Annotated in this window: 50 protein-coding genes; 35 read left to right on the plus strand and 15 right to left on the minus strand. The window is 38.7% G+C overall.

Annotated elements, in window-relative coordinates; translation table 11 throughout:
- The 9 genes from KIM67_RS17185 to KIM67_RS17225 all read left to right on the plus strand — a co-directional run.
- A partial coding sequence (locus tag KIM67_RS17185; RefSeq protein WP_213832793.1) for an RHS repeat domain-containing protein occupies window positions 1–1,368 on the plus strand: 1,368 nt, incomplete at its 5' end.
- A 12-nt stretch (window positions 1,369–1,380) separates the two neighbouring features.
- Entirely contained in the window at window positions 1,381–1,833 is a 453-nt protein-coding gene (locus KIM67_RS17190) for a hypothetical protein (protein WP_213832794.1), read from the plus strand.
- Between the two features lie 401 nt (window positions 1,834–2,234).
- Window positions 2,235–2,963, plus strand: a complete 729-nt coding sequence (locus KIM67_RS17195; protein ID WP_213832795.1) for a hypothetical protein — start codon at window positions 2,235–2,237, stop codon at window positions 2,961–2,963.
- Window positions 2,964–2,966: 3 nt separating this feature from the next.
- Window positions 2,967–3,662 carry a hypothetical protein gene (locus tag KIM67_RS17200; protein WP_213832796.1) on the plus strand — a complete coding sequence of 232 codons (696 nt, stop codon included), beginning with the start codon at window positions 2,967–2,969 and terminating at the stop codon, window positions 3,660–3,662.
- On the plus strand, window positions 3,659–4,132 hold the full coding sequence (locus tag KIM67_RS17205) for a hypothetical protein (protein WP_213832797.1): 474 nt from the start codon (window positions 3,659–3,661) through the stop codon (window positions 4,130–4,132). Before KIM67_RS17200 ends, KIM67_RS17205 begins: the two co-directional genes overlap by 4 nt.
- The gene (locus KIM67_RS17210; RefSeq protein WP_213832798.1) at window positions 4,116–5,378 is read left to right on the plus strand and encodes a hypothetical protein; all 1,263 of its coding nucleotides are present in this window, start codon (window positions 4,116–4,118) and stop codon (window positions 5,376–5,378) included. The genes KIM67_RS17205 and KIM67_RS17210 overlap by 17 nt, the downstream gene beginning before the upstream one ends.
- The gene (locus KIM67_RS17215; RefSeq protein WP_213832799.1) at window positions 5,366–5,707 is read left to right on the plus strand and encodes a hypothetical protein; all 342 of its coding nucleotides are present in this window, start codon (window positions 5,366–5,368) and stop codon (window positions 5,705–5,707) included. The genes KIM67_RS17210 and KIM67_RS17215 overlap by 13 nt, the downstream gene beginning before the upstream one ends.
- A complete protein-coding gene (locus tag KIM67_RS17220) occupies window positions 5,691–6,155 on the plus strand; it encodes a prepilin-type N-terminal cleavage/methylation domain-containing protein (RefSeq protein ID WP_213832800.1) in 465 nt (154 codons plus the stop codon). The genes KIM67_RS17215 and KIM67_RS17220 overlap by 17 nt, the downstream gene beginning before the upstream one ends.
- Before the next feature lies 1 nt (window position 6,156).
- Window positions 6,157–7,299, plus strand: coding sequence for a type II secretion system F family protein (locus KIM67_RS17225; RefSeq protein WP_213832801.1), 1,143 nt, complete (start codon window positions 6,157–6,159; stop codon window positions 7,297–7,299).
- A 345-nt stretch (window positions 7,300–7,644) separates the two neighbouring features.
- Here KIM67_RS17225 and KIM67_RS17230 read toward each other — a convergent pair whose 3' ends face one another.
- A complete protein-coding gene (locus KIM67_RS17230; RefSeq protein WP_213832802.1) occupies window positions 7,645–7,833 on the minus strand; it encodes a hypothetical protein in 189 nt (62 codons plus the stop codon).
- A gap of 248 nt (window positions 7,834–8,081) precedes the next feature.
- Between KIM67_RS17230 and KIM67_RS17235 the strand changes: the two genes are divergently transcribed.
- The 13 genes from KIM67_RS17235 to KIM67_RS17295 all read left to right on the plus strand — a co-directional run bounded on the left by KIM67_RS17235 (window position 8,082) and on the right by KIM67_RS17295 (window position 29,204).
- The gene (locus KIM67_RS17235) at window positions 8,082–8,330 is read left to right on the plus strand and encodes a hypothetical protein (RefSeq protein ID WP_213832803.1); all 249 of its coding nucleotides are present in this window, start codon (window positions 8,082–8,084) and stop codon (window positions 8,328–8,330) included.
- Between the two features lie 418 nt (window positions 8,331–8,748).
- Complete coding sequence (locus KIM67_RS17240) at window positions 8,749–11,112, plus strand: TonB-dependent receptor (protein WP_213832804.1); 2,364 nt, start codon at window positions 8,749–8,751, stop codon at window positions 11,110–11,112.
- Between the two features lie 166 nt (window positions 11,113–11,278).
- Window positions 11,279–11,710, plus strand: coding sequence for a thioredoxin fold domain-containing protein (locus KIM67_RS17245; protein ID WP_250149306.1), 432 nt, complete (start codon window positions 11,279–11,281; stop codon window positions 11,708–11,710).
- Window positions 11,711–11,835: 125 nt separating this feature from the next.
- Window positions 11,836–12,843 carry a LacI family DNA-binding transcriptional regulator gene (locus KIM67_RS17250; protein ID WP_213832806.1) on the plus strand — a complete coding sequence of 336 codons (1,008 nt, stop codon included), beginning with the start codon at window positions 11,836–11,838 and terminating at the stop codon, window positions 12,841–12,843.
- 218 nt (window positions 12,844–13,061) lie between these two features.
- The gene (locus KIM67_RS17255; RefSeq protein WP_213832807.1) at window positions 13,062–14,285 is read left to right on the plus strand and encodes a DUF6786 family protein; all 1,224 of its coding nucleotides are present in this window, start codon (window positions 13,062–13,064) and stop codon (window positions 14,283–14,285) included.
- 10 nt (window positions 14,286–14,295) lie between these two features.
- The gene (locus KIM67_RS17260) at window positions 14,296–16,068 is read left to right on the plus strand and encodes an L-fucose isomerase (protein ID WP_213832808.1); all 1,773 of its coding nucleotides are present in this window, start codon (window positions 14,296–14,298) and stop codon (window positions 16,066–16,068) included.
- A 76-nt stretch (window positions 16,069–16,144) separates the two neighbouring features.
- A complete protein-coding gene (gene fucP, locus KIM67_RS17265; protein WP_213832809.1) occupies window positions 16,145–17,443 on the plus strand; it encodes an L-fucose:H+ symporter permease in 1,299 nt (432 codons plus the stop codon).
- Window positions 17,444–17,463: 20 nt separating this feature from the next.
- Window positions 17,464–19,137 (plus strand): ribulokinase, encoded by a 1,674-nt coding sequence (locus tag KIM67_RS17270; protein WP_213832810.1) that lies wholly within the window; start codon window positions 17,464–17,466, stop codon window positions 19,135–19,137.
- 140 nt (window positions 19,138–19,277) lie between these two features.
- A complete protein-coding gene (locus tag KIM67_RS17275) occupies window positions 19,278–20,711 on the plus strand; it encodes a sulfatase (protein ID WP_250149307.1) in 1,434 nt (477 codons plus the stop codon).
- A 211-nt stretch (window positions 20,712–20,922) separates the two neighbouring features.
- Window positions 20,923–24,000: a TonB-dependent receptor gene (locus KIM67_RS17280; protein WP_213832811.1), complete on the plus strand. Its 3,078-nt coding sequence runs from the start codon at window positions 20,923–20,925 to the stop codon at window positions 23,998–24,000.
- A 17-nt stretch (window positions 24,001–24,017) separates the two neighbouring features.
- On the plus strand, window positions 24,018–25,463 hold the full coding sequence (locus KIM67_RS17285) for a RagB/SusD family nutrient uptake outer membrane protein (RefSeq protein ID WP_213832812.1): 1,446 nt from the start codon (window positions 24,018–24,020) through the stop codon (window positions 25,461–25,463).
- Between the two features lie 164 nt (window positions 25,464–25,627).
- Complete coding sequence (locus KIM67_RS17290; protein WP_213832813.1) at window positions 25,628–27,091, plus strand: arylsulfatase; 1,464 nt, start codon at window positions 25,628–25,630, stop codon at window positions 27,089–27,091.
- A gap of 7 nt (window positions 27,092–27,098) precedes the next feature.
- Window positions 27,099–29,204: a glycoside hydrolase family 172 protein gene (locus tag KIM67_RS17295; protein WP_213832814.1), complete on the plus strand. Its 2,106-nt coding sequence runs from the start codon at window positions 27,099–27,101 to the stop codon at window positions 29,202–29,204.
- Between the two features lie 324 nt (window positions 29,205–29,528).
- Here the strand turns inward: KIM67_RS17295 and KIM67_RS18715 are convergent, their stop codons facing one another.
- Entirely contained in the window at window positions 29,529–29,657 is a 129-nt protein-coding gene (locus KIM67_RS18715; protein ID WP_255674264.1) for a hypothetical protein, read from the minus strand.
- Window positions 29,658–29,854: 197 nt separating this feature from the next.
- Between KIM67_RS18715 and KIM67_RS17300 the strand changes: the two genes are divergently transcribed.
- The 3 genes from KIM67_RS17300 (at window position 29,855) to trxB (ending at window position 33,289) form a co-directional block, all read left to right on the plus strand.
- Window positions 29,855–30,766, plus strand: a complete 912-nt coding sequence (locus tag KIM67_RS17300) for a hypothetical protein (RefSeq protein WP_213832815.1) — start codon at window positions 29,855–29,857, stop codon at window positions 30,764–30,766.
- Window positions 30,767–30,975: 209 nt separating this feature from the next.
- Complete coding sequence (locus KIM67_RS17305) at window positions 30,976–31,725, plus strand: carbonic anhydrase family protein (protein WP_213832816.1); 750 nt, start codon at window positions 30,976–30,978, stop codon at window positions 31,723–31,725.
- A 589-nt stretch (window positions 31,726–32,314) separates the two neighbouring features.
- The gene (gene trxB, locus KIM67_RS17310; RefSeq protein ID WP_213832817.1) at window positions 32,315–33,289 is read left to right on the plus strand and encodes a thioredoxin-disulfide reductase; all 975 of its coding nucleotides are present in this window, start codon (window positions 32,315–32,317) and stop codon (window positions 33,287–33,289) included.
- A gap of 118 nt (window positions 33,290–33,407) precedes the next feature.
- Here trxB and KIM67_RS17315 read toward each other — a convergent pair whose 3' ends face one another.
- Window positions 33,408–33,854: a hypothetical protein gene (locus KIM67_RS17315; protein ID WP_163418454.1), complete on the minus strand. Its 447-nt coding sequence runs from the start codon at window positions 33,852–33,854 to the stop codon at window positions 33,408–33,410.
- A 397-nt stretch (window positions 33,855–34,251) separates the two neighbouring features.
- Here KIM67_RS17315 and KIM67_RS17320 point away from each other — a divergent pair, with 397 nt between their 5' ends.
- Together KIM67_RS17320 and KIM67_RS17325 are read left to right on the plus strand one after the other, a co-directional pair.
- A complete protein-coding gene (locus tag KIM67_RS17320; protein ID WP_213832818.1) occupies window positions 34,252–37,338 on the plus strand; it encodes a SusC/RagA family TonB-linked outer membrane protein in 3,087 nt (1,028 codons plus the stop codon).
- 57 nt (window positions 37,339–37,395) lie between these two features.
- The gene (locus KIM67_RS17325) at window positions 37,396–38,811 is read left to right on the plus strand and encodes a SusD/RagB family nutrient-binding outer membrane lipoprotein (RefSeq protein ID WP_213832819.1); all 1,416 of its coding nucleotides are present in this window, start codon (window positions 37,396–37,398) and stop codon (window positions 38,809–38,811) included.
- A gap of 35 nt (window positions 38,812–38,846) precedes the next feature.
- On the opposite strand, the gene KIM67_RS17330 is transcribed toward KIM67_RS17325, so the two are convergent.
- The 7 genes from KIM67_RS17330 to KIM67_RS17360 all read right to left on the minus strand — a co-directional run bounded on the left by KIM67_RS17330 (window position 38,847) and on the right by KIM67_RS17360 (window position 45,219).
- Entirely contained in the window at window positions 38,847–39,899 is a 1,053-nt protein-coding gene (locus tag KIM67_RS17330) for an aminotransferase class I/II-fold pyridoxal phosphate-dependent enzyme (protein ID WP_213832820.1), read from the minus strand.
- Window positions 39,896–40,909 (minus strand): dipeptide epimerase, encoded by a 1,014-nt coding sequence (locus KIM67_RS17335; RefSeq protein ID WP_213832821.1) that lies wholly within the window; start codon window positions 40,907–40,909, stop codon window positions 39,896–39,898. The genes KIM67_RS17330 and KIM67_RS17335 overlap by 4 nt, the downstream gene beginning before the upstream one ends.
- 133 nt (window positions 40,910–41,042) lie before the next feature.
- The gene (locus KIM67_RS17340; RefSeq protein WP_213832822.1) at window positions 41,043–41,765 is read right to left on the minus strand and encodes a head GIN domain-containing protein; all 723 of its coding nucleotides are present in this window, start codon (window positions 41,763–41,765) and stop codon (window positions 41,043–41,045) included.
- Window positions 41,766–41,929: 164 nt separating this feature from the next.
- Window positions 41,930–43,660 (minus strand): PspC domain-containing protein, encoded by a 1,731-nt coding sequence (locus KIM67_RS17345; RefSeq protein WP_213832823.1) that lies wholly within the window; start codon window positions 43,658–43,660, stop codon window positions 41,930–41,932.
- Between the two features lie 8 nt (window positions 43,661–43,668).
- Window positions 43,669–44,001, minus strand: coding sequence for a PadR family transcriptional regulator (locus KIM67_RS17350; protein ID WP_163418461.1), 333 nt, complete (start codon window positions 43,999–44,001; stop codon window positions 43,669–43,671).
- A 226-nt stretch (window positions 44,002–44,227) separates the two neighbouring features.
- On the minus strand, window positions 44,228–44,737 hold the full coding sequence (locus KIM67_RS17355) for a nuclear transport factor 2 family protein (protein WP_213832824.1): 510 nt from the start codon (window positions 44,735–44,737) through the stop codon (window positions 44,228–44,230).
- Entirely contained in the window at window positions 44,737–45,219 is a 483-nt protein-coding gene (locus KIM67_RS17360) for a DUF4870 domain-containing protein (protein ID WP_213832825.1), read from the minus strand. Before KIM67_RS17360 ends, KIM67_RS17355 begins: the two co-directional genes overlap by 1 nt.
- A gap of 168 nt (window positions 45,220–45,387) precedes the next feature.
- Between KIM67_RS17360 and KIM67_RS17365 the strand changes: the two genes are divergently transcribed.
- The 4 genes from KIM67_RS17365 to nudK all read left to right on the plus strand — a co-directional run bounded on the left by KIM67_RS17365 (window position 45,388) and on the right by nudK (window position 48,221).
- Window positions 45,388–45,843: a DUF4442 domain-containing protein gene (locus KIM67_RS17365; RefSeq protein ID WP_213832826.1), complete on the plus strand. Its 456-nt coding sequence runs from the start codon at window positions 45,388–45,390 to the stop codon at window positions 45,841–45,843.
- A gap of 83 nt (window positions 45,844–45,926) precedes the next feature.
- Window positions 45,927–46,724: a TIGR00266 family protein gene (locus KIM67_RS17370; RefSeq protein WP_213832827.1), complete on the plus strand. Its 798-nt coding sequence runs from the start codon at window positions 45,927–45,929 to the stop codon at window positions 46,722–46,724.
- A 247-nt stretch (window positions 46,725–46,971) separates the two neighbouring features.
- Window positions 46,972–47,625 (plus strand): DUF2461 domain-containing protein, encoded by a 654-nt coding sequence (locus KIM67_RS17375; protein WP_213832828.1) that lies wholly within the window; start codon window positions 46,972–46,974, stop codon window positions 47,623–47,625.
- Window positions 47,626–47,633: 8 nt separating this feature from the next.
- On the plus strand, window positions 47,634–48,221 hold the full coding sequence (nudK, locus tag KIM67_RS17380) for a GDP-mannose pyrophosphatase NudK (RefSeq protein ID WP_213832829.1): 588 nt from the start codon (window positions 47,634–47,636) through the stop codon (window positions 48,219–48,221).
- 15 nt (window positions 48,222–48,236) lie between these two features.
- Here nudK and KIM67_RS17385 read toward each other — a convergent pair whose 3' ends face one another.
- Entirely contained in the window at window positions 48,237–49,505 is a 1,269-nt protein-coding gene (locus tag KIM67_RS17385) for a D-alanyl-D-alanine carboxypeptidase/D-alanyl-D-alanine-endopeptidase (protein WP_213832830.1), read from the minus strand.
- 141 nt (window positions 49,506–49,646) lie between these two features.
- Here KIM67_RS17385 and KIM67_RS17390 point away from each other — a divergent pair, with 141 nt between their 5' ends.
- Complete coding sequence (locus KIM67_RS17390; protein ID WP_163418469.1) at window positions 49,647–49,844, plus strand: hypothetical protein; 198 nt, start codon at window positions 49,647–49,649, stop codon at window positions 49,842–49,844.
- A 53-nt stretch (window positions 49,845–49,897) separates the two neighbouring features.
- Here the strand turns inward: KIM67_RS17390 and KIM67_RS17395 are convergent, their stop codons facing one another.
- Complete coding sequence (locus KIM67_RS17395; RefSeq protein ID WP_213832831.1) at window positions 49,898–50,845, minus strand: LysR substrate-binding domain-containing protein; 948 nt, start codon at window positions 50,843–50,845, stop codon at window positions 49,898–49,900.
- 109 nt (window positions 50,846–50,954) lie between these two features.
- Here KIM67_RS17395 and KIM67_RS17400 point away from each other — a divergent pair, with 109 nt between their 5' ends.
- The gene (locus KIM67_RS17400; protein WP_213832832.1) at window positions 50,955–51,434 is read left to right on the plus strand and encodes a Dps family protein; all 480 of its coding nucleotides are present in this window, start codon (window positions 50,955–50,957) and stop codon (window positions 51,432–51,434) included.
- Window positions 51,435–51,502: 68 nt separating this feature from the next.
- Here KIM67_RS17400 and KIM67_RS17405 read toward each other — a convergent pair whose 3' ends face one another.
- Complete coding sequence (locus KIM67_RS17405; RefSeq protein ID WP_213832833.1) at window positions 51,503–51,922, minus strand: DUF2141 domain-containing protein; 420 nt, start codon at window positions 51,920–51,922, stop codon at window positions 51,503–51,505.
- A 210-nt stretch (window positions 51,923–52,132) separates the two neighbouring features.
- Between KIM67_RS17405 and KIM67_RS17410 the strand changes: the two genes are divergently transcribed.
- Window positions 52,133–54,295: a carboxypeptidase-like regulatory domain-containing protein gene (locus KIM67_RS17410; protein WP_213832834.1), complete on the plus strand. Its 2,163-nt coding sequence runs from the start codon at window positions 52,133–52,135 to the stop codon at window positions 54,293–54,295.
- A gap of 5 nt (window positions 54,296–54,300) precedes the next feature.
- Here the strand turns inward: KIM67_RS17410 and KIM67_RS17415 are convergent, their stop codons facing one another.
- Window positions 54,301–54,771, minus strand: coding sequence for a GNAT family N-acetyltransferase (locus KIM67_RS17415; protein WP_213832835.1), 471 nt, complete (start codon window positions 54,769–54,771; stop codon window positions 54,301–54,303).
- Window positions 54,772–55,085: 314 nt separating this feature from the next.
- On the opposite strand from KIM67_RS17415, the gene KIM67_RS17420 reads away from it, so the two are divergent.
- Window positions 55,086–56,849 (plus strand): PorP/SprF family type IX secretion system membrane protein, encoded by a 1,764-nt coding sequence (locus KIM67_RS17420; RefSeq protein ID WP_213832836.1) that lies wholly within the window; start codon window positions 55,086–55,088, stop codon window positions 56,847–56,849.
- Window positions 56,850–56,856: 7 nt separating this feature from the next.
- Here the strand turns inward: KIM67_RS17420 and KIM67_RS17425 are convergent, their stop codons facing one another.
- The gene (locus KIM67_RS17425; RefSeq protein ID WP_213832837.1) at window positions 56,857–57,468 is read right to left on the minus strand and encodes an FMN-binding negative transcriptional regulator; all 612 of its coding nucleotides are present in this window, start codon (window positions 57,466–57,468) and stop codon (window positions 56,857–56,859) included.
- Window positions 57,469–57,671: the final 203 nt, after the last annotated feature.

The raw sequence follows: 57,671 nt of genomic DNA on the forward strand, positions 1-57,671 counted from the left end.
TCTTTTACATTTTTACCGCTCCGATGTACCAAAAAAAGTGGCCGAAACCCGCTTTTTTACGTAGAGTATGACCAAAACGGAAACATGACAGCCGATGCCAATAAGGGCATAACCAGCATTAGCTATAACCACCTTAATCTGCCCACGAAAGTAACCATCGACAATGGTAGCGATAACGGTACGATAGACTATGTGTACGATGCCATAGGTATTAAATTGCGAAAAGAGATTTCAGGGAGCAGTACAGGCACTACGGAATACGCTGGCAATTATATCTATAAAAATGGACAGTTGCAGTTCTTCGATCATCCAGAGGGCTATGTTGAGCCTGACGGTTCAGGGGGTTATGATTACATTTATAATTATATTGACAACGTAGGCAACATAAGGCTTAGCTATACCGATGCCGATAACAACGGGAGTATAGACCCTGCCAACGAGATAATCGAGGAGAACAATTATTATCCTTTTGGGCTTGAACATAAAGGGTACAATAATGTTGTCAATGGTACGGAAAATAACTATCAGACCTTTATGGGAAAAGAGCATCAACAAGAGTTAGGTCTGGAAACCTACGACTTCGGGGCAAGGAACTATGACCCAGCCCTAGGAAGATGGATGAACCTTGACCCGTTGGCGGAACAAATGAGGAGGCATAGCCCATATAACTTTGCATTTAACAACCCATTACGTTTCATAGATCCTGACGGGATGGCTCCAAATGATGTTGTTATTACTGGCGGTGAAAGTCAGGCAGCTTTTGATGATTTGCAAGCCTCAGTACAAACTGAATTGACCCTTGCAAAAGATGCTAATGGTAATGTAACTTATACACAAGTCGGTACGGGAACATTATCTAGTGATGCTCAACAATTAGTAGATGCGATTGATGACCATAGCATTGAAGTCAATCTAGTGGCTGAGGATACTGAATTTACTGCATCGGGAAGTTTTTATGTTGGAGGAGCTTTTTCAGGGAATACAGTTACTAATAGTCCAAGTGGAAATACTGTTGACGCTACTCAAGAAGTTAATCCAGAGGTCCTATCAAAGTTTGGAGATGCTAACAGTAAACCCGGAGCAGGAACATTGCATGAAGTTACTGAAGCCTATCAAGGGGCATTGGTATCTCAAGCGTCGGGAGTATCTTCTCCGGCAGCAAATCAACCAAGAACAGTTTACGCTACGGCTCACGCAAACGCTACTGCTCAACCTGGGACTATTACAGTCCGTTATCTTGGGGCAGACCAAAATAGAGGACGAGGAGTTGTGCTTGGTGGTTATACACTAGGTAATGCACCGCCTTCAGGTACTCAGAGAGCACAGTATATATCGAATGGGGTTGTTATACAGGAATTTCCAAAATGACATAAGATGATTATGAAAAAAATTTATATAGGACTATTAATTTTAGGTATGGCTTCTTGCAAAAGTGTCAAGACGCAAGAAAATATTCCTTCAACTGAAATTGACCTTTCGACAGCAATGAGAGGTAAGGTTTATAAAATCGACTCGTTAAACAATTACTATTTGATATATGTATCTGATGAGAAGTTATCCTATAAAATTGTTTCAGAAAAAGTAAATAAATCTACTTGCAATGAAATCATGATAGATTCCACCTACAATTTTAAAATCAATCAATTGACGAGCGATACTCCACCGCCAGAAGGTAATTCAAATATACCTACACCGATAAATCATTTAGATATTGCAAGATGTGTTAAGTTTAGCGGCAATACTGAAATATGTACTGAACCCGGAATAAACAATCTATATTCATCATCCAATTTGACAGGATTATGTATTGTGAAAAAGAAAGAATCTAAGTGAATCGGAGATGACAGAAACATAAACCGCCCACCGAGGCGGTTTTTTATTGCGCCAGTTTTTGGGTAAGGTCTGCCTTTAGCACGAAAGCGGAAAGAAAATCCTTAACGGTCTCCTTTTGTTTGCTCGAAAGTTTTTGCCCCGCTCCCGCCAGTTTGCAACTGGTGGCGTACCGAGTAAGAAAACAATAGACTGTTTAACCATTTAAAACAGGTATCCATAAATTTCGTTGCGATACATATGTTTTATAGTTTCCTATTGCAGTAGGAAAGGAAACTTTAGTAATGATATTTTTAGATAAATAAGGCTGTTTTCAAAGCTTTGTATATCCAAATTAAATAAAGAATTTACTTTCAATAGCATCTATATTTTCTGTACCTTCATGCTACCAATGAAACCATAACATGAAATATTTTAAAGCCTACTGGACAATTGCACTAGGAGTACTTTTTTTATTGGGGTGTAACGCATACAAAGCCCAAAAACAAGAAGCCCAATTAAACTTTCCAGCGTTGGGGACCCTAATAAAAACAAAGGGAGATTTATGGTACAATGCGGTGGAACAAGTAGGTGTTCCAGATTGGTCCGCCCTTAAAGTCGATGTACAACAACTCCCGTTCAATAGGACCAGTTATGGCTCCTATGCCAGGTATATGGAGCAAGCGGGCAAGATCAACAGCATTGCCTATGTAGATTCGTTGCCCTACAAACCAAAGTACCTACGGTTACAGCTTTTGGACAAATTGGGGATGACCCAATTGCTCAATACGGATACGCACAGAGCACTCCGCTCCTATATTGCCCAAGATGAGGGTTATAAATTGGTAACGGGATTGGACATTACGGTTTCGGAAACGGAAATGCCAAGTTTCTTGCAAGCCGAGGCCGTTCAGCTTCAAAAAGATGTTTACGGGAACATACAGCTTGCAACCATAAACGGAACAACGGAAAACAGGTATTTTTTCTCGGAGCTTCAAATATTTGGTTATCAGTATGCCAACTTTTGCTGGGGAGAGGACAGGTATCACAATCTGATCATCGAAAACCTGTTGTCCGAAAAAGAAAAATGTCCAAAAGGAACATATTTGAAGTCCATCAAAGTGAACAGCGATAGATCATATCTAAAATTTTAGCGAATGGGAAAAAAGAACATGTATATTCTGGTCGTGGTTTTATTGGCGTTTTTGGGCTGTGAGGATATTCTGGAAGTTCCGGATATTTCTGACCAAACCGTTCCTGTCCTAGCTCCTTTGGAGGGAAGTATTTTGACGTCTAACGAAGTGGGGTTCAATTGGCAACGCATTGATGATGCCACTCGGTTCAACATTCAAATTGCAACGCCCAATTTTGAGAATGCCACCCAAATCGTATTGGACAGTATTATTGTGGAAGATACCTTGGGAAATATTGAGACTAGAATCGTGCAGGATCTTTTTAACGGAACGTACACATGGCGCATAAAAGCATTGAACAGCGATTACGAAACTGCCTATACCTTGAACAGTTTTCAGGTAAACGGTGATGAGGACCTCGATATAATTCCACCCAATACCCCACAACTGGCAACGCCTGCCAATGGAGCATCGCAGAGTGACGCCACAGTAAATTTTTCTTGGACAAGGGAAGATGTTCCCGGAACCGCGGAACGGGACAGTATTTTTATTTTCTCGGATGAAAGCCTACAAAACTTGGTTACAAAAGCTTTGGGCGCCAACAAGACATTCTCAACAAACGTAGCTACGGGTACTTTTTATTGGCGCGTGCGGGCCTATGATGCCGCTGGTAATGAAAGTGATAACAGCACTACATTTAATTTTACAGTTGAGGAGTGAGCAAAAATGTAAAGACATATCTATTGTTGGGTCTGGTTCTGGCCATATGGGGCATCATTGGGTTTAGGATACTCGGTGTTTTTTCTCCAGAGCGAGAAGCGGTAGTCGCTGTTGAAAAGCTAAATTTTAAACCCAAGGAGATCGTAGAAAGGGATACGTTCAGCATTCTAGCGGATTATCGAGATCCTTTTCTGGGAACGCTGAGTGCCACTAAAAAAAAGACCGGCACCTCTTCTAGACCCAAGCCACCTGTGGTAGCGTTTCCGAATATCATGTATACGGGCCTGATTACGGACCAGCAAACAAAAGCCAATATTTTTTTTGTGACCATAGCGGGCAAGCAATTCCTTATGCAAAAAAGGGGGATGGAAAATGAAGTCACTTTGATAAGCGGAAACGGGAAACATATCAAAGTACGGTACAAGGGAAAACTAAAAACGATACCATTACAAGGTGCAAATCAATACTAAAATAAAGGCTGGTGCACTGCAATTTGTGCTTCTTGTCGGTGCCGTGATAGCAGTGCTTCTATTAACCTTTGCCTTATTGCACCAATCCCACGTACTTTTTGGTAAAAAAACATCCAAGACCATTGAGGTAATCAAAAAAGCCGATTTGGCCCTTAACTACGCCATGCAGCAGAACATTGCGATCAATGATTCGGTAACATTAAAAATGCCGTCGGCTGATGGTGTCGAGGTGTCGGTCCTAAAATCATTTTGGGGTGTCTTTGAGAAATATGTTGTCACGTCCAAGTTTAAAAAAACTATGTTCGTAAAAACAGCGTTGGTCGGTGGAGCTGTGGATGAACAGTTCCCTGCATTATACCTTAAGGACAATGACCGTCCCATGATCATAGCGGGAAGCGCCAAAATAACCGGAGATGCCTATTTACCGGAACAGGGTATACGACCAGGAACCATAGGGGGACAGTTTTACCGATTCAATTTACCCATTTATGGTACTGTAAAAAAGAGTTCCAAGACGTTCCCCACTATCGAGACTTCCCTAAAAAATCATTTAAAACAACTTTCGAGCCGTGGGAACGGTGGTTTTAGGAATGACAACATACGTTTTTCCGAAGGGTTGAAACTTGTAAATTCTTTTGAATCGTCAACGCAATATATCTATGGCGATATGATGAGATTGTCCAATGTGGACTTGCGTGGCAATATTATGATTTGGGCAACCCAGCAAATAAATGTGGGCCGGAATTCGCAGCTAAAAGATGTGGTGCTCGTAGCACCCAAAATCGTTATAGAAAATGGTTTTAGCGGTGTATTGCAGTGCATAGCCACAAAAAGTATTGAGGTTGAAAGCAAAGTAGCTTTGGATTATCCCTCGGCCTTGGTAGTAAATAAGGGCAATAGACCCAACCCTAAAGACCAGTCAGAACCAAACATTCAGATAGGGGAACATGTCTCGATAAAGGGTATTGTTGCCTATTTGGAAGAAGCTGATGAAGGAAATTTTTCCCCACAGATAACGATAGCAGAAAACACGACAGTTTTTGGTGAGATTTATTGTGAAAAGAACTTGGAACTCAAAGGAGCGGTTATGGGTAATGTCATAACGGATGCCTTTATTGCCCTAGAAAATGGAAGTGTTTATCAGAATCATCTGTTCAATGGCACAATAGACGTAACGTTGTTGCCTATGGCATATTCAGGCGTATTGTTCACTAAAGAAAAAGCGCTGGCCAAATGGCTGTACTGAGGAAGATCAAAGCATCCACCCTAATGGAAACGATGGTAGGTACGGTGCTTATCGTGGTCATTTTCATGCTGTCCAGTTTAGTGATGAACTCGCTGTTTTCCTCTCAGGTAAAAGGAAATCTTCAGCCTATACATACATATTTAGACCAATTGGAATACCAACTTATCAATGGAAAAGTAACCCTACCATTTTTTGAAGAATGGGAAACATGGAATATTGCTATTGGAGAGGTTCAGGAAGATGGAACGATCAGTATTGAAGTGACCGAAAAAGAAGCTATTGGATCAAGGACGATAAAAAGAAAAATCCATTATGTCGAAAACCTGTAAAAAAATAAAGGCCTTCACATTGAGTGAAATGTTGGTCGTGTTGTTATTGACCCTAATTGTGGTGGGACTGGCGTTTTCTGTTTTAGGTTTGGTACAAGGGCAGATGAACGATATACAAATAAGTTATGAAGAGCGAGCACAGGACAATCTTTTGCAACAAGCGTTATGGATCGATTTTAATTCCTATTCCAATATTTATTTTTCATCACAAGAGGGAGCACTAGTATTGGCCAACGAGATTGAAAAGAAAGAATATCGTTTCCGAAAAGAATATGTGGTAAATGAAAACGATACGATTTTCACCGATTTCAAAATAAACAAGGCTTTTTTTTGGGGCAAAGAAGTGAACAGTGGTAAGGTAGATGCTCTAGAATTTATAAATGAAGGCGAGCAGATCAAGACACTCTTCGTTTACAAAAGAAATGCAGCTACAGATTTTATGAATTGATATGGGATTTAAACTGGAAAATACAAATAGTGGCACCGTAACGAGTCTCAATGAAACAAAGAGCGCGGAAAAAACGTCTATTTTAGAACGTGAGTTGACTTTTTTTGGAAAATCGTTCTCCAATAAAAAAAAGGAAGATTTCTACACAGAGCTAAGTGTGCTCCTAAAGGCTGGGATTACCCTTAAAGAAGCCCTGAAACTCATTGAGGAAGGGCAGAAAAAAGAACAGCAAAAAGTTTTGTTCAAAGATTTGGGAGAGCGTTTGCTCGCTGGAAACAGTTTTTCCGAAGCCATAAAGGACAGAAAAGAATTCTCGGAATATGAGTATTATTCGATTAAGATCGGCGAGGAGTCTGGAACCCTTACCACCATTACAAACGAATTGGGGTCGTTTTTTGCCAAGAAGAACGAACAACAACGAAGTTTGGTCAACGCACTTACCTATCCCATAATAATTTTGATTACTGCGGTCTTAGTAGTGATTTTTATGCTACGAATGGTCGTACCCATGTTTCAGGATATTTTTAAACAGAACAATGTCGATCTTCCATGGATTACCGAATTTATTGTTGCGGTTTCGGATTTTATCAAAGATTATGGATGGTGGCTTGTATTCATCATCATTGGAGTGTTGCTGCTGCGAAAAGTTCTTTTTGGCAATGATTGGTTTAAAAGAAAACTGGATTATTTGTTGATAAAGGTCCCATATTTGGGAAGCTTTCTTAAAGCAGTATACTTGGCCCAATTTACAAGGGCTATCAGCCTCTTGACAGCTTCTAAAGTTCCCGTTCTCAACAGTATCGAACTTGCTGGGAAAATGATAAGTTTTTATCCCTTGCAGGATGCTCTGGAGATTGTGAGCACCAAAATCCTACAAGGGGAAAGTTTGAGCAATAGTCTTAAAGGCAATAAGGTGTTTAGCAATAAGATGATATCAATGGTCAAAGTTGCGGAAGAGACCAATCAAACCGAGTTTATGTTCGAACGATTGAACCAGCAGTACAGTGTTGAGGTACAACAAAAATCAAAACTATTGAGTACGTTATTGGAACCCATGATCATTTTGATCGTTGGTGTTTGTGTGGGAGTGATACTGGTTGCGATGTACTTGCCAATGTTTAAACTGGGCAGTGTGCTTGGATAGTTTTTATGGAGTTGATTTTATTTTTGTAAAAAAAGCATTTAAATATCAAAGTGAAAATCGTATTTTTAGTATTGCAAGACAACATTTTATTTACATCGATTTGTACAATTTTGAACCGAGTTTAGTTTTCGGTTAATCATTCAAAAAATAATATGTAAAAATCTGATAGTTAGTATATTGTGATGATAGAATTAGTTCTGTCATCCTGACGAACCACTTTTCAAGTGGCACCAAAACACTGTTAATCGTATGAATTTCAGTGTTTTTTCGTTTTTCTAATATCAAATGATATCAAACAAAACCAAACTAAAAGTTACCTAAGAAATTGAACCAGTAAATCAATTACTACTGGTAATAACCAACCAAAAGACGAATAAGAACCTTAAGGAAATGACCAAAGCCCCAAACTAAACCAACTTTCCAAACTTTTTGTCTAATCTCAATAGACAATGGTGTAATGGCCGCTAAACGATCTGGTCCAGAAACTACATGTAATAACAATGCGACTAAACCTGCAAGTATAGGAAAGCCCATTAGTTAGTTTAGAAACAACAATTTAGGGATTTCTATTTTAGAATGATATCAACAAACCTAAAATATTATGGGATATTTTCTATGGTAACTATCTTACATAAGCAATTGTATCTTTTTGATATGAAATAGAAAAATATCTATTGACTATTTTAAAATAATCTAAATTTATATTGCTGAAAATCAGTTATTTAAATTGTTTCTAACAATGCCCAATCTTAATTTTATAATAAATTTAAAAACGAATTGTTATGGCAATAAGATTAGGAAATAGTTGTATTAATTGTGAAAACTTGGTTGAAGGCAATACCTGTAAAGTACATGGTGTTAAAGTAGGCAATAGTTATACTTGTGATAGTTTCGAAATGAAGCAGGCACTTAAGAACGATACCAATTGTGTATCATGTATACGATTTGAGGCGAGTGATTGTGCGAATCCGCAAAAAGCTGCTCCCGGAATGTCCTGTAACCACTGGGCACCACAGCAAGCTTCAGCTTAAATTAGAACTAAAAAATACATATAAAAAAGGTCAGCTTAAATAGTTGGCCTTTTTTTATTGATCCGATTATAACAATTTTACAATTGCACAAAATTGTATAGAGTAGGTGTAACTTTGCTGTGTAACTATTTTACTACTCTTCCCTTTATCCTTTTAGAACCAATTCGGGTTCAATTTTCAATATCCATTCAATTATTGTTTCTTATATCAAGAACTAACTCATATTAAACTTTCATATATCTGTAAACCGAATCTGAGAAAGCTGACCTAGTTTTGACCATCAAGAAACAAAGGTTGATGCTATGGATTTTCTTCATCATACTTATTTAAACAGATTAAATATAAATTAATTTCCCGTGTAAAAATATTTTATTAGTTTTGTCTAAAAATAATTTATGATTAGGTTAAAATTAAATAGATGCGCCTAAAAAAATACTTTTTGTTGAGCTTGATTATTTCAAGTTTAAGTATTTCTGCCCAAACCGATCAAGCTACAATTACAGGTAAGGTTACTTCTGGTGATGAAGCTATACCTTTTGCAACTGTTTTTGTGAAAAATGGAACGGAAGGAACTACCACAGATATGAAAGGCTATTACGAATTGAATGTAAATCCAGGTGAACTTACGTTGCAAATCAGCTCTCAGGGATATAGAAAAACAACAAAAATAATTACGGTAGAAGCAAATGAAGCCGTTACATTAAATTTTGAAGTTATTGAGGATGCCTTGGGATTGGATGAAATTGTTATTAGCGCCACAAGAAACCGTGTTGAGCGTCGAAGTGCACCTGTGGTGGTTTCTACTTTAAGATCCAAATTACTGACTGCAACCCAGTCTATCACACTGGCAGATGGCCTTAATTATGCTCCTGGTGTACGGGTAGAGACAAACTGCCAAAATTGTGGATTCACCCAAGTGCGCTTAAATGGGTTAGATGGTGGCTATACCCAGATTTTATTAAATAGTAGGCCTGTGTTTAGTTCGTTGATAGGTGTTTATGGGCTGGAGCAAATACCTACCAATATCATTGAACGGGTTGAGGTCGTTCGTAGTGGCGGTTCGGCACTCTATGGCTCAAATGCAATTGCCGGGACCGTTAATGTGATTACAAAAGACCCTGTTTTTAATACTTGGGAAATCGGTACAAACCTAGCCTTGGTGGATGGTGAAGCGGCAGACCGTATTCTTACTTTCAATACCTCGGTTGTAGCCGATGATTTGAATAGTGGCTTTACCCTTTTTGGAACATACCGTAACCGAGAAAGCTACGATGCGAACGATGATGGATTTTCGGAACTTGTAGAAATACGAAACAATACAGTCGGCACTAAGGCTTTTTTAAGACCTACGGACCGTAGTAGAATTTCGGTGAATTTAAATGCTATTCGGGAATATCGTAGGGGAGGGGACCGTTTGGATTTGGCACCCCAGTTTACGGATATCACAGAAGAGTTGGACCACGATACGTTTATTGGAGGAGCAGATTATGAACTGTCAAGCAAAGACAATACCGATAAATTTCAAGCTTACACTTCAGCATCTTATACAAACCGAGATAGTTATTACGGTGGTCTTGGAGGAGAAAGAACACGTCAAGACAGTATTTTGGCCAATAATGCCTTTGGGACTACAAAAGATTTGGCATGGGTGAATGGGCTACAATACACAAAAGCCTTTAAAAATAATGATGTGTTAACTGTAGGAACCGAATTTAACCATACAGAAACCGAGGATATTATTGATGGCTACGATAGGTTGATTGACCAAAACGTTAACGCAATAGGAGGATACGCGCAGTATGAATGGAAGCCCACAGAAAAATTCAGCGCATTGATTGGTGCCCGTTTGGATAATGTAACCGTAGATGGGAATTACTCCATTGGAGGCATAGATAGAGGTGTTGATATTGGCCAAACAGCAATTTCTCCAAGGTTTACCCTATCTTATCAGTTCACCGAAGAGTTAAAGTTTAGGGGAGGGTATGCTAGAGGGTTTCGAGCACCACAAGCGTTCAATGAAGATTTGCATATATCAAGTGTAGGCGGTGAACCCCAATTTGTAATTCTTACAGATGACCTGAATACGGAATATTCCAATGCATTTACAGGTTCTTTCAACTATTCTAAATCAATAGGACTATTACAAATGGATTTTTTGGTCGAAGGATTTTACACCACCTTAGAAGATCCGTTCACTTTAGTAAGCACCGGCGCAGTTTTGGATAATGGTTCTATCTTAGAAGAAGTTCGTAATGGTTCGGGTGCCACAGTATATGGTTCCAATTTTGAATTTGGAATTTCTCCCGACCCCAAATGGCAATTTCAGTTAGGTGGCACGCTCCAAAAAGCGGAATTTGATGAACCCCAAATATTGTTTGAGACCGATGGCACTCCGGGAGAGTCGGATATCATTGTAGACGAGTTTGTAAGAAACCCCAATTTTTACGGATACTTGAATACTGCTTGGGTACCGAGTAAAGCCTTTAACGTAGATGTCACAGGAACCTATACCGGTGGAATGACGGTACCCTTGGTTATAAGTGACACAGGGTTTTTACAATTGAACGAGGTAGATGCGTTTTTTGACTTGAACATTAAATTGGAATCACATGTTGATTTTAACGATAACTTCATGGTTACTTTTTCAGGTGGGGTAAAGAACATATTCAACAGTTTTCAAGATGACTTTGATACAGGGCCCAATAGAGATTCCGACTATATTTATGGACCTAACGCTCCAAGAACCTTTTTTATAGGTGTCAAGTTTGGAAAATTACATTAGCAAACATTTAATTTTATATGAATTGCGTTTAATAAAAAAGGGTCGCTTATTTGTATCTTTAAAAGAATTGGTAATTCAAAAGCAATGATAGGTGATGACCCTTTTTTCGATAATAACTACTATGTATTTTAAGAGGCTTTTATTTTTTGGTTTTTGTATACTCTCAATGTATACAGGACTTTCGCAACAGGATACAATCAAATGGTTAAGTTTTGAACAATTGGAGTCTGCTCTGGCCGAAAAACCTAAAAAAGTCTTCATCGATTTTTATGCCGATTGGTGTGCCTACTGTAAAAAAATGGATAAAGTTGCATTTAAGAACCCAGAGGTCATTACAAGATTGAATACAGCATATTATGCTGTCAAAATGAATGCGGAATATAAAGATAGCATACAATTTGGGGGAGCTATATTCTTTAATAAAGAGTTGGGCAAGAAGCGAAATCCTACCCATGAAATCCCATTAATGCTAGCATCCAGAGAAGGAATGCCATTTTCATTACCTGCGGTGATTCTTTTAGATGAGCATTTTAAGGTCAAGGCACGATATTTTGAGTATCTATCACCAAAAAAAATGATAGAAGTTTTATCGGACTAATTCGTTTTCAAAGCCTTTCTTAATTCGTTTTTCTCTTTATTGATTATCAATTATAATAACTATTGCATCTAAATTTCAACAATATCCGTTTAAAATTTAAACGTTTAAATCTATATATTTGAAGCATGCAAAAAAGGGTTTCCTTAAAAGACATCGCAAAGAAAGCTGGAGTTTCCATTGCCACGGTTTCCTATGTGCTCTCCAAACAAAAAAATAGTGGCGTTAGCGAAGAGGTTTCGGATAAAATCAGGAAAATAGCCAAGGAACTTAACTATAGACCCAACCAGATTGCCAAAAGCCTTCAGAGCGGTAAAAGCCATACTATTGGATTGATCGTGGCAGACATATCCAATCCTTTTTTTGCCCAAATTGCAAGAATTGTAGAGGACGAAGCAAAAAAAAACGGATACACCGTAATCTTCGGAAGCTCGGATGAAAAAGCTTCAAAATCGGGAGATTTGATTAAATTTTTATTGAACCGACAAGTGGACGGTTTTATCATTGCACCCTCTGAAGCTTCGGAAAATCAACTACAACAACTAAAGGAACAAAAAGTACCTTTTGTTTTGATTGACCGCTATTTCCCAGAAATAGAAACCAATTTTGTTGCAATAGATAATCAGAAAGCAGCTTTTGAAGCCGTTAGTAGATTAAAAGCCAATGGGAAAGAAAGAATAGGGATGATTGCCTATGATACGAAATTGCACCATATGAAAGAGCGGGTAAAGGGGTATCGAGATGCTCTTACTAGTGAAAAATATCAAGACCAATTGCTTCAGGAAGTTGAGTTTTCAAAGATTAAGGAAGACGTACCAAAAGCTATTGACAAACTATTGAGTGGAGAATATCCTGTTGATGCCATTTTTTTTGCAACTAATACGCTGGGGGTAACAGGCCTAAAATATTTTAACGAGCAGAATATTAATGTTCCCGACGATATTGCAGTAATAGTTTTTGATGAAAGTGAAGCTTTCGACTTTTTTTATTGCCCGCTAACCTTTGTACAACAACCATTATCAGACTTGGCAAAAAAAGCAGTAAATGTATTAGCGGAGCAGATAAATAAACCTACTGATAAAGTATCCAAGATATACTTGAACACCAAGCTTGTCATAAAAAAATCCTGTAGTTAGTCATGCTAATTTCCCTTTAAAATTATATTACCTGATATATTTTATTTGTCACTTAAACGTTTAAGTAATATATTTGATGGCAATGTTGACAGTTTTAAACACAAAAAGCTTCAAATAGTATTCAGAATTCCTGTTGGTTTTTTTCTTGGAGATAGTTATCAACTCAAATTATATGGCGTTCCAAAGAATAACTTTGAAGTAAGTAAGATATGATACCTATGAGAAAAACGCTTACCATTCTTGTACTCTTCTCCATTACAGTCGCTTTTTCCTGCAAGGATAATAATGAAAATAAAAAACAACAAATGTCAAATACCACTGACCAAAAAGGGAATTTTGCTTATGACGAAGCTTTTTTGAAAACATGGGACAAGAACCTCGTCATATTGGAATCAGGGAGTTGTAAAATTGCAGTTTCGGGCAAATATCAAGCAAAGGTTTTTACGTCTACTGCCACAGGACAAGAAGGGAGAAGTCTTGGTTGGATCAACTACGAAGCTTTTGGAAAAACAAATGCACATATGAATGCCTACGGAGGCGAGAACCGATTTTGGTTAGGCCCTGAAGGCAATGTATTTTCCCTCTTTTTTAAACCCGGGGACGAAATGGATTTTAACAACTGGAAGACACCAGCTCCAATAGATAGCGAACCTTGGAGAATTGTTGAAAAGTCGGATACCTTCGTTGCCATGGAATCCAACATGGAACTTAAGAACTACTCGGACCATGACTTTACCATCAAAGCAGAACGAAAAGTTACCTTACTTTCTAACGATCAAATCAAAGAGTTGCTCCAAATTCAAGCTTTGGAATTAAAGATGGTGGGCTACCGTACCGAAAACGTGATTATCAATAGTGGTAGTGAAGCATGGACAAAAAGGACTGGAGCCCCTTGCATTTGGATTTTGGATATGTTTCCACCATCAGACAAGACCAACATAGTTATACCTTACAGAACTGATGCTACAGGTGAAGTGGCGACTACGGATTACTTTGGTGAAATCCCTGATGATCGAATCACCTACGATAATGGGATGTTATTCTTCAAAGCGGATGGAAAGTCACGGGGTAAACTAGGGATTCCACCACAGAGAGCTACTAATTTGGCGGGTAGTTATGATGCTATTAATAAAGTATTGACTATTACACTTTTCGATGTTGATGCCGGTGCAACATACCTTAACCAAGAATGGAAACTTGATGGAGACCCGTTTAAAGGCGATGTCGTAAATGCATACAACGACGGGCCTTTGGAAGACGGTTCCCAAATGGGGCCCTTCTATGAAATCGAGAGTGTTTCCCCTGCTGCTTTTTTACAACCGCAGGAATCCTTAGAGCACAATCATACTGTTTTCCATTTTATTGGTGAGACCGAACAATTAAATCAAGTGTCCAAAGCAGTATTTGGTATCACATTGAAAGAAATTACGAACGCATTATAAACCTAAAAAAATGTCTAAAAATAACTACCCCAAAATAGGTATTCGTCCCATTATTGATGGAAGATTAGGTGGAGTACGGGAATCGTTGGAAGCCACTACCATGAACTTGGCAAAAAGTGTAGCTAAATTATTTAGTGAAACACTTAAATATCCTGATGGGAGTCCTGTGGAATGTGTGTTGCCAAACTTTTGTATTGGCGGCGTTAAAGAAGCAGTTGAATGCGGCGAACTTTTCAAATTACAAAATGTTGGGGTATCACTTTCGGTTACACCCTGTTGGTGTTATGGCACCGAAACCATGGATATGAATCCCTTGGTACCCAAGGCTATTTGGGGATTCAACGGTACCGAGCGCCCTGGAGCTGTATATTTGGCGGCTACTCTGGCTGCCCATAACCAAAAGGGATTGCCCGCTTTTGGAATTTATGGTGAAGATGTTCAAGACTTGGATGATACTACAATAACACCAGATGTAAAAGCGAAATTACTGCAATTTGCCAAAGCAGGTCTAGCCGTAGCAATAATGAGAAATAGGAGCTACTTGGCCATAGGAAGTGTATCCATGGGCATTGCAGGATCAATGATAGACCCTGATTTTTTTCAGGATTTCTTGGGAATGCGGAATGAATATGTGGACTCCACCGAAGTGCTCAGACGTATTCAAAATGAAATCTACGATAAGGAGGAGTACCAAAAAGCATTGGAATGGACAAAAGCAAATTGTAAGGAAGGTGCCGATTTCAACGAAGATGAAAAGCAACGTAATGCTGAGCAGAAAAAACAAGATTGGGAGTTTGTAGTAAAAATGACCCTGATTATACGTGATTTAATGGTAGGTAATCCCAAACTAGAAGCAACGGGTCATGGTGAAGAAGCTTTAGGGCATGATGCATTGGTCTCTGGCTTTCAAGGACAACGACAGTGGACGGATTTTCTCCCAAATGGTGACTTTTCAGAGGCGATTCTAAATTCATCCTTTGATTGGAACGGTCTTCGCGCACCTTACATGGTTGCAACAGAGAACGATGCACTCAACGGGGTTTCGATGCTGTTCAATTATCTGTTGACGAATACCGCACAAATTTTTGCTGATGTACGCACATATTGGAGCCCTGACGCGGTGGAGCGTGTTACAGGTTGGAAACCTGAGGGTATTGCTTCCAATGGTTTTATCCATTTGATAAATTCAGGTTCTGCTGCTTTGGACGGTACTGGTCAGCAATCAAATGAAGGAAAACCTGTGATGAAGCCTTTTTGGGAAATCGACCAGAACGAAGTGGATGCCTGTTTGGAGGCAACCACATGGTATCCTGCCAACTTAGGCTATTTTAAGGGTGGCGGATTCTCCTCAAACTTCCTTACCAAAGGAGGAATGCCCGTAACCATGTGCCGACTTAATTTGATTAAGGGGTTGGGACCGACTCTCCAAATTGCAGAAGGATATACCATTGATTTACCTAAAAAAGTACACGATACCTTGGATAAACGAACCGACCTTACCTGGCCGACAACTTGGTTCGTTCCAAAAACAACGGGTAGTGGATCATTTGTGGATGTCTATTCCGTAATGAACAACTGGGGATCTAATCATGGGGCTATCAGCTATGGTCATATTGGTCACGAATTGATTACCCTATCGTCTATGCTAAGAATTCCAGTATGTATGCACAATGTTGAAGATGAACGTATTTTTAGACCTTCAGCATGGGGTGCGCATGGAATGGACAAAGAAGCTGGTGATTATAGGGCTTGTGAAAATTATGGCCCATTGTACGGGAAATGATATTTGAACAATGAACAATGAACAATGAACAATGCTCTTGCTGAGCGCAGTCGAAGCAAACAACCAACAACGAACAATGACCAATAAACAAGAAAATACTTCCAAGGGCATTCCAGTTATTATGAAAGATAACAAGTGGCCTTTCATTCTTATTACCAGTTTATTCTTTCTGTGGGGGTTGGCCAATAACATGACAGATACCCTTCTGGCGGCCTTTAAGAGAATCATGAGTATGACCGATTTTCAGACCTCATGGATACAAATGGCATTTTATGGTTCCTACTTTTTATTGGCATTACCAGCTGCAATCCTGATAAAAAAGTATACGTATAAAATAGGTGTGCTGGTCGGATTGGGACTTTTTATAGCGGGTGCGCTGCTTTTTTACCCAGCAAGTATAACCATGGTATACGGACATTTCTTGGCGGCACTTTTTATTTTGGCGGGAGGTCTATCCATTTTGGAAACCGCGGCCAACCCATACATCATTTCTATGGGACCTGAAGAAACGGCAACCCGTAGGTTGAATCTTGCCCAATCATTTAATCCAATCGGATCGATAACAGGAATTTTGTTGAGCAAATTCTTTATCCTTTCAAACCTCAATCTTTTAGATGCTAACGAAAGATCTATTATGGGAGCTAACGAGCTTAAGACTATACAATCCGAGGAACTTGGGTCGGTGATGGGCACTTATGTGGGGGTGGCCTTTTTTTTATTGTTGGTCTGGATGATGGTTCGATTTACCAAAATGCCGACCGTAAAGGAAAAAACGAAGAACCTCGATATTGGAGGCTCAATAAAGCGCTTATTGGGCAACCGCAATTATTGTTGGGCGGTCATAGCTCAGTTTTTCTACATGGGAGCGCAAATAGGGTTGTGGTCCTACACCATAAGATATGTCATGCAAGAGTTGCAAAAAAACGAAGATAATGCCTCTGTCTATTATTTGGCATCTATTGTCTTGTTTTCTTGCTCCAGATTCGTATTCACTGCTTTGATGAAGTTTATAGAACCAAGACGATTGTTATCCTTTGCTGCAATTTTAGGTGCAGTATGTACCCTTGTGGTAATCTATGGCAACGGTTTGATAGGAGTGATTTCGTTGGTACTGGCTTCAGCTTGTATGTCACTCATGTTCCCTACAATCTATGGTCTCGGTATGCAAAAATTGGGTGACGATGCCAAAATCGGTGGTTCGGGCTTAATTATGGCGATTCTAGGTGGAGCGGTACTTACAGGTATTCAAGGTGTTGTGTCTGATAAAACAGGGAGCATCCATCTTTCATTTTACGTACCGCTGCTATGTTTTTTGGTCGTGGCCCTGTATGCGTGGGTTCAAAAAAGCCTACAGCAAAAGATAGTATCACCGTAAGAAATAGATGAAGCAATAAAATGGGAAAAGAACATTACGTTATAGGAATTGATTACGGTACGGCTTCGGTACGTGCCTTATTGGTAAATGCGCTTACGGGTGAAGAAATTGCAGTTTCGGAATTTGAATACCCGAGATGGAAAAAAGGAATGTATTGCGACCCTTCCAAAAATCAGTTTAGACAGCATCCTTTGGATCATCTGGAAGGATTGGAACATACCGTGAAAGACGTTGTACAAAAAGGGGGGAAGGACACAGGAAAAAATGTTAGGGCCATTTCGGTGGATACCACGGGTTCCACTCCTGTCGCCGTTGATGAAACAGGAATGCCCCTGGCACTAAAGAAAGAATTTGCCGAAAATCCAAATGCCATGTTCTTCTTGTGGAAAGATCATACCGCAATACAAGAAGCAGAGGAAATTAATCAAAATGCCAAAAAATTTAAACAGGATTATCTAAAATATTCAGGAGGTATCTATTCTTCCGAATGGTTTTGGGCAAAACTTTTGCATGCACTTCGGAATGACAATGCCGTTGCCAAAGCATGCCATTCCTGGGTAGAACATTGTGATTGGATACCATTTCTGTTGACAGGGGGGAATGACGCAAAACAAATAAAAAGGGGTATATGTGCCGCGGGACACAAAGCGTTATGGGCAGAAGAACACGGCGGACTTCCCAAAGAAGCATTTTTTTTAACGTTGGACCCGATACTGGGAAAACTCGACCACCCACTTTTCACAAAGACCTTCGACGCGGACGCCAAAGCTGGAAATCTATGTGAAAAATGGGCGGAAAGACTAGACCTCTCTACCAATGTGCTTATTGGAATTGGGGCATTGGATGCTCACATGGGTTCGGTTGGTGGACAGATAGCACCGTATTATTTGAGTAAGGTTATCGGTACCTCAACGTGTGATATGTTGGTAGCTCCGCTATCGGATAAGCTCAAGATGATACAGGGAATCTCCGGACAGGTAACAGGTTCCATAATCCCAGGGATGACTGGCCTTGAAGCTGGGCAGTCCGCTTTTGGCGATGCATATGCTTGGTTCGAAAAGCTGCTTACGGAAACCGCACATACAGCTATAGATGATTGCACTGTCGACCAAAATATAAAAGTTACGTTGTTAAAGGAAATAAGTTCAAACCTATTGAATCGACTGGGTTTGGAAGCGTCTAAATTACCTGTTGATGAACACGCTGAACTTGCTATAGATTGGTTTAATGGGAGACGGACTCCAGATGCTAATCCACACGTTAAAGGTGCTTTTATCAATCTTGATTTGGCAAGCAATGCCGCAAGTATGTATAAAGCATTGGTGGAGGCCACGTGTTTTGGGTCAAAACGTATTGTAGATCATTTTATAGCCAATGGTGTTCCGTTAAAAGGAATCATCGCCTTGGGCGGTATCGCCAGAAAATCGGATTTTGTAATGCAGACCATGGCAGATGTATTGGGCTTGACCATAAAAGTGCACAGATCGGAACAAACTTGTGCTATAGGTGCTGCCATGTTCGCTTCAGTTGTTGCAGGTATCCATCCCAATGTTGAAAAAGCCATGAAGGTTATGGGGCAAGGATTTGATAGGAGATATCAACCAAATAAAAAAAATACCAAAATACTTGAAAAACGTTATGAAATGTACCTGACAACAGGTGCATTTTTGGAGGTGGGAATCAAAAAAGAATGAGTGTTTAAAGAAGAACGACCAAAGCACAATGTTAAAATAAGCGCATATGGAACCTGTATTTGAACGAAGTATTTATTTAAGTAAATTAGTGGGTGCTACTAATATGAATTAAATGAGTTAAATAATTAATTTTTTTCAAAATGATAAACAGAAGGGTATACAAACTCGTTTTTGTTGTATTGGTAGCGGCATTATGCAACTTGTCCTGTAAAATCCAGGAAGAAAGAAAAGTGGACGAAGAAGCTGGCCCCATGAACTTTATAGTCATTTTTGCCGATGACTTGGGATATGGGGATTTGGGCTGTTATGGAAACCCATCCATCAAAACCCCAAACTTAGACAGATTGGCTCAAGAAGGTCAAAAATGGACAAATTTCTATGTAGCGGCAAATGTTTGTTCACCTTCAAGGGCTTCTTTATTGACGGGCAGATTACCCATTAGAAACGGAGTATATTCTAATATAAGAAGAGTATTTTTTCCCGACTCCGAAACAGGGCTTCCCCAAAAGGAAATTACGATTGCAGAATTGTTAAAGACAAAGCAGTACAACACAGCGTGTATTGGAAAATGGCATTTAGGACATAATGACGGGTACTTACCCACCGATCAGGGGTTCGATTATTTTTACGGACTGCCCTACAGTAATGATATGGATCGTGTTGCAGGTATAGGTCATGGAAATGCATCTTTGAATCCGAAAGTGGAATATTTCAATGTTCCGTTGATGAAAAACAAGGAAATCATAGAGCGGCCTGCGGATCAGTATACCATAACCAAACGATATACAGAAGAGTCCGTAAAATTTATCAAGGAAAATACCGATAAACCGTTCTTCCTATACTTGGCCCATTCCATGCCACATGTTCCCCTTTTTGCGTCCCAAGATTTTCAAGACAAAAGTAAAAGAGGATTATATGGCGATGTAGTTGAAGAAATCGATTGGAGTGTTGGAAGGATAATCAAGACGTTGAAGGAAACCGGGTTGGATGAAAATACTTTGGTAATCTTTACTTCGGATAATGGTCCTTGGGCCATCATGAACGATCATGGTGGTAGCGCAGGAATGCTATATGGGGCAAAAGGGACCAGTTATGAAGGCGGGGTAAGGGAACCCGCAATTTTCTGGAGTCCAAAGTTGGTCAAACCAGAAGTGGTCTCCAAAATGGGAAGTACCATGGATTTAATGCCGACATTCATGCATTTGGCAGATATCGAATTACCTAAGGATAGGGAATACGATGGATTCAACATCACACCAGTTTTGAAGGGCGAAGATGAAAATCCAAGAAATGAACATTTCTACTATCACGGCACTATTCTATTTGCTGCAAGAAAAGGCGATTACAAAAAGTATTATTATAAAAACAATCCAATGGGTTATCCCGAGCGAATGGAAAAATTGGATACGCCTGAATTGTACAATGTGCAGTTGGACCCTTCCGAACGCTTTGACATTGCGAAAGAATTTCCAGAAATAATGGTTGTTATTGATGAAATGGTGAATACCCACAGAGCAACTATAGTTAAACCCGAAAGTGAATTGGATAAATTTCCTAAGAAGATTCAAAACTGAAAGAATAATCTTTCATGTACCACTTCTGAAAATAACAAATCTTCATTTTTTAGCCGCAAAAATGTTAAAACAACATATTTAAACGTTTAAGTATTGTTTAAATAGTATTTTTATGTTAGGTTTGTGTTAAGAGTTTTAAAATTTTAAAATATTACTTAAACGTTTAAGTAAAATACTACAAGCACTACTGTTTTAACTAAACCAAAACAAAATGAAGCATACTTACGAAAAGATAAGTGCCAATTCACGCTGGCTACCTTATCCTAAAAATCACTTCGCTTTTTGGGCTGTTTTCTTTCTCATTGCAGGAACAATTTATGCATCGCCCATTGCGTCTTCACCCCGAATCCCAAAAATGGGGCTACAACAAACAGTAACTGGAACCGTAACGGACCAGAACAATGTTCCATTGCCGGGTGTTACAATATTGGTTAAGGGAACTACATCTGGAACTGTATCTGATATTGATGGAAAATATACAATAGATACAGCTTCTGATGATGTTCTTGCTTTTTCATACATAGGGTTTCGCAGTATTGAAGTGCCTGTTAGGGGGCAGTCGGTTATCGATGTAACCTTAGAAGAAGATCTTGAAAATTTGGATGAGGTCGTTATAATCGGATATGGTTCGGTCAAGAAGAGTGACTTGACAGGTTCCGTGTCTTCCTTAAGTGATGAAAGCTTCAATAAGGGGGCACAGGTGTCAGTGGAGCAATTGATACAGGGGAGGGCTGCAGGTGTTCAGATAACTCAGGCAAATGCGCAGCCAGGAGGAGCATTTTCCATCCGGATTAGGGGTGCAACTTCTATTACGGCAGGAAACGAGCCCTTGTTTGTAATTGATGGGTTGCCAAGTCAGCCGCAAAATGCCATCAACCCAGGAGATATCGAATCCATAGAAATCCTAAAGGATGCTTCGGCCACGGCAATTTATGGTTCGCGGGGAGCAAATGGAGTGGTATTGATTACTACAAAACAAGGTAAAGCGGGAAAAATAAGAGTTGATTATGAAACCTATGCAGGATTTCAAGAAGTTGAAAATCGATTAGATCTTTTAAATACCCAAGAATACATTTCTTTCATTAACGGTATTCGGGCAGATCAAGGAGAAGATCCTCAATTCTCACCGGAAGATATCGCTGCTATTGGTGCTGGCACAGACTGGCAAGATGCCATTTTTAGATCTGCTTTCGTACAAAACCATCAATTTTCGGTATCGGGAGGGTCGGAAAAGACCAAGTTTTATACCTCTCTAAACTATTTCGACCAAGAAGGTGTGGTGCTCAGTTCGGGTATTCAGCGCTACACGGGAAGAGTGAACATTAGTCATACTGGGGATAAATTCAATTTTGGTGTCAATTTGAACACTTCCGTAGTGGTTAGTGACAATGTACCTTTGGGCAATGGTATAAATATTGGTGCAGGAACAATCGGTACGGCGCTTCAATTTGATCCTACTTTGGCCATTTTTGACGAAAACGGGGACTATGTACAATCACCAAACCTTGATTTAAATAATCCAGTTGCATTAGCAGAAACCATAGAGCCAAGGTCAGAAACGGATAGGACCTTTGGAACCCTCTTTGCCGAGTACGAATTTTTTAAAGGGTTTTCGGCCAAGGCCAATTTTGGTGTAAATCGGAGAAATATTAGATCAGATTTCTATGCTGCTCCGGTTACCAAGCGTGGACAATTAGGCAATGGATCGGCAAGTATCAATCACGCGAGGAATACAAGCTATCTAGCTGAACTAACGGCGAGTTATGATAAAACTTTTGGTGAAGACCATTCCTTAAATGCTTTAGCAGGTATATCCTATCAAGAATTTAATTTTCAGGGTTTTAATGCGGGGAGTCAAAACTTCCCTACCGATCAGTTTGGTACTGATAACTTGGGTGCTGGCGACTTGGAAACCTACACTGTTGGTTCAAGCAGAAATAAAAATCAATTGTTATCTTATATTGGTCGCGCCAACTATATTTATAAAGACCGTTATCTAGTTACCGCTACCGTCCGTGCCGATGGTTCTTCACGTTTTGGAGAGGACAACAAATACGGCTATTTTCCTTCAGTTGCCTTAGGATGGAAAATGAACAACGAATCGTTTCTACAAAATGCAACGGCTATATCGAATCTCAAGCTTAGGGTCAGTTATGGTATTACAGGTAATCAAGAGATAGGGAATTATACGTCATTGGTATTGTTGGGGACCTCTGGTGATGCCGTTTTCGATGGAGAACGATTTACGAGTATAGCTCCCTCAAATTTAGCAAACCCAGATTTACGATGGGAAGAAACCGCACAATTCAATGTAGGTTTGGATTTTGGACTGTTCAATAATCGCATATCGGGAACTTTGGATTATTATACCAAAGAAACCTCCGACTTATTATTGAACTTGCCCATACCGCTTACCACTGGTTTTGGTTTTACCCAGGAAAATGTTGGAGATACCAGTAACCGTGGGTTTGAAGTGCTTTTGGAAACACAGAACATAGTAGGCGATTTCAACTGGACAAGCACCTTCAATTTTGCTACCGTAAGGAATGAGGTGACCAATTTGGGGGAATTACCCTTTATTTTACAGGGAAACCTTAGGTTTCTGAATGATTTTACCATCCTAAGGGAAGGAGACCCGTTGAATTCGTACTGGGGTTATCGGACCGAAGGTATTTTTCAAAATCAGGAAGAAATAGATGCTTCGGCGCAACCGGGTGCAAGCCCAGGAGACCTCAAATTTGCCGATACTAACGAGGATGGATCTATTGACCCGGAAGATCGCGTTATTTTGGGGAATCCCTTTCCTAGTTTTACATTGGGTTTAAACAATTCATTTTCCTACAAGGGCTTTACCTTGGACTTTTTCTTTGAAGGCGTCTTTGGCAATGAACTTTTAAACTTTACACGGGTAGACTCTGAAAGTCCATTTTCATTACTGCGTAACAGACAGAGTTTTGTGCAGGACAGATGGACCCCCGACAATACTGATAGCCAAAATCCTTCTTTTCTGACTTCATTGGGTGGACGCGCCGTTAACGACAGGGTCGTTGAAGATGGTTCTTACATCCGCTTACGTAATCTAAGGATAGGCTATACCTTTCCCAATGGAAGCATAAAGGGCATAGAGCGTTTGGGCATTTTCGCTAATGCGCAAAACGTATTCACGATTACGGATTACAGCGGATTTAACCCAGATGTAAGTTCATTTGGAACATCCAACTTACGATTGGATTATAACGCATATCCTCTTGCACGAATAATAACATTAGGATTTAATATTGGATTTTAATAAAAAAAGATAGACTCATGATACTCAAAAGAAAATACTACTTTTTTATAGTAAGCTTGTTCTTTCTATTACCTAGTTGTGAAGGACCTTTAGAAGAAGAAACGTTCACACAATTGGGGCCTTCCAATTTTTATGAAACCGCAGAGGATGCCGAAGCCTTATTGAACTCTGTCTATGCAAATGCAAGAGGATATCGAGATGTATTGCGGGATTACTTGACTTTTGGCGAAATGACCACCGATTTGATGATTTCTCGACAAGGAGCGATTAACGCCAACACACAGCCTATAGAAGATTTTCTGTTCCCTGAAGATCATCCATGGCTTTTAAGCCTTTGGGCCAAATTTTATAGTTCCATTTTTAGGGCAAATACGGTGTTGGAACAAGTTCCAAATATTGATATGGATGAAGCCCGGCGGACTCAGATAGTTGCCGAGGCACGATTTTTAAGAGTATTCAGTTATTATACGTTACACGATCTTTTTGGAACCGTTCCTTTAATATTGACGAGTGAGACCACAGCTTCGGATAGGCCCAGCAGGGCAACCCGTGAGGAGTTTGATACATTTATGATAACTGAATTTACAGAAGTTGCGACCATTTTGCCCCCAACGCAGGAACAGTATGGCCGTGCTACCAGAGGTGCCGCATTGGGTTTATTGGCAAAATACCATTTGAACCGGAAATCTTGGCAAGAAGCTGCCGATACTGCTTTGGAAGTAATGGATTTAGGTGTTTACGGTATTTTTGCTCAAGGTAATAGAGCGGAACTCTTTGCCTTGGCCAATCAACGATCCAATGAGTTTATCTGGGTGTTTCCTTTTCCGGATGTACCCACAGGAGATTTGGGCAATACCTATCTCAGTCATGCAGCCCCCCCGGGATATCAATTTAAATTTCCGCCAAAAGTAAACTTTGCCGCCCAGTTCAAATTACTGTCAAGTTTTGTAGATTCTTTTGCTGGGGAAGACGAACGTTTGGATGCCATTTTGTTCGAGTATACCAATGGAGGTGGCAATTTGGTACAACTTGGGAACGATGACAAACGTAGTTTTAAATACCGTGAGGACCCCAATGGTATTGGAGATGTAAGCGGAAACGATTTCCCCATTCTTCGCTATGCCGATATTTTGATGTCCAGAGCAGAGGCCTTGAACGAATTGCAAGGTCCCAATCAGGAATCGATTGAGCTAATTAATCAAATTCGGACAGCTGCAGGTTTGGAGGCTATCAGTTTGGCAGACTTTGCTTCAAAAGAAGCGTTACGTGATCAAATCTTATTGGAACGAAGCTGGGAATTCCACACCGAAGGATTGCGTCGTCAAGACCTTATCAGACATGGCAAATTTATTCAACTGGCACAAAGCAGAGGAAAGGCGGCACAAGACTATCAAGTGTTATTTCCTTTGCCCCAAACAGAAATCGATAAAAATCCGAACCTAGAACAAAATCCTGGATATTAGCTTGAAATTAACAATAGATTTAATTTTTAGAAACTACGTTTACATTTATTGAATTGGTCATACAAGGCTTTACCTGTAGAAAGAATATGAAACATATCATCAAAACAATAGCATCAGTGACAAGTTTAAACTTCATTTTACTTTTATTGACTTGTTCGATTGGAATGTCACAAACTAAAAGGCCCAATGTAATTATCATCAATGCTGATGATTTGGGGTATGGAGATATTGGCATACAGGGAGCGACCAAAGTAAAGACCCCCACTATAGACCGCTTAGCTTCGGAGGGTAGGCGATTTACTGATTTTCATTCCGCTTCTGCTGTGTGTTCCCCTTCGAGGTATGCACTGCTAACAGGACAGTATCCTGCCAAACAGAATTTTTGGAATCCCATATTCTTAAAGACACCTTTACAAGTAGATGCAAAGCGTATGACTTTGGGGAGTCTTATGAAAAAAGCGGACTATCAAACGGCAGTGATAGGAAAATGGCATTTGGGATTTGGCAACGAACAGCCCATAGACTGGAACAAACCCCTAAAACCTGGCCCATTGGAATTAGGTTTTGATTACTATTATGGCGTTCCCGTACTTAATAGTCATCCTCCTTTTGTATATGTGGAAGATCATAAAGTAGTCGGTCTTGTACCAGATGACCCCATGGTCTATGGAAAAAAAGCGAATACCAGATATTTTGATGAGAAATTTGGCATAGATGAGATGGGAGGTGCACAAGAGGCCCATAAACTGTACAAAGACCGTGAGGTAGGAACACATCTAAAAGATAAAGCAGTGGATTGGATAAAAGAGCACAAGGACAATCCTTTTTTCCTCTATTTTGCACCAACCAACATTCATCACCCCTTTACCCCGGCACCAAGATTTATTGGGACTAGTGGTGCAGGACCTTATGGGGATTTTATCCATGAGCTGGATTGGATGGTATCTGAAATTCTAGAAACACTGGATGAAGAAGGAATTGCGGACAATACACTGGTAATTCTAACAAGTGACAATGGTGGTATGTTGAATAGGGGAGGACAGGTTGCCATGGAAGCCGGCCATTCCTTGAACGGATCTTTGCTCGGTTTTAAGTTTGATGCCTGGGAAGGAGGGCATCGGGTTCCTTTTATTGCTCGTTGGCCCGGTAAGGTACCTGCCGGGACTATATCAGACGAATTATTGTCAAATGTAGATTTGTTTGCCACTTTGGCAAAAATGATTGGTTACAAACCTAAGAAAGATGAAGGTCCTGACAGTGTGGACATGTTAACGGCGTTGACAGGAAATCCAGATAAACCTATTCGGGAACATTTGCTCATTTCTCCTTCACGACCTAAAAACCTTGCAATGCGCAAAGGAAAATGGATGTACATATCTGCGCAGGGTGGAGGTGGTTTTGAAGACATCAAACTAGGTGATCACACGTTTGGTGGACCAGCTGCTTTTCCATTTACAGGTCAGGTGAACAGCGATATCGAAAACGGTAAAATCAAGGATGAAGCATCTCCCGCACAATTATATGATTTAGAAGCCGACCCTTATCAAAGCACCAATGTGTACGAAAAATATCCTGATGTTGTAAAGGAAATGGAAGCCCTGATTAAAAAAACCTTGGATGATAAATAGACAGAACATGAGACATTCAGTAAATAACAATAAAATATTTTGGACTGTGATACGAAAGAATACCATAAAAATTGGAGTATTGTTTTTTGTGGTCGTAGCTATACTATCCTGTGAACAAGAGAAAAAGTATATTTCCTATACAGATATGGTCAATCGATTAATAGACCTTCAAGTGTTGGCGAAATTACCCCAAAAAGGAGAAAAAAGTGCCATGTGGTCCAGTTATGACCGTGATAGCAAGATAGATTCGGTAACTGGGGAATTTATTGATTGGGATGCCAATATTGATGGTTTTGAACCACAATATATTAGAAAAGAAGGTGACAATGAGGTGTTGGCAGAAATGACAGGACCCGGGGCCATTGTCAGGATCTGGTCGGCAAGCCCGCGTAAGGGAAAGGTTAAAATCTATATTGATGGGAACGAGGAGCCAATGGTCAACGAATCCTTTATTGATTACTTCAAGCCGAGTATTCCAGCTTTTGATTATCCTGAACTGGTCTACGAGACCAATGCCAAGGGATTTAACAACTATGTGCCGATACCCTATCAAAAAAGTTGTAAGATCGTGGCAGAACCCGGTTGGGGGCAGTACTATCATTTCAATTATATCACTTTTCCTGAAGGTACAGGGCTGGAAGCTTTTGACCCAAATCTGACGGAAGAAGGAAAGACTGCTCTTGAAAATGTGAATACCTTTTTCGCTAAAGATATGGGCGAATACCCTCATGAAAATAGCAGTTTGAAAAATGAAACCAACAAACTGGAATTAGCGGCGAACGAGAAGAAAACCGCTTTTACTTTAGAAGGAGAAGGAGCCATTGCAGCGATAAAAGCGAAGTTTCATATCGCCGATTCTTCAAAGGTTGCAGAGGTCATGCGCAAGACCATTTTGGAGATACGTTGGGATGGAGAGGATCAACCTTCGGTCTGGACGCCTTTGGGAGATTTTTTTGGTACGTCACCCGGTTGGAACGAATACCAAACCTTACCTATGGGAATGACCAAAGAATGGGCATACAGCTATTGGTTTATGCCTTATGGAGATGGGGCTGAAATTGCTTTGCAAAATTACTATGATGGTCCCGTATCGGTGACCCTGGAAATAACATATACCGAGCTTGAAGGCGATATTGATGATTATGGAAGGTTTCACGCCAAATGGCACAGAGACTTGGACCCCGTCGAAGAAGAACGATGGCCAGATTGGGAATTACTTAAAACAAAGGGCCAAGGACGATTTTTAGGTGCTCATCTTTTGGTCTGGAACCCAAAGGGGGGTAGCTCGGATTCGGGTGGACCTGGACATTTTTGGTGGGGCGAAGGGGATGAAAAGTTCTTTGTGGACAATGAGCAGTTTCCATCTACCTTTGGTACGGGAACCGAAGATTATTTTGGCTATGCTTGGTGCAATCCTTCAATTTTTGAACAGGCGTTTCACAGTCAGACCCAAGACAATGACAATATGGGGTATCAACCTATGAACCGCTGGCAGATAACGGATAATATTCCTTTTCAACAATCTTTTGATGGTTATCTTGAAAAGTACTTCCCCAACGAATTGCCCACACAATATAGCACCGTAGTATATTGGTACTTGAACCCAGAAGGAGAAGATGTATTAACTGCAGTAGATGCGGACGAACTTTATGGGTATGAAACGCCATTCGAGGTATTCCGAAAGGATGGTGTTATGGAAGCGGAAGAACTTATCGTTGCATCCAATACGGGTGGATGGGTATCCTCAGACTTTTGGGCACACGAATCACTTTTTGAGACCGTGAGCGGACATAAAATCATGGTATGGTTTGCTGCAAAGGATAAAGCCAATACTTTGAAAACAACCTTTAACTGGTCTGAAGCAGGGAACTATAAAGTGTATGCAAATCTAGTTCAACAAGATGATGGAGGAACATTCGATATCAAATTGAACGGTAAAGCTTTGAATCGGTTGGATTTTCGAGCGCCCAAAGAACAAAAGCAGACCAAGAGCGTATTACTTGGTGAAGTTCGCCTAGAACTTGGCCAACAAGAGTTAGAGTTTATTTGGTCAGGCGACGGCGAATTTCCCCAGGCCTTACGGTTAGATTATTTGGAGCTACAGAAAGTTTAATTAGTTGAGTTAGTTTTTTCAAAAAAGGACCGATTTCCAAGCCAGAAGCAAGTAAAAGTATTGTAGCGTATTTTAGTTGTTTTCAAAATATTTGGCAAATTTGAATAGCTTGGTTATTGGTCTTTTATCTTATCTTTTCTAATTTCCCAAGATTTGCCCAGTTCTTTTTATTGGGATTATTTACTGGACACTAATTACACTAATTACATGAATTGACACGGATTGACACGGATTTTTCGGAGATTTTTTTTTGGATTTGGTGCTTGGAATTTTAGTGGCTCTTGGGCTTGCCTGGAGGAGATTTACTTTTGATTCTTGATAGCTTCACTTGCTCCAATAGGCATAATTCGCATTTACGATATTGATCAAAGGCACTGTTTTATTACTTTCTGGCAATAGCCACCATATCTCTGGATTTGGGCTTGGCATTTCATTTTTCTTTTGATTACTCATAAACAAATCGGATAATCGAATGAATTACCAAGTGTTTTCAAAAGAGACAATTAGGTTTGTATAGCGAAACAGATTCTCTATACTATACTAAAATTGTATCTAATTTCGTCTGCAACCCAAAATAGTGGTATGCTTGTGCCCATACGGTCGAGTTCTGAGCCTGTATTGTTAATCTTCCCATATGTAAAATCTCTGAAATGAAAAGCATCTACTATTTAACTATTGTCTTTGCCTTTTTTTGTTACAATAAAATGTGGTCGCAAGAAAATGTAATCCACGTAAAGACGTTAACCAAGAATTTTTATGGAAATGGCTCAGTGGCCGTTGGTCTGGATGGGACTGTTTTTGTCAATGAATATGGTACGGCAAATCCAGATATTTCTGGTAGTGGAACCCGTATATTTTCCGTTACTGAAAAAGGCGAGGTTGCCATAGTTTCAGAAAAGGTAAGTGGCGCCGTGGGTAATGCTCTGGACAGCGAAGGAAACTATTATTTCAATAATGGAAATTCCTATACTTCAAGTGATTTTATGGTTTTAAAGGATGGTAAAATAACCAAAATTGCAACTCTTGAAGGTTTTTCTGGGGATATATTGATTGATGGAGCAAATGACTTTTTTTACATCACCAGCTATACGCACCCTGCTATTAGAAGAGTATCCAAGCAAGGACAAGTTGAAGATTACGCAAAAGATGAAAGACTAAAAGGCGCAACGGGCATAACTTTTGGTCCTGACAAAGATATGTTTGTAAGTAATTTTACTACGGGCAAGATTTTTAAATTGGACCCAAAAGGTTCAATCGAGGAACTGGCAAGTATTCCAATAGTTTACCCCGGTTATGTTATAGGCTATATCACATATTTTGAAGAAAATCTTTACGCAACAGGATATGGTTCCAACAAGATTTATAAAATAGGGATGGATGGAGAGGTAACGGAATTTGCCGGTTCTGGCGAATACAAAATGGAAGATGGTACTGCTACAAAAGCCAGTTTTGTGACACCGAACGGTATAGACATTGATACTAAGAACCGAAGACTATATATTTCTCAAAACGGAAATGGTAAACCAGCTTCATTACGCTATATCGATTTACCAAAAAAATAGCACTAAACCCCTTTTTTTAATGTTGGTTTAATTTGCCATGGAATTTTAGCTTTATGTAAGTGCTTATGCCAACATTTTTTTATTAAGATAAAATGAAAGTAATACTATTATAATATAATAGTTTAACTATTGTTTATGAATAGTAATAGTATTAAAATTATCTTGCTTAGGTATATTTGCTATACTATAAACATTAAAAATCCAAGATTATGAAAGAGTACTTTAGACTTTTTGTTTTTATACTTGCTTGTATCACTACGCTTTCGGTAGGTGCGCAACATTTGACACCGTCTGAAAGCGGAAAGATAGAGATTGACGAATCACAGATTCTGGTAGAAGAGATATTAACAGCAGAAGAGCGTGATGCACTTTCTCCCAATGATGTGCTTATGGAACTTAGAGCTGGTAATGAGCGTTTTGTACGAAGCGATTTAACCGCAAGAAACCACTCTGTCCAGATACGTGAAAGTGTAGCTGGTCAGTATCCCAAAGCAATTGTGCTCTCCTGTGTTGACAGTAGGGTTCCCGTAGAAGATGTATTCGATAAAGGTATTGGGGATATGTTTGTAGCTAGAGTTGCGGGTAACTTCATAAACAAAGATATTGTAGGAAGTATGGAGTTTGCCTGTAAAGTTGCCGGTGCTAAATTGATTCTTGTAATGGGACATGAAAATTGTGGGGCTATTCACGCTGCTATTGATGATGTTAAACTTGGTAATATTACAAGTATGTTGAGCAATATTGAACCTGCTATAAAAATATCGAATGTTGTGGAGGGTGAAAAGTCATCCAAAAACCGACTTTTTGTTCATGAGGTCAGTGAAAACAATGTTAGACTAGCCATAGAAAAAATAAAAAAAGATAGTCCTATACTCAATGAAATGAAGGAAAATGGAGATATAGAGATTATGGGTGCTGTATATGACATGGATACAGGCGTTGTAAATTTCTTAGAATAACAAAACTTCTGCATTAAACAGATTTAAAACTGTTTGTTGCCGATCCTCTAAATAAATCCAAAGATTTGTTTAGAGGATTTTTTATTTCATTCACTATTAAAATTAATTGAAAGTTACGGTTACACTTTTTAAATATCGATCCAGAAGGCCCATCCGTGAATGCAAACGGCCCATCCATCAGTTTAGGTCCTATAAAAGCAAAATTCAATAGTATGTTTACACCGAGTTAGTAGTCAAGTTGAATGACGTGATTATAAATCTTTTAAGAATAGATTTGGTTTGGATATTTTAGATCAATTTGTTTAGAAGATTTACGTTGCACCAAGGAGTTATGAGGTTGAGCTCCTTGGTTGTAGCGGTTTTAAAATTTAATTGTACAATAAGCTCATTTACTTAACCTACCTGCTTAGATAAAGGGTCATTTATAATGGCTCTTTTTCTTTTTCAACTTAGGAAAGTTTATAACCCTTCACAAAATCTTGTTGACAAATTGAGAATAGCATGGTGAATAAATCAACTGTTTACCTTTTGTAAGGTTCTATGCAAAAAACCTACTTTTGTAAAAGTAATTTATAGCACAAACTATCTTATGTCCGAACAAATAGAAAGAATAAAAACACTTATCATTGGGTCTGGCCCAGCAGGATACACAGCAGCAATCTATGCCTCTAGAGCTGATTTAAAACCTGTAATGTACACAGGAATGGAACCTGGGGGGCAATTAACAACAACAACAGAAGTAGATAATTTTCCTGGATATCCTGATGGTATCGATGGCCCTACCATGATGGTTCAGCTTCAGAAACAGGCTGAAAGATTTGGCACAGAGGTACGGATAGGAATGGTCACTTCGGTTGATTTAAGTGATGAAGTTGGAGGAATACACAAAGTAACCGTGGATAATGATCAGGTTATCGAAGCAGAAAGTATTATAATTTCCACAGGTGCTTCGGCAAAATATTTAAATATCCCAAGTGAACAACGTTTACGCGGAGGCGGCGTTTCTGCTTGTGCCGTTTGTGACGGATTCTTTTATAAAGGTCAAGAGGTAGCTATTGTTGGGGCAGGGGATACCGCTGCCGAAGAAGCTTCTTACCTGGCAAATATCTGTAAAAAAGTGACCATGTTGGTGCGAAAAGATTATATGAGAGCCTCCAAGGCGATGCAGCATCGTGTCAACAGTTTAGAGAATATAGAGGTCAGGTATAACACAGAGGTTGATGAAGTGTTGGGCGAACAAGTGGTCGAAGGCCTTAGAATGGTCAACAATGTAACAGGGGAAAAAGAGGATATTGCCATTACAGGGCTTTTTATAGCAATAGGGCACAAACCCAATACGGATATCTTCAAGGGTCAATTAGATATGGACGAAACAGGTTATATCATTACTGAAGGAAAGTCCACAAAAACAAATAAACCTGGGGTCTTTGCTAGTGGAGATGTACAAGATAAAGAGTACAGGCAAGCAGTAACTGCTGCCGGGACAGGGTGTATGGCCGCTTTGGATGCGGAACGTTATTTGGCTTCTGTTGGGTCAACAGAGGAAGTGACGGCCAATTCATAGAAGTTGGGTAGAAGACGTTCTCCTGTTATGATAGGTACAACTAAAGAACAATAAAAAGCAATCCATAGACTGATTTCAATTCAGGAACGGATTGCTTTATGCTTTATAATGGATTTTTTTAATCGATGCGCTTATAATTTTCTGAAGAGGTTCTGTTGCCCTCATCATCTACGGTAATCTGACTAAAAAAGTCTTTTTCCAGTTTAAGTTCAAATGTAAAATTACGCATCGTGTCCAGTGCTTTCATCATGGCGTCATCGCCATATTCAATGACTTCTATGAGCGAGTCTTTGGTTATTTTATAGGAACCGTAGCCAAATCTTCCATGTGGTTCATCGGGGACGTAGCGTGTCCACATTATTTTCCCCTTGGAGTACATTTTTACCTGTCTGTAACCATCAGATTTTTCGATGGTATCAGAGATATCCTGCCCGTCATAACTATAGAAACTTTGAAGCTCCCATGTTCCTTCGATAGATTTTGTAGGTTGAGGTTTAGGCGATGTAAATTCTGTGGCAGAAATTAAAATTAACATCAATAAAACCAATCCTAGTAGTTTTTTCATACCCGTTACTTTTAAGATTAGTAATAATCAACCCTTTAATTTACAAATAATTATGATCAAAACTGGGTTTAATTCAAAAAAGTGGCATGTAAAATATGAAATTCATAAAACCTAATTTTTTATGGCTATATACAATGCTTACCGATTACCTTGGCCGTCAAAAAACAGCATTATATGCAGTTAATTGCAAGAAAATGATTTGAAAAAGATTTTAAGCTACATTTTGCAAGATTAAATAGCTTTTTGTAGGAAAATAGATGATAAAAAAAGAAACAATAGGTATTTTTTCTATAAAACCGTAAATAATTGTACATATCTGCAACATTTTAAGATAAAATTGTTTGATTATTAACATTTTTTATACACTTTTAACCACCAATATTTAATTACCTAACTTATGATTAAAGCATTTCTAACTTTTTTTACATTATTGATAGCTACGTTCAGTTTTGGTCAGACCATTACTGGTAGTGTAGTTGACGAATTAGGAACTCCCCTGCCTGGAGTGTCCATTTTAGTGCTTGGAACTACTAATGGAACTACTACGGATTTTGATGGAAATTATTCGATAATGGCTAACTCTGGAGACATTCTTGAGTTTTCTTATTTGGGAATGAAAACCCAAACAGTAACGGTAGGCTCTGCTAGTACTTTAAACATAACCATGCAAGAGGATTCTCAGGCTTTGGATGAGGTCGTTGTGACTGCATTTGGGATTACTCAGGAGAAAAAAGCTTTAGGGTATGCGGTGCAAAGTGTCGATGCTAAATCCATAACGGAGACTAGGCAAGCTAATGCAGTAAGTGCCCTACAAGGACGGGTTGCAGGTGTTCAAATTACGAATTCGGGTGGGGCACCTGGACAAAGTGCTAGAATAATAATTAGGGGAATCAATTCTTTGGATCCCGAAGCGGATAATCAACCTTTATTCGTAGTAGATGGTGTACCAATAGATAATTCAACCGTTGAGTCAGGAGCTTTCAACGGTAGTAGCACGCCAAGAGGATTGACCAATAGAGCCGCGGACATTAACCCGGCTGATATTGAATCAATGTCTATTTTGAAAGGTGCGGCAGCAACGGCGCTATATGGTGTAAGGGCTGCCAATGGAGCAGTAATAATTACTACCAAAAAGGGGCAGGTCGGTCAAATCAGAGTAAACCTAAATACATCGGTAGGTTTTGAAGAACTGAACCGATTACCGGAATTGCAAGACCAATTTGGGCAAGGTTTTAGTGGAGAATATCAACCGGACAGTTTTTGGCCCGCATGGGGTGCACCAATTTCTGAAGTGGCGCAGACCGTACCAGGGCACAAATATCAAGATAACTGGAATCGCGCATTTAATACCGGGGTACAAACGGACCATAGTCTGAGTATCTCGGGAGGGAGTGAAAATGTGACTTTTTACGGCTCTCTTGGCCGTTTTAAGCAAGAGGGTATTATACCTTTCAGTGATTGGGATAGGACATCGGCTAAACTTTCGGGTACCGTAAAATTAAGTGAAAAGTTTGATTTTAGCGGTTCGGTAAACTATACAAACTCGGGGGGTAATCGTGTTCCACACGATAGGTTTATGGAGCGAATGATGTATTGGGCAGAAACTCAAGATGTACGTGATTATATCAATCCAGATGGTACGATGAGAACTTATGGCAACACCAATCCCATCTATGACGCACGTTTTAGTACATATAAGGATGACGTAAACAGGATTATTGGAAATCTGAATTTAAATTACAAACCTACAGATTGGCTTACACTATCTTACAGGCTTGGCGTAGATACTTATAACGATTCAAGAACCGAGATAACACCTGGGCCTAGGGGAATAGATGGTGAAAGACCGCTAAGTTCTACTGGTTTTATCGAAGAGACTCGAATAAATAGCAGGGATTTGACTTCCAACTTTTATATTACGCTTAAGAAGAAATTCAGCGAAGATTGGAACACTACATTGCGATTGGGTAATGATATTTTTGAAAGAAGGTTCGACAGGGTAACCTTAAGGGGTGAGGATTTTGTGATTCCAGAATTTTTTAACCTTAGCAATACAAGGCAGAATTTTAATAGCCAAGGTGAGAGCATTAGAAGGCTGGTTGGTTTTTATGGAGATTTACAAATCAATTACAAAGATTATCTCTTTCTAAATATTACTGGTAGAAATGATATTTCATCGACATTGCCTAAGGATAACAATTCGTTTTTCTATCCTTCTTTCAATTTAGGATATGTGTTTAGTGATCATTTGGAAATGCCCTCTTGGTTTACATTTGGTAAACTCAGGGGATCTTGGGCACAGGTAGGAAAGGATACCAACCCACATGTGCTAGGAGCCTTTTTTGTTTCACCAGATCAATTTCCTTTAAACGGACAGGTAGGGTTTAGTAGGGATAGCGAATTTGGTGATCCAGGTCTAAAACCAGAATTGAATACCTCCTTGGAATTCGGTGTACAACTCGCCTTTTTCGATAGCCGCCTTGATTTAGACGTGACATATTATAAAAACAATGCGGAAGATCAAATTATTCCAGTGCCTATTTCAGATGCTACAGGTTTTTCATCTTTCATAACCAACGCTGGGGAAATAGAAAATAGTGGTTTTGAAGTAGTAATTGGTGCCGACATTATACGGGGAAAAGACTTTCAATGGACAGCATCGGCAAATTTTTCTGTTAACAATAATGAAATCAAATCCATTCGAGAGGGAATTGATGAAATTTTGGTGGGAAGTCAATTTGGCTATGCAGGAAGTACGGTAAGCATGCGTTTGATAGAGGGTGAGGCTTATGGTAATCTTTATGGCACGAGTTATACGAGATTTGGCGCTGATGAAGATGCTATTTCCCTCAATCGTGGACTACCTATAATCATAGGTGAAGATGGATTTCCTGAGCGAAATGCCGAGCAATTGATTTTAGGTAACGCAGTTCCTAAATGGATAGGAGGTTTACGAAACGAGTTCAACTACAAAAATTTTGACTTAAGTTTTCTGATAGATTTTAGGGCTGATGTTGAGCAATACAATCAATTTGATAACTTCCTCGCCGCATTTGGTATAGCGGAATATACCACTGCTAGAAATGATTTTAGGGTTTTTGATGGTGTGTTGGAAGATGGAACAGCCAATACCCAGCAGGTATGGCTTGGACAGGGAACAGGACCTGACGGAGTGGACTATGGACAAGGTTTTTGGAGAAATCATTATAGGGGAGTCAGTGAGAATTTTGTACAGGATGCGAGTTTTATAAAATTGAGGAACATTACGCTAGGCTATACTTTCGATAATAAGTTATTGGATAAAACTCCGTTTTCCTCTTTCAGAATTTCTGCCTCGGCCAATAATATTATCTTATATACCCCTTGGGATGGTTTTGATCCAGAATCATTTTCCGCAGGAGCGGGCGGAAATGCAGTTGGTTTTACTGGTCTCGGTTTTCCAGGTACGCAAAGCTATTTCTTAACATTAAATCTTGGATTGTAAAATATGAAAGCTATGGATTACAATTCTAATAGATTTGTTCAAAAAAAATATGGAATTATGAAAGTAAAGAATATAATTACAAAAGTATTGAGCATAGCATTGATCTGGATTGCTTCCTCTTGCGACTCTTACTTAGATGTCAACGAAAACCCCAATAATCCTGTAGATGCGCCTATTTCGGGTTTAATGATCAACAGTACCTATGAATCTGCAGTAAATATTTTTAGAGTTGGTGATATAACTTCTAATTATGTGCAATATTTAGCCTCTCCAAATCCTGCTAGTTCTTCTGATACTATGGATCCGGTAAGTTATAATACCACGTGGTTCAGATTGTATAATGTAATGACCGACCTTATCGTGTTGATAGAAAAGGCAGAGGAAGAGGGGGCTGGACATTATCAAGGTGCAGCACAGGTATTAATGGCCTTGAACTTGGGAATGGGAGTAGATATTTTTGGAGATATGCCATTTTCGGAAAGTTTCAATTTCGAGACGGTTACCCCTGCATATGATGATGATGCCCAACTCTACGAACTGGTTATGCAGTACTTGGATGACGGTATAGCAAACCTTCAGGGAAGTACTACTTCGTCTCTTGGCGAAGATGATTTTATATATGGTGGAAACGTTGAAAATTGGATTTCTTTTGGTAATATGTTAAAAGCAAGATATATGCTGCATTTAAAAGAATTGCCAGGATACGATGCCAATACTGTTATAAGTGCTTTGGAGAATGGTTTTACATCCAACGACCAGAATGCTCAAGTTTCTTTCTTTGATGAAGCAGAAAATCCCTGGTTCGATGTAGCAAGGGATAATGCCAATTTGGTTTTGGGGGGTTGGATATCTGAACAGTTTATAGAGGCTACAGACGGTACAACATTTGGTGTGGAAGACCCTAGGTTGCCTTTAATGGTAGGTGCAACAGATGATGATGAATATATAGGCACAGTAAATGGTGCCGGTAGGGGTGATGCACCAGAACAAGGTGCCAGATCAACTCTGGTGGTGGATCAATTCTATACTTCTTTGACCTCACCAATTCTGATAGCTACTTATAGCGAACAAAAATTTATAGAAGCGGAAGCTTCATTTTCTATTGATAAAGCAAGATCTTACCAAGCCTATCTAGACGGTATCATAGCACATATGGAAATGCTTTCCGTTCCAAATGAGGAAATTGATGGGTATATTGATAATCCAAATATTAGCATGGGCGTTGATGCATTTACAATAGATGATATTTTTAAAGAGAAATGGGTGGCATTGTTTCTTCATCCAGAAACTTGGAACGACGCCAGAAGATATGACTACCAATATGAAAATATGGATTTACCCGCCAACCTTAATCCTGATTTAAATGGACAATTTATTAGAAGATTGGCATACCCAGATAATGAAGTTAATAGAAATGGAAACAATGTTCCAGATGTAACGCTATTGGACCGTATTTTTTGGGATGTCCAATAGGTTTAATAATATTCAATTTTAGAATAATTAGTTAATTAGTTCTCAGAGAGGGTATTCAAATGTCCAACCAGGCATTGGATATCCTCTTTTTTATGTGCTGCACTTATGATGATTCTGCTCAATAACTTTGAATCTTCATCTGGGTACCTGAAGTTGGTAATAAGGATATGGTTTTTCTCAAGATGACTCGATAATGCTTCATTTACAAAACCAAACGAAGGATGTTCTGGCATAGATTGAAACTTGTTCAGTTCCCTGAGTCCTTCAGTAAAAAGTTTGATATTACTGGATAAAGTAATTCTCTTTTGCGTATAAATTTCTTCACTGTCCAAAAAGGTAGCTAATCCTACAGGGGCAGCGGGACTGGCACCTCCAAAAAATGCTGTTTTTTGTAACGCCTTGATTCTTTTCTCGAAACCGAAAACTGCTCCACCCTGCACGCCATACCCTTTTCCCAAAGAACAACAAACAATCAGTTCTTTGGGTTTAAAACTTTTTAATTTCTGGTAAACGCCACCGCCATTTTCTCCAACAATTCCAATGCCGTGGGAATCGTCCGCTACCAATATGATATCATCAAGCGGTAACAACTGCAATCCATCAAAATTTGGATAGTTCATACCTGAAAAATCAATCGAATCCAAAAAAACAACGGGAACTGATTCTTTGTCCAAACTTAACTGTGCCCGAAGTGCTGTATTGAGCGCAGTAAAAGTATCATATGTTTTAATCTTGTGTTGATACAATGCGGAATGCGTATTGGGAGCGTAGAAGAAGGGATGTTTTGAATTGCTCAAAAATTGTGAGACCAGTTGCCCGGCCAAATAGCCAGAAGATAGCGTAATGCAAGCTTCACTCCCAACCAGTTCCGCTAAATAGTTCTCTGCTTTTTCAAATACGGAAATCTGAACATTGGATTTTCGGGAAGCCCCATAATTGGTGCCAAAAATTCTGGTGTTCTTGATAAAAATATCCTGAAAAGTTGCATCAGTTTGTAAACCTAGATACGAAGTGCCTCCAAAATACAGGTATTCTTTGTTTTCAATGGTAACGCTTCTGCCTGGAAAAGAATCTGTCCAATATTTCATTGCCATAAGGTTACGCCACTCCCGGCCATGTCAGGAAATTTTACGGTTCCATCCGCTAAAATTTCAACTCCTGCGGCAATATCTTCTTTTAGCAGCATGGCGCCATCCATGTCTACATAATCCAATTGTGGTAATAATTGGGCAATTGCAGAAATACCAACGGTTGATTCCGTCATACAACCCACCATGACTTTAAGCCCCATTTCCTTTCCTTTTTTTATCATGCGAAGGGCAGGGGTGAGGCCACCGCATTTAGTCAGTTTTATATTGATTCCGTTAAAATGTAACCCACATTTCTCAACATCGGTCTCCACAATACAACTTTCATCTGCAACAACAGGAAGCACACTATGGTGCATCACGCTTTCCATTCCGCTCCAATCATCTGCCTTAAGGGGTTGTTCCAAAAATTCTACGCCTAAATCTTTTAGCAAAGGGGCATTGTATATGGTTTCTTCTGCGGTCCAGGCACAGTTCGCGTCAATCCTAAAAATGGAATCGGTATGTTTTCGCAGTTCCCTAACAATGGCCACGTCATCATTTGTGCCGAGTTTAATTTTATAGATGGGCCACGGGGTTTCTTGCATTTTGGAAACCATTTTAGCTATAGAAGCTATACCTATGGTATAATTGGTTGTGGGATACGTATTGGTAGTTGTTCCCCAAAGCTGGTAAAGTGGCTGGTTCTGGATTTTTCCATATAAATCGTGTGCCGCTAAATCCAGCGCACAAATTGCAAAATTTGTCAATCCTCTTTCAACTAAAAATTGATGTAAAACCTCCGGAGTGGTAAAATCAAAAGATTCCAATGCATCTTTTATGACCGTAATTTCTGCCATCATACTTTCGACAGTAATTTTATAGTAGGGATTGGAAGTTGCCTCTCCATAGCCTGTTTTTCCACCAAGCTCAAGGGCCACTATCAAAGAGTCTTGAAAATCATGTGATTCCCGTGAAATACTAAAGGTATGCTTGAGTGGCAAAGTATATTTTTTTAAGCTGATTTTCATCGAAAAATTGGTTTATACTAATATAGATAAACCTGCAAGATTATTAAACGAAAACCCTGATTCTTATTGGTAGAATCAGGGTTTTTAATGTTAATGTTCTCTAGGTATATTTTAATTCCTACATATATTGGCGTTAGTACTTATGAACGCTTCCAGAAACAGATTTTTTCTTCTTGACACTTGCTTCTCCTGTATAAGATATGTCCGCTCCACTACTTGCATCGGCAACAAGGGATTCGGATACATTTACGGAAATATCGGAACCGCTACTGGCATCCGCGTTACATGTTTTGGCCATAAGTTCGCGTGCCCTAATATCCGCGCCACTACTAGCATCTGCATAAAATGAATCGGTTTTACCTGCTATTTTTATATCCGCTCCGCTACTGGCATCTGCCGATACTTCTACTGCAATAAGTTCTACATGTAAATCGGAACCGCTACTGGCATCCAATTCTATTTTTTCTGATTTGATTACATTTTGTACAATCAGATCAGAACCGCTTGAACTTTTCAAAGCAGTTATTTCTGGGAGCGATACATAGATCTTTTTGGTCGCTCTTCCAATATTCTCCAAAGCATGGATTCTTAGCTTTCCATCTTTAATATCCGTTGCGATCAAATCGATAATGTTTTCATCGGCCTCAACGGAAATCTTAAATTCTTGGTCTTGAGTTACAAAGACATCCAAACCTTCCGAAGCAGATATTATGGTGAAATCTTCAGATACATTTCTGGATTCTTCGACTACTTCGCCATTTCCTTTTTTTCCATCCCCAAAATTGATATCGAAGTTACAGGAAGTCGCAAAAATGGAAACTAATAGTGCAATTGCGATTTTTGCTAGTGTTGTCATGATTGTTGTTTTTTACCCTAAACTTGTTTCAGGGTATGTTAATAATTGATTGATATGGTTCTTTACTTATTGCGATACTGAAATAAATTCAGCATGAAATTCGTATTTATTGTTGTTTAATTCTTTTAAAGGTTTCCCAATTGTTGAAAAAGTGCCCCCAACTGTTAGTTTTTCTCTTTTGCCTTTATTTTTATGCCATCCTCATTGATTTTTACCTTTAGGGCATCATCACCATCCTCTAGGTCAATATCAATACCATCTTCGTTTATGATAATATGACCGTCTTCGTCTTCGCTTTCGTAAGAATTTGAACGTTCTGGGCAATCCTGGCATTTGAGCTCCCCATCTTCTCCCATGATCCAAGTATATTCTACTATACTGCTTCTATAATAATCTTGATCATTTTTTATGCCCCGTCCTACATATCCGTGTACGGATTCTGCAAACTGTACTACAGTACCTTCTGGAATATATATGGTCGAGGTCACCTCTTGGTTTCTAGCCTTGTTTGAAGTTGATGTAGTAAGAAATTCATCCAACAAAATCTCATTTGGCATCAATTCATAGTCATAATTAATTTGCTTTGCCCTTTCCCTTGCTGCAAGCGTCGTATTACCATGCGAATCTTTTCTAATGTTCAATCGCAAATAGGAATCGTCAGATTTTCTCAGTTTGATATCCACATCATCGGATATCAAAATTCTATTATCATCTTCGTCATACGTAAAGGTCATTCGCCCAAAATGAACATCATCCATACCATAGTCAAATCTGGAGTTCTTCATTTTTATGAGTAACGTATCTCCTGGATTTTCCATTAATACTTCATCTTTAATGTTGACGCTCCCCACGTTGGCAAATTCAGCAGCTTGTCGTAATCCAAGGACGAACAAGGTTCCGATAGAAATTAACCAAAGCCCCAAAAGTGAAAATTTTGCAATGTTCCCTATGGATTTTAAGTTGTTTACCAAAATCTTCAGTCCTAAATACAGCAAGAAAAAGAATGGAATTCCTATGGTAAAGAATATCAAAATAGATACGACCCAAACAGGAGCGCCTGTTGTGTTCACTATCTCATAAAAATCGATACCCGGAAAGTGCACTGCATTGAACATTCCTACGCTAAAGAGTGCTACAAACAATCCTATAAGCATTGAAGCACCTATGATAATCAATAGTATACCTATGAATTTCCCAAATACTTTGAACAGGAACATGATGATATCTCCTATAGTATCGAAAAAGGTCTTGGAGCCGCTTTTGACCTTGCCGCCTACTTTTTCGTAGTCGACGTTTTTAACCCTGTCTGCAACATCATCAAACCCCTCTTTGACTTTACGTTCTATATTGCTGATGTTGACAGGCTCTCCCCGCATGTCCAGTTTTTGCGAAGTTGAGGCGGCTTCCGGTACCAAAATCCACAATAGGATATAAGCCACTAGTCCAAATCCTGAAAATATGGTCAGTAGGATAAAAATGATTCGTATCCAAAGTGAATCAAAACCTAAGTAATGTTCTAGGCCGGAACAGACACCACCAATGTATTTTTGGTCCATGTCCCGATATAATTTTTTGGTTCTTCGCTTTGTCTCTGGACTTGCTTTTTTGGGTTCATCTTCAAAGATGTCCTCATCGACCATATAGTCTTCTGGTTGCCCCATGATGTTGATGACCTCGTCTACTTCTTTTTGGGTAATCACCTGACGCTCACTTTCCATCTTTTCCAGGAAAAGTTCGGCTACCCTTGCTTCAATATCAGCAATGATCTCGTCGCTACCAGCAGTGCCAGAAAATGACCGTTTTATGGACTCCAAATAGAGCCTAAGTTTGTTATACGCCTCATCATCTATATGAAAGAGTGTATTTGCTAGATTTATATTTATTGTCTTGTTCATTTTTTTGATTATTGTTTTGAGTTGGTAACCAGATTTACTGCATTTCTTAATTCATCCCAAGTGCCGTTGAGTTCGTTTAGGAACAACTTTCCGGTTTCGGTAAGTGCGTAGTATTTACGTGGCGGTCCTGAAGTGGACTCTTCCCACCGATAGTTGAGCAATCCGGCATTCTTTAACCTTGTCAATAAAGGATAAATAGTGCCTTCCACTACAAGCATCTTTGCGTCTTTTAAAGCTCCTAGAATTTCCGATGCATACTTGTCCTTATCATTTAAGATAGAAAGAATGCAGTATTCTAGAACCCCTTTTCGCATTTGTGCTTTTGTATTTTCTATGTTCATAACTTCATGGTTCTATTAATTAACTGTTCGTTTTTCTTGTGCCCAATTTGATCAGGCCTCTTGCTCCCGCCCATTCCCTCTTTGATGAGAAGAGGGAGCGAGAACTTTTTTTGATTGATTGATGACCCTTCGACTATGCTCAGGGCAAGTTTTTGATTGTTTTTTGATACTTCGACTGCGCTCAGCGCAGGTTGATGAATAAACTCCTTAATTTGTATTACGTTATTTATTGTTGTGATTGATGGTCATAGCTTAATTCTCTTTTTATTTTCCAATTCCCGTTTTCCAATATCCAAACATGGGTGAATTTGGCAATCTCTCCTTTTTGGTATTCTTTGTTTTCGTTCAAATATTCAAAACTGTGTATTCCTGTTTGAATCGCCCCATAGAGTTCCCCTTTTTTATGAAGCGGATAGACCTCTAAACTTTCTTGCACTAAGATTCTTTTTGCAGGTTGAGGTTCGTTTCTGTCCAATTTTGCACAATTCTCCCGCATTGGATTTAAAAAAGCTGCTCTACTTTCGGTAAGTCCTCCTTTATCGTGATAGAACTCAAAATCTTCGGTAAACAATGTTTTCATAATTTCAGGATTACACTGATTAAAGGCAGCGTCGAACAGCGTGCTGTCTTTTTTCTCAAGGGTCATGTACAACTCAGAACCTTGTGCTATTTGGGCATTGGTAAACGCTGTTATACTTAAAAAAAGTCCAGTTATTACTATGTTGGTTCGGTTCATTATTTTATGAATTTTATGGTGAAAGGGTAAGCAAATGTTTGCCCTTCATTGGTGCGTATCGTTGCCAAAATGGTATACACCACATTGATTACGACCAAAGCTACTTGGATAAGTCCAGTAATACCTGCAGGCCAAAAAAATCGGCTTAACCTAAAATCATCACTGCTAATATGAATATCCAAATTATTAAGGTCGCTTAAGCGGTGAAATCCAAATAAGTTCCAATCAAACAAATCAGGTAAAAAACCTATAAAAAATGGAATACTGATTAAACCTGTTACTATGGAATATAACAACATACTTATTTGAAAGTTCAACGCTTGCTTACCATTATAGTCTACAAACTTGTGTTCCGATTTGTTTGCTGTCCATAATATTAATGGAAGTATAAAATTACCAAAAGGAATAAAATACTTTGAGAACGTGGAAGCATGTATGATCGCTGACAGATTTCGTTCGTGTTTGGTTATTGTTGTTGCCATTTTTTAACTGATGATTTGATAAGAAATTTAGTTTACCTATTAGCTTACCATGCAAATATATATCCAAAAGATGGTACTATGCAAAACAAAGTACTATAAATTAACATATATTTAACATAATGAAATAGCAATTATTTTGGTTACTTTTATCAAAACTAAAATTGGGATATGGCTTCAAGTGCTAGTAAATTCAATACTTTCACCTTTTTTAAACTTCCTTCTGCATGGTGGTGCGGGGTACGGGTGAAATCTATCGACAGTAAAAAGACGGTAACTACAGTAACTCATCGTTGGGTGAATCAAAACCCTTTTAAAAGTATGTTTTGGGCCGTTCAAGGTATGGCTGCTGAGTTGAGCACGGGTGCTATGGTCATCAATCAAATACAGGATAGCGGCAGAAAAATATCCATGTTGGTGTTGAACAATAATGCAAATTTCTCTAAAAAAGCTACCGGTAAAATCACCTTTACCTGTGAAGATGGACATTTGGTTGCCGATGCTATTCAAAAAACCATTGAAACAGGGGAAGGGCAGACCATCTGGATGAAGTCCGTAGGAGTAAATACCGATGGGGTAGTGGTCTCTACGTTTAATTTTGAATGGACGGTTAAGTTGAAAAAGTGATTCTTTTTTTAAAGTATGATGGAAAATAGTAACAAAATATAGAAACAGGCAACTAATAATCATCAACAAAAAAACAATAACCTATGAACGCACACGAAATAGACTATGACATTTACGGGGAAGAAATGCAATATGTAGAAATTGAGCTTGATCCTCAAGAAGCGGTTGTTGCTGAAGCCGGCAGCTTTATGATGATGGACACCGATATTAAAATGGATACCATTTTTGGTGATGGTTCCGGTCAAGATTCGGGTGTATTGGGCAAACTGTTCTCCGCTGGTAAGCGCCTGTTGACAGGCGAAAGTTTATTTATGACCGCTTTTCTGAATATTGGGCAAGGAAAAAAGAAAGTAAGTTTTGCTTCGCCTTATCCGGGTAAAATACTTCCTATCGATTTATCTGAAAAAGGCGGTAAGTTTATTTGCCAGAAAGATGCATTTCTATGTGCTGCAAAAGGCGTATCCGTCGGAATTGAATTCTCAAAAAGATTGGGTCGCGGATTGTTTGGTGGTGAAGGCTTTATCATGCAAAAATTAGAAGGCGATGGAATGGCCTTTGTACATGCAGGTGGCACAATGGCTAAAAAGGAATTGGCAGCAGGGGAAGTATTAAAGGTGGACACAGGTTGCATTGTAGGTTTTTCACAGACCGTAGATTATGACATTGAGTTTGTCGGAGGAATAAAGAATACTGTTTTTGGTGGCGAAGGTCTATTTTTTGCAACCCTCAAAGGGCCGGGAACTGTTTATGTGCAGTCATTGCCCTTTAGTAGATTGGCAGGAAGAGTTTTGGCTTCCATTCCCAGAGGTGGAAAAGATAAGGGGGAAGGTAGCATTTTAGGTGGTTTGGGTGATATTGTCATGGGCGACAATCGGTTTTGATTTTTTGATTTATAGATGTCGGATGTCGGATGTCGGATGTCGGATGTCGGATGTCGGATTTGGGTTAGTGTATCAATATATTCTTGGTAATGAAGGTTGCATTTTAAGTGAATCAAATACTGTTTCGTTTGAATCCTATTGAATGTATTGTTTTCTATTTTTACCAAACACCAAACACCAAACACCAAACACCAAACACCAAACACCAAACACCAAACACCAAACACCAAACACCAAACACCAATTCATGGATTTCCACGACCTTTTTGACTTTCTGGAGCAGCTTGAGCAAAACAATCATAAAGAATGGATGGATACTCATCGTAAATGGTATAAATCCCTACGGGCTAATTATATCCTATGGCTGGATGACTTGGATACAGAACTAGCACAATTGCATGATGATTATTACCCCACTCCAGGGAAACAGGGCATCAATCGAATCAACAATAATTTAATGTTCCATCCCCAAAAACCTGTATATAAGGACCATTTTGGTGCAGGTTTGGACAAAGCACCCAATTCGGCGGATTTTTATATCGAAATTGGGTTAAAGCAATGCCTATTTGCCGGAGGGTTTTGGAGGCCCAAGGCCAAAACACTACAAAGTATCCGAGAGGGTATAGACTATGATGGTGAGGAACTACTTTCTATTTTAAATAAGCCCTCTTTCAAAAGTATGTTTGGTGGACTTTATGAAGATGAAAAATTGACAAATGCCCCTAAGGGTTTTTCTCAGGATCACCCACATATTGAACTTTTAAAAAATAAGACATTCGCTGTAGCGCATCAATTTGATAGAGCTGAAGTTTTTCAAAATGATTTTAAGGAAAAAATCATAATGGTGTACATGGAGATGCTACCATTTCGTCGTTACCTGAACCAAGCAACATCGATTTAATTAAAGCTATGAAATACGGAAATGTAAAGAATATCAAAAAGGAAGTATTGTCCGATAATTGGTATACGCTTCGGAAAATCACTTTTGAATATCAGCGGGAAGATGGTGAATGGGAAACTCAAGTTAGAGAAGCCTATGATCGCGGAAATGGTGCTGTTATTCTTCTTTATAATAAAAATAAGGGTACGGTAATTCTAACGCGCCAATTTAGAATGCCCACGTATTTGAATGGTAATGAAGACGGTATGATGATAGAAGCCTGTGCCGGAATCCTTGAAAAAGGAAATGCGGAGCAGACTATTATCATGGAGGTGGAAGAAGAAACGGGATACAAAATTTCGGAAGTGGAAAAGGTGTTCGAATCGTATATGTCCCCTGGTTCGGTTACGGAAGTCCTTTATTTTTTCATAGGAAAGTATGAAGAGAGTATGAAAATCAGCGAAGGCGGGGGTGCCGAGGATGAAACTGAAAATATTGAAGTATTGGAACTATCTTTTGAAGAAGCTTTGAAACTTGTCAAGAATGGTGAAATAAAAGATGCCAAGACCATTATGTTGCTGCAACACGCTCAAATTAACGGATTGTTCTCCAAATAAATTCGGCGCAAATTATCAATAGGTATCTCTCAGATACTCAAAGATAGATTGCATGCGTTGTTTTAGTTCAGAAGTGGATTGTCTGTAATGGTTGTTCATAAAACTGAAAATAAGTGTTTTGCCCGAATTAGTGAGTAGATAGCCACTAACACAGTGATTATTACTCAAGGTTCCGGTCTTTGCATAAATGTAAGGGTCAGGGGCACCTGCGTACCAGTTTTCCAAAGTGCCTGAAACACCACCAACAGCAAGAGTACTGAATAACGTCTCCCTTGGAAACTCACTGTACATTCTATCCAAAACTTGCACTATGGATTCTGGTGTAAATAGATTGTACCTCGAAAGCCCGGACCCATCCACCCAACGTGGAACTTGTTTGAGATATGACAAATGGTTTTCCAGCATATAATCTTGTACTTTGGATATATTTAAGGTATCTGATAGCGTGGAAGAAGCAAGCACAAGCAATTGTTCTGCTAAAAAGTTATCGCTGTCCAGCATCATTTTTCGCAACACTGTATCTTTGGGCACACTGTATAGGGTCGATTTTACCCCTTCTGGTATACTATTTACAATGTTTATTTTCTTATCTAGTACGTTTATGAGTAATTCCTTGGTCAATGTGCTATCGGTGATAAATGGGATTGACAGTGTATCCTTTCTGGTAGGATTAAAGAAAAAAAGATTCCGCTCCTTTTTCCTATTCCTTGAAAAATCCATGTCGACCACTTTATCCTTAAAATAGGCAGGGATAACAATAAGGGAATCGGTTTTATGTAAAGTCGTGACATTTCCATATATAGGAAGAGCCGTTCTTTCAGGTTGGTAATAATAAGAATAGTCTCCCCAGGACCAACCGGGACCATACTTTTCGTCTTTAAAATTATTCGGATGCAAGGCTATATTTTCATGGGACTTTAAAAAATCCAATGTTGTTGTGTTATCAAAATCAGGATGTAAAAATGTTGGGTCGCCTGTCCCCTCAATAAATAGGGAATCTCCCAACTTAATATATTTTAAGGCAGGAATACTGTCCGGCAGCATCTTAAGCGCAGTGTATAAAGTGAAAATTTTGGTATTACTGGCAGGAGTAAAATATTTTGTATGGTTTTGCTGATAGAGCGTATCCTTGCTCTGGGCATCCAGTATAAGTAACCCTGTAAATTGATTATCGAAAAAAGATTCCAATAATGCAGATTCGGTTTTTTTCTGAATAATTTTCTTTGAGCTGGTACATCCAACCAAAAAAATGACAACTAAAAGTAGATACAATAAATGCTTCATATCACTACCACACTTTGTTTAACATGAAATTACCTAATTTTTAACAAGGATAAAACAATAATGTTTATGAATTTTTGTTTAATTTTATGTTCGTTAAAACAATGATTATCAACTAATTTGTTAAACATAACCCTAAGAATTATGCCTAGAGCTATGTTGGATTACACAAAAACTGTTTTACAAAAAGTCAGTTTTGATACTAAATTATTTACTAAAGAATTGAAAAAAGCTATTTCACGATTATTACCAAATGAAATAGAAGAACTTAAAATCTGGTTGAAACAATTTATTATAGATAAACCAGAATTACAAGCTACACTAGTATTAGTGAGAGTTTAAAAAGAGCCGCTTAAAGCGGCTCTTTTTTTTTGGAGAATCTACCAAGATTCTATCTAAACACCATTTTTTCCTAATGGACTAATGATTTTTACATCTTGAAAAGCAATGGCCCCCCTAACAATTCCAGAAATCACTTCTTTTAAAGCCTCTGTAATTTGTATTTTCAATTCACTTTTATGATAGATGAGACTTATTTCCCGGGCTGGGGATGGGTTTTTAAACTTTTTTAAATACTGTTTTTTCTTTTGATCTAAGTCCAAGGTGTTTAAGTAAGGTAACAATGTCATCCCCATACCTTCATCGGCTAGACTTACCAAGGTTTCAAAGCTTCCACTTTCAATTTTAAACTGTTCCTTTTGTAGGTTCTTTGGCGATTTACAGAGATTGATGACGCCATCCCTAAAGCAGTGCCCGTCTTGTAACAACAAAATATCGTTTACATCCAGATTTTCGGTAGTCAACGACTCTTGCTCAGAAAGACGATGATTCTTTGGAACATACCCAACAAAAGGTTCGTAGTACAAGGGACGTTCTTTAATAAATTCAATTTCCAATGGAGTTGCTGCTATTCCTGCATCTAAATGTCCATCAAGGATATTTCGTATTAAGGTATCTGTGGACTGCTCTTTAATTATAAGGTTTACCTTGGGATATTTTTTTATAAATGTATTCAAAAACATGGGAAGAAGTGTTGGCATTACGGTTGGGATTATTCCAATAGTATAATCACCACCAATAAATCCTTTGTCTTGATCTACGATGTCTTTGATACGTTCTGCTTCTGCAACAATATTCTTTGCCTGTGCAACTATTTTTTCACCTACTTCCGTAATGGAAATGGGCTTTTTTCCACGATCAAAAATGAGTATGTCCAATTCGTCTTCAAGTTTTTGTATTTGCATACTCAGGGTAGGTTGCGTAACAAAACTTTTTTCTGCGGCAAGTGTGAAATTTTTATATTCCGCAACCGCTAAAACATACTGTAATTGGGTAATGGTCATCAACAATAATATTAGGCTATAAAGCTATAAAAACTATTAGTAAAACTTATGGAGCTTGTAGATTTTAATTTAATAATTTTATCATGAATTTGAACAAAAAAACATACAAATGAAACTAAACGCTATAGGATTAAATCAGGAAACGTCAAAGTCCTTAAGTAAGGATTTAAACGAATTATTGGCAAATTTCCAACAATATTATCTTAACCTAAGAGGTATTCATTGGAATATACGCGGAAAACGGTTTTTTGACCTCCATGAAAAATTCGAAGAACTTTACGTTGATGCGAATTTAAAAGTTGATGAAGTAGCAGAACGTGTTTTGACACTGGGAGGAGTACCTTATCACACATTTCAGGATTATTCTTCCAATGCCAAGGTGCCGGTAGGAAAGAATGTAACCAAGGATGAAGATGCAATCAGGTTGATTGTTGACTCTTTAAAAGAACTATTGATTATCGAAAGAAAAATTTTAGATGCTTCCGACGACGCAAAAGATGAAGGAACCAACTCGATGATGAGCGATTTTATTACGGAGCAGGAAAAAACAGTATGGATGATGAAAGCTTGGTTGGCCGAAGAAATCTGATTACAAGTTTTAACAAAATAAATGCCCTGATTGTTTTTACAATCAGGGCATTTATTTTGTACTGTTTTTTAGAATCGTATTTCCATTTCAAGATTTTCATCTTTGACTTCAAATTTGGCATCTTCAAAGTCTGGCCAGCCAAAGAACATTTCATTTCCGGGCATACCATAACTTTCTGTTGGTGCACCGTTACTATCAAAATCCATTTGATTGTTTTCGTTGGCATCGTGCAATGCTAAGATGGCATACGTGCCTTCTGGGACATTTTCAAATACGAATGAAACTTTTCCATCCCTAATGGAATCTTTTTGATTTTGAATCCCTTTTCCTTTCAAAAAAGTTTCTTTGGTATGCAGCGCAATCATAACCTTACCTTGGTCATTCGCTACATTATTAATGGTTACCGTAATATCGACACCTGTAGTTTCTTGTGCAAAGCTGATAAAACTGATTAAAAATAATCCTACTGATAATGTTAGAGTCTTCATGATGATTTTTTTATTGTTATTGATGCAACAAATATCTTCTTGGAACACTGGTCTTAAAATTTCAATCGACTGAAATGTTGTTTTTTAAGACTGAATTGTATTTGAAAAATCGAGGTGCAATTCATCCCCGAAATTTTACAATTGGGTCAATGGGATTGGTGCATCAAACCTTGCCTGTGCACTTTTGCCCCATCAAAATAACGAACGGTCATGAAAAAACTAACCTTTTCTTTTCTAGTATTATTTAATGTCTCATTTCTTTTTTCACAAACTACTGTAACTGGTATTGTTACAGATGCAAAAAAGACACCTATTGTGGGAGCCAATGTGTATTTAGAAGGTACGTACGATGGTGCATCGACCACGGAAAACGGAGAGTTTAGTTTTGAAACAGCGACAACGGGAACGCAGACCTTGGTAATCTCTATGCTATCCTACGATACGCATTATGAAATGGGTGATGTATCCTATTTCAAAGATTTACAGATAAGTTTATTGGAATCTGTGAATGCACTAACGGGCGTAACCCTTACAGCAGGTACTTTTGAAGCAGGGGACAATTCTAAAGTATCTGTTTTAAAACCATTGGATATTGTTACCACTGCCGGAGCTTTAGCTGATATTAGCAGTGCTCTGCAAACCTTGCCAGGCACCACCACCGTAAACGAAGACGGTAGACTATTTGTGCGTGGAGGAGAAGCTGGCGAAACACAGGTTTTTATTGATGGTCTTCGGGTTTTTCAATTTTTTAATGCTACGGCTAACAACATTCCCACCCGGGGGCGATTTTCACCATTCTTATTTAAAGGAACTACCTTTAGCACTGGGGGTTATTCTGCCGAGTATGGACAAGCACTTTCAAGTGTATTGTTACTGAATACAATTGATGTGCCTGATCAAGAAAAAACTGAAATTTCCGTTATGTCCGTTGGTGGTGGACTCGGCCATACCGAGATATGGGGCAATCAATCCCTCAGCATCAATACTTCCTACATCAATCTATCTCCCTACGAAGCATTGATTCCTTCGACCCAAGGAATTAGGTGGAACAGTCCTTTTGAATCCATCTCTGGAGAAGCGGTTTTTAGGAGCAAAGGCGATAAAAGCTTGCTTAAGTTGTATACTGGGTTCAACTTTTCCAATCTGGACATTGACCAAGAAGACATCAATTTTGATGATTTTGTTAGGTTTCGTTTAAAGAATAACAATCTTTACTTTAATTCTTCGTACAAATACTTCTTTGAGAATAATTGGAGTATGTCCACAGGAGTATCCTTCTCATGGGATAATAATGCTATAGGCATACTGGAAAATAATATTGATAACGATGAAACTGCCTCGCACATAAAGGTCAAGGTGAAAAAAGGCTTCAGTAGTCGCTTTAACCTGAATTTTGGCTCCGAACTTTTTCTAATCGATTACAATGAAACTTTTTCTCAACCTAATGAAGTAAACTTTAACATTGGCTACACAGACCGATTGTGGTCGGGTTTTATGGAGACAGATATATTTCTAAACAATAAATTTGCCATGAAGCTAGGAATAAGGGCAGAACATAGTAGCTTAATTGACGATTTTACGGTTTCACCAAGACTTTCCCTAGCATATAAACCGGGTGAAAAAGGACAGTTTTCCCTGGCTTACGGCGATTTTTATCAGAACCCGTTAACAGAAGTAATAAAGTTTGAACAACCATTGGGTTTTGAAAAAGCTTCGCACTACCTTTTAAACTACCAACATTTAAGCAAGGGCAAAACCTTTAGGGCAGAAGTCTATTATAAGGATTACAATAATTTAGTGAAGTATGACACAGAACTACCACAGTTTAATTCCATCTTTGATAACTCTGGTAGCGGTTATGCAGCGGGGCTTGATGTTTTCTGGCGCGATAACAAGAGCATAGAAAACCTTGAATATTGGGTTTCGTATTCCTATTTAAATACTGAGAGGGATTATAGAAATTTTAGGGAGCGCGCTACGCCTAATTTTGCACCTGAACACAACTTATCCATAGTTACCAAATATTGGGTGGACGATTTACGTTCGCAATTAGGTTTCACCTATACCTATGGTTCAGGTAGACCTTATGACAATCCAAATACGGATGGGTTTTTAGCAGAGAAAACAAGGTCATTCAACAGTCTGAATTTTAATTGGGCATACTTGATAGACCAACAAAAAATACTCTACTTTTCGGTCAATAACGTACTTGGGTTCAATAACATCAATAACTATCAGTATGCGAACACCCCAAATGCAAATGGTATTTTTGACAGACAGGCCATAAGGCCTGCAGCGGATAGCTTCTTCTTTGTAGGTTTCTTCTGGACCATCAGTACGGACAAGAAAAGCAACCAACTGGAGAATCTATAAGATATTTATAAAACTAATTCCATTTGGATATCACTACGCTCATATGGAGAAACAGCACCTTTGATTTCAACAAATCCTAACTTACGGTACAAATGAATAGCAGGTTGTAAAACACGATTGCTTTCTAAAAATATCTTTTTGGCACCCAAAGCTTTGGCTTTTTCGATGATGTGTTGTGCAAGCAGTTTTCCAATGCCTTTGCCTTGTGCTTCTGGAGAAACCCCCATTTTGGCCAATTCAAAATCAAACCCTTCACGATTACAGGGTATCAAGGCACATACGCCTACAGGTTTATCCTTGACCAACACAAAAGCAATATATCCGCCCTTATCCAAAATATATTCTTTAGGATGGTTAAGAGAAATACGGTCCATTTCCTCAATCTTAAAATACTTTTCTATCCATGCTATATTGAGTGCTTTAAAAGCATCTTTGTATTCTTCTGTGTAGGGAACTATTTTAGGTGTATCGATCATCTAAATCTAAATAAGGTATGTGTCAAAAATCATCAAAAAAATATAATTGAAGAAATTAATTACAAGTTAATAGGATTACTACCAAACAGTAGATTTTTAGAAAAAAGGCTTGAGTTTTCTTAAAATTTAGGCGCATTGTCAAGAAAACATTGTTTTTCATCGATTAAATTGGTTTTTTGACGATTAAATAAGTAATATTGTTTTGTAATTAATAGTAAAGCTCTTACAAGTATCCCAAATCTTGCTAATGAGACCAAACAAAAAAGACAAATCTGCTGACCACAGTTTGTTTAACCTACAAATACGATTAAGCTATGGATTTAAAATTACTCCTTTTATCCAGAGGCACAGTCTTGTTTTATCTAAGACAGGCCTTATTTTTTATAATACCATTGTTTTTTCTATGCAAAGTAAACGCACAAGAAGGAAATCCTTATGTGAGTTATGATGTACCTTTTCAAAACTTATTGAAATTTAATAGGTTTTTAATAAACCCTACGTTTTCAGCTGTTCGGGAGGACAAGTCCTACGTAAATCTGTTTCATAGAAACCAAGGTTCGGATTTCAACAATAACAATCAAAACTATTTTTTGAGTTACAGTGGACGGTTGAACGAACGTGTTGGCCTTGGGTTGAGTTTATACAACCAACAAGAAGGGGTAATTTCCAATTTGGGCGTTATGGCTAATTATTCGCATGGTATACAACTGGGGAAAAAAAGCAATCTTAGCTTTGGGGTCAATATCCCTTACTATGTAAGCAGTTTTGATCCGGAAAGGGCTATAACCGTAGAGGAAGATCCACTTTTGAACGATGCTGCACAAAATTCCATTATATCGTTTCAGCCTGGATTGAATCTTTCCTTGGGAAAGTTTGATTTTGGTGTGTTTGCCCAAAATTTGGTCGATTATAACATGCAATCCGGACAGTCTTTAACCAGTTTCGATGAGAAAACCTTTTCAGGGCATATACAGTTTGCACACGAATTTAAAAATGGAGCTGGAGTTTTTGAAGATGGTAGATTGCTTCCTTTGGCAAGAGCTCGTATAGAAGGTGCCGAAGACCCTATTTTTGGGGGGGGATTAATATTGGATTTGCCCAAATTGGGTTGGATTCAAGGCGGTTACGATCAATTCTATGGTGCTTCTGCAGGTACGGGTTTTAATCTAAATCGCAGGCTTTCATTTGGTTATAATTTTGAGAAGAACATCAATAGCCCCCTCAGTAATCTTGGTGTAACGCATGAGGTCTCCATTGCTTTCTCTTTTATTCCCTCACAATCAAGAAATGCAATTGCATCTAATGAAGGTTCTACAGAAAAACCTATCGAGGGAACCTTTGTTGCAGATGCTAAAGATGAAAAGAAAAAGAAAAAAGGCAAGTTGGATGAGCAAACCACTTTACGCCCTACCAATAAGGAGGATTTAGCGTTCTGGGAAGCACAGGTCAAAGAACTAAAGGCTCAACAAAATGATAATTACATGGTAATCAATGAGTTGATTTTTAAAATGGATTCGTTGGAACGACACAGACAGCGAGATTTGGAAAAACGTTTTGAGATGGTTATGCGTATGGTACAACGCAAGACCAATAACGAACGACCAGATATTGAAGCACAGGCCCAAAACATATATTTGGCAAAGAGTACTGACCTAGATTCTATTGAAAAAGTGGTAAAAACTACTAGTTTGGCAGATAATACAAAATCTAAAAAAACCAGCGCCACTGACGATACTGGTGCCTTTACCGGAGGAGCATTCAAACCAATTGAGAAGTTCATCAACTTAGACGGAGTAGGGAAGGGACATTATATTGTAGCCAATGTATTTAAGAACGAACGTTACCTAAAGAGCTTTATGGCCAAGCTTAAATCCAAAGGGTTGGACGCGAAATATTTCAAAAATCCAGATAATGGCTTAAACTATGTCTACCTGGCAAAATATGAAGAAAACGAACTTGCATATCAGGCATATCGCTCAAAGATGAAGGGCGAGTATACCGATGAGATATGGATCATGCATGTGGATAATCCCCGCTATTCCAATTGGGCGGATACCAAATTTCAGGATAATGAATAGCTGACTATTAAGGTTTCACTTCTCTTATTTTTTCAGCGATTGCCTTGCTGCCCATATCTTCTCTTTCCATCAATTCCGAAGTAATTTTTGGGTGATCTTCTTCACGGGTTTGAGAAAGCTTGTACGCCGCTTGAATATCTGAAATTTCAATCCTAAAACCGATAACACCCTTAACTTGTCTCAAGGTTTTTGGCGACATATCCTTTAAGGAAATAGGTTTTTTAGAAGCTTTTTCATATTTGTCGACCAGCTTATGAAGCGATTCCATAGTAGCTTCCTCACTTAAAATTGTGAGTTTACCGTATATATGAACCGCAATGTAATTCCATGTAGGAACTTCTTCATCCTTATACCAAGAAGAAGATACATAAGCGTGAGGGCCATTAAAGACACAAAGCACTTCCGCTGAGTCTATAAAGGACTTTCCCTGTGGATTTCCTCTGGCAATATGGCCGACAAGAATATCCTTGCCTTCCTCGTCTTTTTCCAATTCCAATGGAATGTGTGTCGCCCATGGTTTTCCATCTACTTGATTTATTAAAAGTCCAAAACTATTATGGGTCAAAAAATCCTTTATTTCTTCAAGATTTTCGTTTTTGTAGTAATGTGGGATGTACATTTTTTTGTTGACGGTTAACAATAAACAATAAACAATGAACAATGAACAATAAACAATAAACAATGAACAATAAACAATAAACAATAAACAATAAACAATGAACAATAAACAATAAACAATAAACAATGAACAATAAACAATGAACAATGAACAATGAACAATACGTGTGGCGAGCGTAGTCGTAACAAAAAATTCGCCAATGG

The organism is Flagellimonas sp. 389 (genome assembly GCF_018449435.1).
Lineage (GTDB): Bacteria > Bacteroidota > Bacteroidia > Flavobacteriales > Flavobacteriaceae > Flagellimonas.

What these genes read in the sequence shown, in the direction of transcription:
- KIM67_RS17190 (WP_213832794.1), top strand. Translation starts at nt 1,381, where the DNA reads ATGAAAAAAATTTATATAGGACTATTAATTTTAGGTATGGCTTCTTGC.
- KIM67_RS17195 (WP_213832795.1), top strand. Translation starts at nt 2,235, where the DNA reads ATGAAATATTTTAAAGCCTACTGGACAATTGCACTAGGAGTACTTTTT.
- KIM67_RS17200 (WP_213832796.1), top strand. Translation starts at nt 2,967, where the DNA reads ATGGGAAAAAAGAACATGTATATTCTGGTCGTGGTTTTATTGGCGTTT.
- KIM67_RS17215 (WP_213832799.1), top strand. Translation starts at nt 5,366, where the DNA reads ATGGCTGTACTGAGGAAGATCAAAGCATCCACCCTAATGGAAACGATG.
- KIM67_RS17220 (WP_213832800.1), top strand. Translation starts at nt 5,691, where the DNA reads ATGTCGAAAACCTGTAAAAAAATAAAGGCCTTCACATTGAGTGAAATG.
- KIM67_RS17225 (WP_213832801.1), top strand. Translation starts at nt 6,157, where the DNA reads ATGGGATTTAAACTGGAAAATACAAATAGTGGCACCGTAACGAGTCTC.
- KIM67_RS17230 (WP_213832802.1), bottom strand. Translation starts at nt 7,833, where the DNA reads ATGGGCTTTCCTATACTTGCAGGTTTAGTCGCATTGTTATTACATGTA.
- KIM67_RS17235 (WP_213832803.1), top strand. Translation starts at nt 8,082, where the DNA reads ATGGCAATAAGATTAGGAAATAGTTGTATTAATTGTGAAAACTTGGTT.
- KIM67_RS17240 (WP_213832804.1), top strand. Translation starts at nt 8,749, where the DNA reads ATGCGCCTAAAAAAATACTTTTTGTTGAGCTTGATTATTTCAAGTTTA.
- KIM67_RS17245 (WP_250149306.1), top strand. Translation starts at nt 11,279, where the DNA reads ATGTATACAGGACTTTCGCAACAGGATACAATCAAATGGTTAAGTTTT.
- KIM67_RS17250 (WP_213832806.1), top strand. Translation starts at nt 11,836, where the DNA reads ATGCAAAAAAGGGTTTCCTTAAAAGACATCGCAAAGAAAGCTGGAGTT.
- KIM67_RS17255 (WP_213832807.1), top strand. Translation starts at nt 13,062, where the DNA reads ATGAGAAAAACGCTTACCATTCTTGTACTCTTCTCCATTACAGTCGCT.
- KIM67_RS17260 (WP_213832808.1), top strand. Translation starts at nt 14,296, where the DNA reads ATGTCTAAAAATAACTACCCCAAAATAGGTATTCGTCCCATTATTGAT.
- fucP (WP_213832809.1), top strand. Translation starts at nt 16,145, where the DNA reads ATGACCAATAAACAAGAAAATACTTCCAAGGGCATTCCAGTTATTATG.
- KIM67_RS17270 (WP_213832810.1), top strand. Translation starts at nt 17,464, where the DNA reads ATGGGAAAAGAACATTACGTTATAGGAATTGATTACGGTACGGCTTCG.
- KIM67_RS17275 (WP_250149307.1), top strand. Translation starts at nt 19,278, where the DNA reads ATGATAAACAGAAGGGTATACAAACTCGTTTTTGTTGTATTGGTAGCG.
- KIM67_RS17280 (WP_213832811.1), top strand. Translation starts at nt 20,923, where the DNA reads ATGAAGCATACTTACGAAAAGATAAGTGCCAATTCACGCTGGCTACCT.
- KIM67_RS17285 (WP_213832812.1), top strand. Translation starts at nt 24,018, where the DNA reads ATGATACTCAAAAGAAAATACTACTTTTTTATAGTAAGCTTGTTCTTT.
- KIM67_RS17290 (WP_213832813.1), top strand. Translation starts at nt 25,628, where the DNA reads ATGTCACAAACTAAAAGGCCCAATGTAATTATCATCAATGCTGATGAT.
- KIM67_RS17295 (WP_213832814.1), top strand. Translation starts at nt 27,099, where the DNA reads ATGAGACATTCAGTAAATAACAATAAAATATTTTGGACTGTGATACGA.
- KIM67_RS18715 (WP_255674264.1), bottom strand. Translation starts at nt 29,657, where the DNA reads ATGAGTAATCAAAAGAAAAATGAAATGCCAAGCCCAAATCCAGAGATA.
- KIM67_RS17300 (WP_213832815.1), top strand. Translation starts at nt 29,855, where the DNA reads ATGAAAAGCATCTACTATTTAACTATTGTCTTTGCCTTTTTTTGTTAC.
- KIM67_RS17305 (WP_213832816.1), top strand. Translation starts at nt 30,976, where the DNA reads ATGAAAGAGTACTTTAGACTTTTTGTTTTTATACTTGCTTGTATCACT.
- trxB (WP_213832817.1), top strand. Translation starts at nt 32,315, where the DNA reads ATGTCCGAACAAATAGAAAGAATAAAAACACTTATCATTGGGTCTGGC.
- KIM67_RS17315 (WP_163418454.1), bottom strand. Translation starts at nt 33,854, where the DNA reads ATGAAAAAACTACTAGGATTGGTTTTATTGATGTTAATTTTAATTTCT.
- KIM67_RS17320 (WP_213832818.1), top strand. Translation starts at nt 34,252, where the DNA reads ATGATTAAAGCATTTCTAACTTTTTTTACATTATTGATAGCTACGTTC.
- KIM67_RS17325 (WP_213832819.1), top strand. Translation starts at nt 37,396, where the DNA reads ATGAAAGTAAAGAATATAATTACAAAAGTATTGAGCATAGCATTGATC.
- KIM67_RS17330 (WP_213832820.1), bottom strand. Translation starts at nt 39,899, where the DNA reads ATGAAATATTGGACAGATTCTTTTCCAGGCAGAAGCGTTACCATTGAA.
- KIM67_RS17335 (WP_213832821.1), bottom strand. Translation starts at nt 40,909, where the DNA reads ATGAAAATCAGCTTAAAAAAATATACTTTGCCACTCAAGCATACCTTT.
- KIM67_RS17340 (WP_213832822.1), bottom strand. Translation starts at nt 41,765, where the DNA reads ATGACAACACTAGCAAAAATCGCAATTGCACTATTAGTTTCCATTTTT.
- KIM67_RS17345 (WP_213832823.1), bottom strand. Translation starts at nt 43,660, where the DNA reads ATGAACAAGACAATAAATATAAATCTAGCAAATACACTCTTTCATATA.
- KIM67_RS17350 (WP_163418461.1), bottom strand. Translation starts at nt 44,001, where the DNA reads ATGAACATAGAAAATACAAAAGCACAAATGCGAAAAGGGGTTCTAGAA.
- KIM67_RS17355 (WP_213832824.1), bottom strand. Translation starts at nt 44,737, where the DNA reads ATGAACCGAACCAACATAGTAATAACTGGACTTTTTTTAAGTATAACA.
- KIM67_RS17360 (WP_213832825.1), bottom strand. Translation starts at nt 45,219, where the DNA reads ATGGCAACAACAATAACCAAACACGAACGAAATCTGTCAGCGATCATA.
- KIM67_RS17365 (WP_213832826.1), top strand. Translation starts at nt 45,388, where the DNA reads ATGGCTTCAAGTGCTAGTAAATTCAATACTTTCACCTTTTTTAAACTT.
- KIM67_RS17370 (WP_213832827.1), top strand. Translation starts at nt 45,927, where the DNA reads ATGAACGCACACGAAATAGACTATGACATTTACGGGGAAGAAATGCAA.
- KIM67_RS17375 (WP_213832828.1), top strand. Translation starts at nt 46,972, where the DNA reads ATGGATTTCCACGACCTTTTTGACTTTCTGGAGCAGCTTGAGCAAAAC.
- nudK (WP_213832829.1), top strand. Translation starts at nt 47,634, where the DNA reads ATGAAATACGGAAATGTAAAGAATATCAAAAAGGAAGTATTGTCCGAT.
- KIM67_RS17385 (WP_213832830.1), bottom strand. Translation starts at nt 49,505, where the DNA reads ATGAAGCATTTATTGTATCTACTTTTAGTTGTCATTTTTTTGGTTGGA.
- KIM67_RS17390 (WP_163418469.1), top strand. Translation starts at nt 49,647, where the DNA reads ATGCCTAGAGCTATGTTGGATTACACAAAAACTGTTTTACAAAAAGTC.
- KIM67_RS17395 (WP_213832831.1), bottom strand. Translation starts at nt 50,845, where the DNA reads ATGACCATTACCCAATTACAGTATGTTTTAGCGGTTGCGGAATATAAA.
- KIM67_RS17400 (WP_213832832.1), top strand. Translation starts at nt 50,955, where the DNA reads ATGAAACTAAACGCTATAGGATTAAATCAGGAAACGTCAAAGTCCTTA.
- KIM67_RS17405 (WP_213832833.1), bottom strand. Translation starts at nt 51,922, where the DNA reads ATGAAGACTCTAACATTATCAGTAGGATTATTTTTAATCAGTTTTATC.
- KIM67_RS17410 (WP_213832834.1), top strand. Translation starts at nt 52,133, where the DNA reads ATGAAAAAACTAACCTTTTCTTTTCTAGTATTATTTAATGTCTCATTT.
- KIM67_RS17415 (WP_213832835.1), bottom strand. Translation starts at nt 54,771, where the DNA reads ATGATCGATACACCTAAAATAGTTCCCTACACAGAAGAATACAAAGAT.
- KIM67_RS17420 (WP_213832836.1), top strand. Translation starts at nt 55,086, where the DNA reads ATGGATTTAAAATTACTCCTTTTATCCAGAGGCACAGTCTTGTTTTAT.
- KIM67_RS17425 (WP_213832837.1), bottom strand. Translation starts at nt 57,468, where the DNA reads ATGTACATCCCACATTACTACAAAAACGAAAATCTTGAAGAAATAAAG.